The organism is Arthrobacter sp. GW460-12-1-14-TSB2, assembly GCF_059423525.1.
Genome location: NZ_JBWKYC010000007.1, coordinates 78,248 through 134,150, shown reverse-complemented (window position 1 = coordinate 134,150; position 55,903 = coordinate 78,248). Strand labels below are relative to the sequence as shown.

Sequence of the window (55,903 nt, the reverse complement as noted above, 5' to 3'; positions counted from 1 at the left end):
CCAGCCGGCCCACCACTTCGCGGAGCAGTTCGGCGTTGGAGCCGCGGCCAAAGGCTGCATCCAGGTCCACCAGGTGTACCCACTCGGCCCCCTGCTGCTGCCAGTTGAGTGCAGCTTCCAGCGGCGTGCCGTAACTCGTCTCGCTGCCGGCCTCGCCCTGGACCAGGCGGACCGCCTGGCCGTTGACGACGTCGACGGCGGGGAGCAGTTCCAGGACGGGCAGCGGCGTTTCGGTGGTCATCTTCAGGTCCTCAGGTTGTAGTGAAGCTGTGGTGGGCAGGCAGGGTGCGGGCGCGGCTAGTTGGCCGGCAGGGTAAGAAGGTACGCGGCCAGCAGCGACATTCCGGCCAGAACGTAGAAAACGACCTGGGTCCAGAGCGGCTTGTGCTGCTGCCTGAAGGACAGCGCCCCGCCAACCAGCAGGCCGGCGACGCCTGTCAGGACTATCGACCACATCTAGGCTGCCGGTCCGGTACTGGCGGCAGTGGCTGCTGTGGCGGCCGCTTTGCCGGGGCGCAGGCTGTTGACCCAGTTGCGGAGGAGCCGGGCTCCGGCGTCGCCGGACTTTTCCGGGTGGAACTGGGTGGCGCACAGCGGCCCGTTCTCCACGGCGGCGATGAACGGTGCGCCGTGCTCGGACCAGGTGACCAGCGGGGCAGCCATGCGGGGCTGGATGACGTCGAAGTCCCAGTGCTGCACACCGTAGGAGTGGACGAAGTAGAAGCGCTCGTCCTCAACGCCCTCGAAGAGCCGGGATCCTTCCGGAACCTTAACCGTGTTCCAGCCCATGTGGGGTACAACCTCGGCAGGAAGCAGTTCCACCTTGCCGGGCCACTCCCCCATGCCTTCGGCTTCGGTGCCGTGCTCGACGCCGGCCTCGAAAAGCACCTGGAGTCCCACGCAGATGCCGAGGACGGGACGGCCGCCGGCAACACGCCGGCCGATCATCCGGATGGCGTCCACTGCCTTGAGCTCGCGCATGACCGTTTCGAAGGCTCCGACGCCGGGAACCAGCAGTCCGTCGGCATTCAGGACGTCCTCGGGCTTGGCGCTGAGGATGACTTCGGCGCCCGCACGCTCAAGCGCACGGACCGCTGAGCGGACATTGCCGGAGCCGTAGTCCAGGACTGTAACGGTGGGTTTGCCCTCGGGTGAGGCCGGCTTCGCGCTTCCGGCAGGATCCAGGATTGCCCCGTCCCGGAGGACCGGGCCGGTCACAGCGCACCCTTGGTGGAGGGGATGCCCTCCACGCGGGGGTCCGGCTCCACGGCGGCGCGCAGAGCACGCGCGAAGGCTTTGAACTGGGCTTCCACAATGTGGTGGGGGTCCCGGCCGGCGATGACGTTCATGTGCAGGCAGATGCCGGCGTGCAGGGTGATCGCCTCGAACACGTGGCGGGTCAGCGAACCGGTGAAGTGGCCGCCGATCAGGTGGTATTCCTGCCCGGCGGGCTCTCCGCCGTGCACCAGGTAGGGACGTCCGGAGACGTCAACCACGGCGTGGGCAAGGGCCTCGTCCAGGGGAACCGTGGCTTCGCCGAAACGGCGGATCCCGGCCTTGTTGCCCAGGGCGGTACGAAGCACCTCGCCAAAGGTGATGGCGACGTCCTCCACCGTGTGGTGGACGTCGATGTGGATGTCACCGGTCGCCTTGACGGTCATGTCGATGAGCGAGTGCTTGCACAATGCGGTCAGCATGTGGTCGTAGAACGGAACCGAGGTGCTGATGTCCGAGATGCCCGTGCCATCAAGGTTGATCTCGACGAGCACGGACGATTCGCTCGTGGAACGCTCCATGCGTGCGGTCCGGGCCTCGGCAGCAATGGATCCGGTGGTGCTCATGTGTTTGTGTCCTTTGGATGTAAGGAGAAATACCGTCGGGGTGGAAGTCTGGGAACTGGTTCCCTGGGGAACCGGGGTCTGACTCCAGTTTAGGCCGGGACGCTGGGCTGCCCGGTCAGGATCAGCTCCAGGGCTTCCAGGAAGGCTGTGGTTTCCGTCTCAGTGCCTGCCGTGACGCGCAGGTGGCCGGGGATTCCGACATCGCGGATCAGGACGCCGGCGTCGAGCAATCCCTGCCATACTCCGCGGGGGTCCTCGAGGCCGCCAAAGAAGACGTAGTTCGAGTCGGATGCGGCGGGCTTGAGTCCCATCCGGGTTAGCTCCGTGACGATCCGGTCGCGCTGACGCTTGATGTCTTCGACGTCGGCCATGAGGGCTTCGCGGTGTGTCAGGGCGGCCAGGCCGGTCGCCTGAGTGATGGCGGACAGGTGGTACGGCAGCCGAACGAGCCGCAGTGCGTCCGTCACCTCGGGTGCGGCCGCCATGTAGCCAAGCCTTGCACCGGCCAAGGCAAAGGCCTTGCTCATGGTCCGGGACACGATCAGGCGCTCACGGCCCGGCAGGAGGGTGAGCGCGCTGGGCGTGCCGTCGTGCGCAAACTCGTGGTACGCCTCGTCGACGATTACGACGGTCTGGCTGGCCTCGCCCGCGGCATAGACGGCTTCGACCACATCCAGTCCCAGGCCCGTGCCGGTGGGGTTGTTCGGTGAACACAGGAAAACGATGTTGGGCTGGAGTTCCCGGACCTGACGGGCCGCCGACTCCGCACTGAGGCCATAGTCGTCCGCACGCTGGCCAACGATGTAACCCGTATCGGTGCCGCTGGCCAGCAGGGGGTACATGGAATACGTGGGCGGGAACCCGAGGGCGGTGCGCCCCGGCCCGCCAAACGCCTGCAGGATCTGCTGCAGCACTTCATTGGACCCGTTGGCGGCCCAGATGTTCTCAGCGGCCAGGCCGTGGCCAAGGTACTCCGCCAGGCGCTCACGCAGTTCGGTGAATTCCCGGTCCGGGTAGCGGTTCAGTCCCGCTGCGGCAGCGGTGACAGCCTCGGAGATGGCGGCGAGGACGTCGGCCGGAACGCCATGGGTGTTTTCGTTGACGTTGAGCAGGATGGGAACATCCAGCTGCGGCGCACCGTACGGGCTCAGGCCCCGAAGGTTGGTCCGGAGGGGAAGTCGGTTCAGTCGCTCTAGCTGGTCAGTCACTTCAACAGTTTAAGTGAGGGTGGCCGGGCCGCCGAAACTGTGACGCCGCCGCCCGGCCGGGAGCAGGTTTTGGCGCCCTAGTTTGAGGGGACAAAGATCTGCTGGCCCGGCATGACCCTGCCGCCGTCGAGGTTGTTGAGCTGGACGATGTCGGCCACGACATCGCGGGGGTCGCGTTCGGGGGCCACGGATCCGGCAATCTCCCAGAGGGACTGCCCCGGCTGGACCGTCACCGATACGGTGGGGGTCAAGGACAGCTCGGACGCGGAATCCGCCGCCTTCGCCGGCGAGTTCAGGAAGCCGGAGAGCGAGATCAGCAGCACGGACAGCAGGATCAGCGGAATCCCGACGAGGACGATGCGCCCGCGGCGGGTCAGTCGGAGGGGCGACTGCGAGGACCTGGCCTTCGCCGTCCTAACGGCCGGACGTTCCTCCCAGTTGAAGCCCTGCATGGGAGATTCCGCGCTGTGGTGCCCCAAACCCTGCTTGGCCGAACCATCATGACGCGAACCGTGAAAAGCGCTTGTAACTGACATGAACTGAGCCCTCCTGGACCTGACTGTGCTGCCCGCTGTGTTCCTGAAACTGACGTCCGCCCGTTCCGGTTTTCGAACATAGAACCGAAAGAACTTCGCTACTAGAACACATATTCGAACTTTACTGGTTCTGTTCTAGCACTTATTAACGAACATTGTCGAGACTCACTAGAACAAATGTTTGAAAAACCTGTGGGGCTGGCCTACGTTTGAGCTACAGAACAACCACTTCTGCAGTTGATCAGCAGGGTCTGACATTTTCAGGCCGGAAGTTCCCGGCACCTGCAGCGACGGAGGCCGGGGAGAACGGAAAGGCGTTGGCGAACATGGCAGCACAAGCCACCGGCGGCAGGGCTACGCAGCGGAGCCAGCAGTCATCACCGAAGCCGAAGGGCCTCACAGTACGTCAGAAGAAAATTCTGGAAACGATCCAGCGCTCCGTCAACGACAACGGCTACCCGCCGTCCATGCGTGAAATCGGCGACACCGTGGGACTGGCCAGCCTGTCCAGCGTCACCCACCAGCTCTCGCAGCTTGAGAAACTGGGCTACCTCCGCCGCGATCCCAAGCGGCCGCGTGCCATGGAAGTCCTGATGCCGCTGACCCTGGACGAGGGGACAGCCAAAATCACCGGAGTGGAAAAGCCTGCCAAGCTGCGCACAGTAGGCGGATTGGCTGTTTCCGAACTTGCCACGGCAACGGATACGGCCATGGTCCCCCTTGTCGGGCGGATCGCTGCCGGCGGGCCGATCCTGGCTGACCAGGTCGTCGAGGACCTCATGCCGCTGCCACGGCAGCTGGTGGGCCACGGTGAGCTTTTTATGCTGAAGGTGTCCGGCGATTCCATGATCGACGCAGCGATCTGCGACGGTGACTGGGTTGTGGTGCGCCAGCAGAGCGACGCCGCCAACGGCGACATCGTTGCCGCCCTCCTCGATGATGAAGCCACGGTCAAAACGTTCCGTCAGCGGGACGGCCACACCTGGTTGCTGCCGCAGAACACGCAGTACGAGCCCATCCTGGGCGACCACGCAACCATCATGGGCAAGGTCGTCTCAGTCCTTCGCTCGCTCTAGCAGCCCGCCGTAGCCGCCGCCGGTCACCCGGCGCCGGCTCGAGCCCCGTCAGGCGCCCCCGCCCCGTCAGGCAGAAGCGGCCTCCGCCGGAGCCTTGGCCAGCCGGCTCAGCGCAGCCACAGCGATCGCAGGATCTGTAGTGGGCCAGAACGGTGGCAGGGCAGCACGGAGGAAGCCTCCGTAGCGTTCCGTGGACAGCCGGGAGTCGAGGACGGCCACAACACCCTTGTCGCCCGTGGAGCGGATCAGACGGCCGGCACCCTGGGCAAGCCGGATCGCGGCGTGCGTGGCCGAAACCGACATAAAGCCGTTGCCGCCTGCCTGGGCCACGGCCCGGGACCGTGCCGTCATCAGCGGATCATCCGGCCGCGGGAACGGAATCCGGTCGATGACCACCAGCCGGCATGACCCGCCGGGAACGTCAACGCCCTGCCAGAGGGACATGGTGCCGAAAAGGCAGGTATCCGGTTCGTCTGCAAACTGCCGCACCAACGCGGTCATGGTCGATTCGCCCTGGCACAGGATGCTGACATCCAGGCGCGGGCGCATGGCTTCTGCCGCTTCCTCGGCGGCCCGCCGCGACGAAAAGAGGCACAGTGCCCCGCCGCCCGAGGCCCGGATCAGCTTCTCGAGCTCGTCGAGTGCTTCAGGCGACGTCCCGCGGCCGGGCTTCGGCAGATGGCTGGCGACGTAGAGGATTCCCTGCTTGGGATAGTCAAACGGGGATCCGACGTCCACTCCGGTCCAGCTGGGTGCGCCTTGTCCCACGAGCCCGAGCCCGCCGGCGGCCGGTTCGAAGGCCGATCCTATGGCGAGGGTGGCAGAGGTCAGGATCACCGTATGGCCGGCAAAGAGACCGTCTCGGAGCTTTCCAGCCACACTCAGCGGTGCAATGTTGATCAGGGCAGGCGCGGCATCGTCCGGCTGCGAGTAGCCCTGCTGCGGGTCGAAGGTGCTGTTCCGCGAAAACCAGACCACTTCGCGGTTTTCCCGTGCGGCAATCAGCCGTTCGCAAAGCTCGAGGATGACCATCAGGCGTGAGCGCGCCAGCTGGCGACCGCCGTCGGCCGTGTTGGCGCTGTCCCCCTTTGAGTCGGAAAGGGCCGCGCGGCAGGCTTCCCGCAACTGGTCCACACAGTCGAGTTGTTCATCATTGAGGCCGTTGGGCAGCAGGCCGCTGGGGACTCCGGCGATGGCCAGCTCAAGGTTGGCGGCCGCGTTGTTGAGCGCGTCAACAGTGATCCCGGTGTTTTTGCGGGCGCCCGAGGCGGCGGCATGGACCATGGCCACGGATAACTGGCCGGAGACTGCTCCCGTCACGCGGTCCTGGAGCTCGTGCGCCTCGTCAACCACCACGACGTCGTACTCCGGCAGCACCGCCAGGCCCTCGAAGGCGCTGACAGCCAGCATTGCGTGGTTGGTGACCACAACGTCGGCCTCGGCTGCGTCATGCCGGGCAAGTTCACTGAAGCACTCGGCAGCCATGGGACATTTCTGCGCTCCCAGGCATTCCATCGACGTGACGGACACCTGCCGCCAGGCGCGGTCCGTCACACCGGGCATGAGTTCGTCCCGGTCCCCCGTGGCGGTCTTCTCCGCCCATTCGCGGAGCCTGACCACTTCCTTGCCCAGCTGCGACGCCGGACCGCCCAGGGAGGCGGCGAAGTGCGGGACGCTGGTGTCCTCCCCCAGTGAGAAGAGCTGGCCCTCTGACGGCTCCTCGGAGGGGAACCCGCCGTCGAGCTTGTGCCGGCAGACGTAGTTGGCCCGGCCCTTGACGAGGGCCACCTTGACGGGACGCTCCAAGGCGGGAGTGATGGTTTCCAGCAGCCGCGGAAGATCCCTGCCCACGATCTGGGTCTGCAGGGCCAAGGTAGCTGTGGACACCAGGGTGGGTTTGTCGCTGACCTGTGAATGGGCGATCAGCGGAATCAGGTACGCGAGGGACTTTCCGGTGCCGGTTCCGGCCTGGACCAGCAGGTGGTCGCCGCTGTCTATAGCGCGTGCCACCTGCCGGGCCATCTCGTGCTGGCCGTCGCGGCTCTGTCCGCCCATGCCGGACACCGCCCGGTCGAGCAGTTCAATGACGAACTGCTCGCCGGCGGAGCCGCTGGTTTCTCCGGCCCCGGGATCAGACATTGCTGATGAAGGATTCCAGTTCAGCGGCGAGCCCTTCGCGCACCATGACCAGGGCGCGTGTGCCCTGCTCTTCATGGTCCAGGCGAAGGATTTCGGCGTCCGTTTCGTGGAGCTTGCTGATCAAGTCACCTCGGTTGTACGGGATCAGCAGTTCCATCTTGACGCTGGGCCGCGGAATGGATTCGCTGATCGCCTTCAGGAGTTCGGCGATGCCCTGCCCGGTGCGCGCGGACACCACCACGTGGCGGGGTTCACGCTGCTTCAGGCGTTCCACCACGAACGGATCCGCGGCGTCGGCCTTGTTCAGCACGATGATCTCGGGCACCTTGCGGGCGTCCACTTCGCTGAACACTGCCCGGACCGCGGCGATCTGGCCTTCCGGATCGGGATGCGAGACGTCCACCACGTGCAGGATGAGGTCCGAATCGGCCACTTCCTCCAGGGTGGAACGGAAGGCTTCCACCAGTTGGGTCGGCAGGGACCGGACGAAGCCCACGGTATCGGCCAGGGTGTAGCCCAGGCCGTCTGCCGTTTCCGCCTTGCGGACGGTGGGATCCAGCGTGGCGAACAGGGCGTTCTCCACCAGGACGCCGGCGTCGGTCAGCCGGTTCAGGAGCGAGGACTTTCCGGCGTTTGTGTATCCTGCGATGGCTACGGACGGCACGGAATTACGACGGCGGTTGGCCCGCTTGGTCTCCCGTGCCGGCTTCATCGCTGCGATTTCACGCCGCAGCTTCGCCATCCTGGTGCGGATCCGGCGCCGGTCCAGTTCGATCTTGGTTTCGCCGGGACCACGGGAACCCATGCCGGCACCTGCGCCGCCCACCTGGCCGCCGGCCTGGCGGGACATGGATTCGCCCCAGCCGCGCAGGCGCGGGAGCAGGTATTCAAGCTGCGCCAGCTCCACCTGGGCCTTGCCTTCACGGCTCTTGGCGTGCTGGGCGAAGATGTCCAGGATCAGGGCCGTGCGGTCGATGACCTTGACCTTCACGATGTCCTCGAGTCCGCGCCGCTGTGAAGGTGCCAGCTCGGCATCCACCACCACGGTGTCCGCACCGGTGGACATCACGATGTCCTTGAGCTCCTGGGCCTTGCCGGAGCCGAGGAACGTGCCGGGGTCGGGCTTGGCACGGCGCTGGACAATGCCGTCCAGAACCTCCGAGCCCGCAGTTTCCGCCAGGGCGGCAAGTTCGCGGAGGGAATTCTCGGCGTCCGCAAGCGTGCCTTCTGTCCACAGGCCGGCGAGGACAACACGTTCGAGGCGCAACTGCCGGTATTCAACTTCGGTGACGTCTTCGAGTTCGGTGGAAAGGCCGGCCGTACGGCGCAGGGCCCGGCGTTCCTCAAGGTCCTGCTGGTCACCGTCGAAGATGCTGTGTTCGCTGTCCTGGCGGGATATCGCCTGCGCCGATCCCAAAACTCCGCGCGAATTTTCCGATGCAGGGTGGGCGGCACGTGCCGGGACATCCTTGGACAGAATCCGGTCGATGACGGCCTGGATTTCCTCAGGACTCATGTCCTGGGAGGCTGCATCTGATCCGGTGTTGGGCTGGTTGGTCATGTTCTCCTTTGAAGATTCGACACCTTCAGAATAATGCTGATTGTTTGTCTGCGGGGCGGTATTCGCGCTGGGCTGACGACTATTGGTCATTCGGGCTCCTGGAGTGCCGGCGGCTGCGGCGCAGCGGGCGGCGGTACGGACGGTATGTGGGGCGACGATGTGCGAGGCTGGCGACGTTGCGGAGGGTGCGCTTGTTCAGAAGAGCGCATGGTCAGACGATCAGCATTGCTGGACTCCAAGTAGTACGGGCGGGACGTTCTGCCGGGCAATCACGGCTTGACGGCGCACTGAGCGGAAGGTGAATACCTGCGTCGCTGCGGGACGGGCTGTGCCCGTGCCGGCTACTCAAAGATCAAGAACATGGATTAAACATTAGCAGACGGGTTTCCGTGCCCCGTTCCCCTCCTCGTTTCCCATCGGCGCGCCGGGCAACTAATCTGGCGAGTTATGGAGTCTGCACACTATTTCAGCGCCCAGCCTGCCGGGCCCTTCACCCGCAAACCGCTAACCGTGGAACTTGCCGGTGAAACGCGCAGGCTGCAGACGTCCAGCGGCATCTTCAGCCCCGACGGCATTGACAAGGGAACTGCCGTCCTACTCGCCGATGTGCCGGCCCCGTCACCCCAGGGCAACCTGCTGGACATCGGCTGCGGCTGGGGTCCGATCGCACTGACCATGGCCCTGCGGGCACCCCACGCGCAGGTCTTCGCCGTGGACGTGAACGAGCGCTGCGTCGCCCTGACCAACGAGAACGCCGGCCTGCTGGGACTGAACAACGTGACCGCCAGCCTGCCCGACGCCGTCGATCCCGGCCTCCGGTTCGACACGATCTGGTCCAATCCCCCGATCCGGATCGGCAAGGACGAGCTTCACTCCCTGCTGCTGCTGTGGCTGCCGCGGCTGGCCGCAGGCGGATCCGCCTGGCTGGTGGTCCAGAAGAACCTTGGTTCCGACTCGCTTCAGCGCTGGCTGGCCGCTGAACTGGACAGCAGCTTCACCGTCACCCGGGAAAGCACCTCGAAGTCCTTCAGGATCCTTCGGGTCAGGAAAGCGTCCCGCTAGCCACGATCACGGCGGGACCGCTAAGTTCCACATGTTCGTGGCCTTCCGGCCCCGCAAAGAATTTAACGCCGACGACGCCGCCGGGCACGTTCACATTCCAGGCGTCCGGAGCGCCCTGCCCGGCCCAGTGACGGATGGCGACAGCTGCTGCGCAGGCGCCGGTACCGCAGGACTGGGTCTCCCCCACGCCGCGCTCGTGGACGCGCATGGTGACTGTGCCGACGCCGTCGTGGACCAGCGGCTCGGAAGGGACGACAAACTCGACGTTGGTGCCGTTCGCCGGCTTCGGATCAACGTGCGGTGCCTTGAAGAGCTGTGTTGCCTCAAGTTCGCTGAGTTCGGCCAGGGCCACCACAGTATGCGGGTTCCCCATGCTGACGGACAGCGCCGGGCGCGGTACTTCCAGGCCGTCCGCGGTCACCAGCGAGTCCATGGCACGTGCCGTGGCCTCGCCCGGGAAGATGAATTCCCACGGCCCCATGTCCACGGCGTAGCCGTTATCGGTCCGCACCACTGTCTTGACGCCTCCGCGCGTGCCGATGGTCAGGGCATCGCCGGTGCCGAGCCGGACAAGGCCTTCGGCGATGAGGAAGTGGACAAACACGCGGACGCCGTTGCCGCACATTTCCGACAGGGATCCGTCACCATTGCGGTAGTCCATGAACCATTCGGCATCCGGGTGGACTGCCTGCAGCTCGCGCCCCTCCGGGAGGAATCGCGAAGGCACGGCCCGGATCAGGCCGTCACCGCCGATGCCGCGGTGGCGGTCGCAGAGTTCCGCGACCTGTTCGGGCGCAATCGGCCAGGTACCCTCGGGGTCGGCAACGAGCACGAAATCGTTGCCGGTGCCATGGCCCTTGGAGAAGGCCAGGCCGCTCAGCCCCTGGAGAGTGCGGTCAGGGGCGGGTGCAAGGGTTTCGTCCATGGATCAAGGTTACCGGTTCAGGGTGGGCGTCTTGAGCGACATGGCCACGGCCTTGGCCACCAGGTCCGGGTCTTGCCAGTCAAGCCAGTTGATGCGCGGATCCGCCCTGAACCACGTGAGTTGCCGCCGGGCGAATTTCCGCGTGGCCGTGATGGTGTCGTCCGTGGCCTGGCCGGCATCCCATTCGCCGTCGAGGACTTTCAGGAACTGGGCATAGCCCAGGGCACGGGACGCCGTCTTGCCGTTTCGGAGCCCTGCAGCGTCCAGCCGCTGCACCTCGGCCTGGAGTCCGCCTGCAACCATGACGTGGACGCGCTGGGCCAGCCTGTCCTTCAGGAGCTCACGGTCCACTTCGAGTCCGATCTGTACCGCCGGCTGGAAGTACTCCCGAACGGGCATAAAGGAGCTGAAAGGGCGCCCTGTCAGTTCGAAGACCTCCAAGGCCCGGACCACCCTGCGGGCGTCGCCCAGACGGCCGGCTGAAACCGGGTCGACCGCTTCCAGTCGGGTGCGCAGCGGGGCCAGACCGGTGTCCGCCAGCTCTGCTTCCAGGCGGCCGCGGATAGCCGGATCCGTACCGGGAAATTCGAGCACGTCGAGTGCGGCCCGGACGTAGAGGCCCGAACCGCCCACCAGGATGGCCCGCTTGCCGCGGCCGTGGATCTCTGCGATGGCGGCCCGCGCCTCGCGCTGGAAGTCCGAAACGCTGGCTTCTTCGGTGACGTCGAGGGTGTCCAGGAGATGGTGCGGAACTCCCTTGCGCTCCACGGCCGTGATCTTGGCAGTGCCGATGTCCATGCCGCGGTAGAACTGCATGGCGTCCGCGTTGATGACTTCGCCGTCGAGGGCCAGTGCCAGCGCAACGGCGAGGTCAGATTTGCCGGACCCGGTGGGGCCAACCACAGCGATTACGGGAGGACGGGGGTTACCGGTATTGCGGTCCGCCGCCGAGGGTAGGTCAGCATCGGCGATCGCTGCTGGGCGGGCGTCCACTTCGTGGTGCTCGTCGGCTGGAGGATTGGCCATTGCCTAGCCGCGGCGGACGGGGACCGCCGGCATGCCGAGGGACACGCCGCTCTTGGCGCCGTTCGCACCGGAACCGCTGCCGGGAACCGGCACGCCGCAGGAGTCGGCCTGGGACCTGTCCCAGGCGTCGCCCGCGCGCGAACGGCGCAGGGTGTAGTCCGCCGCCGACGCCGGATCCGCGACCAGGTGGAAGGCCGCGGCTTCGGTTATGGTGACCGTCACGAGGTCGCCGGGGCGCGGTTTCTCAGCACCTTCCGGGACCGAGAAGTGCACGAGGCGCTGGTCCTGCGACCGGCCCGACAAGCGATGGGTTTCCTCCGCCTTGCGGCCGGACTGCGCCGTGACCATGACCTCGACCCGGCGGCCCAGCTGGCGGGCGTTCTCCTCGGCCGCTATCCGGTCCTGCAACGCTGTCAGGCGCTCAAAGCGCTCCTGCACCACTGCCTTCGGGGGCTGGTCCGGCAAGTCCGCCGCGGGAGTGCCGGGGCGTTTGGAGTACTGGAAGGTGAACGCCGTGGCGAACCGTGATTTCTCGACGACGTCAAGCGTGGCTTGGAAGTCTTCTTCGGTTTCGCCGGGGAAGCCCACGATGATGTCGGTGGAAATGGCCGCGTGCGGAATCCGCTCCCGCACCTTTTCCAGGATGCCGAGGAACTTAGTGGAGCGGTACGAGCGCTTCATGTCCTTGAGGACTTTGTCGGAGCCGGACTGCAGCGGCATGTGCAGCTGCGGCATCACGTTGGCCGTTTCAGCCATGGCGTCAATGACGTCGTCCGTGAAGGCTGCCGGGTGCGGGCTGGTGAACCGGACCCGTTCGAGGCCTTCGATTTCACCGCAGGCACGGAGCAGTTTGGAGAATGCCTGACGGTCACCGAATTCCACCCCGTAGGAGTTGACGTTCTGGCCCAGGAGCGTCACTTCGATGGCACCGTCATCCACCAGCGCCTGAATCTCGGCGAGGATGTCGCCCGGGCGGCGGTCCTTCTCCTTGCCGCGCAGGGCAGGAACGATGCAGAAGGTGCACGTGTTGTTGCAGCCCACCGAAATCGACACCCAGCCCGAGTACACGGAGTCCCGCTTGGTGGGGAGGGTGGAGGGGAAAACGTCGAGTGATTCCAGGATCTCGAGCTGCGCTTCATTGTTGTGCCGGGCGCGGTCCAACAGCGCGGGCAGTGCGCCAACGTTGTGGGTACCGAAGACCGCGTCTACCCAGGGGGCCTTCTTCAGGATAGTTTCGCGGTCCTTCTGGGCCAGGCAGCCGCCCACCGCGATCTGCATGCCGGGGTTGGCCGCCTTGACCGGCGCGAGCATCCCCAGGTTGCCATAAAGCTTGTTGTCGGCGTTTTCACGGACGGCGCAGGTGTTGAACACCACCACATCCGCATGCTCACCCGACGCGGGCACGTAGCCGGCGCCTTCGAGCATTCCGGCCATGCGCTCGGAGTCGTGCACGTTCATTTGGCAGCCGAAAGTGCGCACTTGATAGGTGCGCGGCTGGGCAGCCGCGGGTGCTGCCTCGCTGCTGGCGGAAGTGCTGGTGCCGGACGCTGGGGAGGGAATGGTCAAACTCACCTGTTAAGGGTACCGGTTCATAGGAATTCCGTTTCCGCACGCTCACCGGCTGCGGCGTCGAGGACCTCCCCCACGATCCGGAAGGCCTGCGACGGCTGGTATCCCTTCCGGGCCAGCATCGACGCGAGCCGGCGCGTGACTTTGTCCCGCTCGGCGCGGTCCGTGAGGTCTGCAGCGCCTTTGAGCTTGCGTTGGACGAGCTCACGGGCGGCAGATTCCTCCGCTTCGTCGCTGAGCTGCTCCAGGGCCCGGGCCGCAATGTCGGCCTCAATACCCTTGTCCGCAAGCTCGCGTCGCAACGCGCCCTTGGCGAGCTTCCGGGTCTGGGACCTGCTCCGGACCCACATGTCCGCAAACTCGGCGTCATCCACGAGCCGGACTTCCTCGAACCTGTCCAGTACGGCCTCGGCCACGTCCTCCGGAACATTGCGCTCGGCCAGCTTGCGGGCCAGCTGCAACCTGCTTTTCGGCGAGGTGGTCAGCTGCCGCAGCACGATGGCCCGCGCCACGGAGGCCGGATCAGGCTCAGCATCGTGGTCCGCTTCCAGCTCCGGCGCGAACCCGTGCTCCGCGGCCAAAGCCCCGTCCGGTCCCGCGTCGCCGAAGCCGGCCGGGCCAGGTTTCCGGGATCGGAATCCTGGCCCGCTCCGCCGGGTTCCCCTAGAAACCGTCAACGGCCTTGAGCTTCGGAGACGCTTCCTTTTCAGCCTCGGCGGGTTTGACGCCGACGCCCAGCTTCTCCTTGATGAGGCGCTCCAGCTCCGCCGCAAGCTCCGGGTTGTCGCGTAGGAAGCGTCGCGAGTTCTCCATGCCCTGGCCCAGCTGGTCACCGTCGTAGGTGAACCAGGAACCGGACTTCTTGATCAGGCCGTGTTCCACGCCCATGTCGATGATGCCGCCCTCGCGGGAGATCCCCTGGCCGTAGATGATGTCGAATTCGGCGATTTTGAAGGGCGGGGCCATCTTGTTCTTGACGATTTTCGCCTTGGTGCGGTTGCCCACCGAATCAGCGCCTTCCTTCAGCGTCTGGATGCGGCGGACGTCGATGCGGATTGAAGCGTAGAACTTCAGTGCCTTACCACCGGTGGTGGTTTCCGGCGAGCCGAAGAAGACGCCGATCTTCTCACGCAGCTGGTTAATGAAGATGGCGGTGGTCTTGGTCTGGCTCAAACGTCCGGTGATCTTACGCAGCGCCTGGCTCATCAGGCGGGCCTGCAGGCCGACGTGGCTGTCGCCCATGTCGCCTTCAATTTCCGCGCGGGGCACAAGGGCGGCCACGGAGTCAATGACGATCACGTCGAGGGACCCTGAGCCAATCAGCATGTCCATGATTTCCAGGGCCTGCTCGCCGGTGTCCGGTTGGGATACCAGCAGCGCGTCGGTATCGACACCCAGCTTGGCGGCGTATTCCGGGTCCAGGGCGTGCTCGGCGTCGATGAACGCAGCGATACCGCCCAGGCGCTGGGCATTCGCCACGGCATGCAGGGCCACGGTGGTCTTACCCGACGATTCCGGGCCGTAGATTTCCACAACGCGGCCGCGCGGCAGGCCGCCAATTCCCAGGGCAACGTCCAAGGCAATGGAGCCGGTGGGGATTACTTCAATGGGCGCACGCACTTCGTCGCCCAGCCGCATGACGGAGCCTTTACCGAACTGCTTGTCGATCTGGGCAAGCGCTGCATCGAGCGCCTTCTGACGATCCGGGGCTGCCGCCATGGTTCACACCTCTAGTTTTCTCGCTGTGGAGTGGCCTGAGCGGCCCTTTATCTGTCATCACCGACGCTAACGGCACCCACCGACATTCCTGCCGGATGACATTGCGTATGTGGAAAACGCTCTGCAAAAAGCATAGCCCGACCCGAACAGATATTCGAACAATTGCGCGGCGTGTCAGGGCGGAGCCATCCAGCCTCAGGCAGCGCCGCGGATCAGTTCCGGGACGGCTTGATGTCCCGGCCGAGCCGCCGATCAGCAGGGACGTCCTGCACGTCGCAGATCGCGAGCCAGACCTGCCGAGGCGGGACTCCCGCCGCCAACGCCTGGTCCGCCGTCCGGCTGCCGACACCTGCCAGCACCAGCGAGCTGCTGAGGACCCGGGAGTACCCCGCGCCGAACTCATCGTCCATTAGCCGCCAAAAGTCGCTGATTCGCACCGATAAAGTCTCTCACGCCTGCGGCCAATAGAATGGTTGCCATGAGCAACCCAGCTGTGGAACCCGATGCTTCCGGGGCCACCGAAGACAGCGTCGACGCGGCCCTGCGGACCGTGGAGCACCAGATCAGCCTGTTCTGGCGCCGCGGACGCTCCATCTCCCAGCAACTTTCCCGGCAGGTCCACCCGGACATGGAGCCGGCAGCCTATGGCCTCCTCACCGTCATCCGCAGGGAAGGCCCCATTAGGCTCACGGAACTCGCTTCATGCATCGGAGTGGGCAAGCCCTCCGTCAGCCGGCAGATCGCATTCCTCGAGAGCATCGGCCTCGTGTCCAAGGAAGCGGACCCGCTCGACGGCCGTGCCCAGACCATCCGGCTGACGCCCAAGGGCGAGGAGAAGATGCACCAGGTCCAGGATGCCCGGCGCGAAGTTTTCCGTGAGCGGCTGGGGGAATGGCCCGTGGAGGACCTGCAGACCCTCGCCGCCTACATGGCAAAGCTCAACGCGACGTATGAGCGGGACGGCTTCCCGAAGGACGAGGCGAAGTAGACAACGAAGGGCCCCCGGCTTAGCCGGAGGCCCTTCGTGTCAAGCGCAGAGACTAGGTTCTGACGTGTGCCGGTCAGCGGGCGCCCGAGAGCAGTCCCTTGGCCAGTTCGTCAGAGAGGTCGGTATTGAGTTCGCGGTCAAGATCGCGGCCGTAGCGCTGCGAGAATTCCTGCGGGACGGTGTCCGGAACAGCAACGCCTTCAGCAACGGCAACGCGGTCGCTGACTTCGCGGAGCATGCTGGACAACGGGACGTCCAGGGCCGAGCAGATCGAAGACAGCAACTCCGAAGAGGCTTCCTTCTGGCCGCGCTCCACTTCACTGAGGTAACCCAGGGATACCCGGGCACTGTGTGACACTTCGCGGAGGGTTCGGCCCTGACGCTGGCGAACGTCGCGCAGAACATCACCGATTTCGTGACGAAGTACTACCATCTTGCGCTCCTTCTGTTCGCTCTTTGCCTGATCGGCGAGGCCCACATCCTTCCAGCGGACAACGCCGTTTACGGATACGGGCTGCTTTACCATCTGTATCGCCTTGCTCCCTCGTACGTCAGGTCCGCCCTCATCAGGCGAACCATAATTATTTACTCATCCTAGGCGCCTCCCATATTCGGAAGCGACACAATGTAACAACTATTAGGAATCAAATTTTGTTCCCGGCAACTTTACGCCGGGTAAGCCTCGGAAGATAGGGCTTCAAGCAGCCGCTCCAAAGCGGCCGCGCACGCCTGGCCGCGGATATCCGCGCGGTTGCCTTCAAACACGTAGCCGAACGACGTTGCGCCGTCCGCCGTGGCGACGCCGACGAACACTGTCCCCACGTCCTTGCCGCCATGCGGTTCCGGTCCGGCGACACCCGTGGTGGACACTCCGATGTCCGCTCCGCAGACCCGTCGGGCCCCTGCCGCCATCGCCTTCGCGACGTCACCGTCGACTGATCCGACGGCGTCGAGCAGTTCGGCGGGTACGCCAAGGACGTCCGACTTGACTGAGTTCTGATAGGAAACCACGCCGCCCTGGAGCATGCCCGAGGCACCGGGGCTATCGGCGAGGACCGCCGCCACCATGCCCGCAGTCAGGGATTCGGCGGTAGCCACGGTCAGTCCGCGGCCAATGGCACCGTTGACTGCTTGTTCGGCGATGCGGTGCAGGTTACTCATGGCAGCTCCCCTTTTAGGCGCTGGCTGGCTGCGCGCCGGCCGTTCGCGCGCAGCTTGAGCGCTTCGACAACATACTGGCCACCTGTCCAGACGGTGATGGCCACGGCCGCCAGCATCACCAGGAAAGCCACCACTCCCAGCCACGGGGCCAGTGAGGCGAGCGGGACCACGTACAGCAGGATCGCGACGGTCTGCACCACAGTCTTCAGCTTGCCTCCCCGCGACGCCGGGATGACGCCGTACCGGATGACGAAGAACCGCAGTGCCGTGATCCCCCATTCGCGGGCGAGGATCAGGATGGTGATCCACCACGGCAGCTCGTTCAGCAGCGAGAGCATCACCAGGGCGGAGCCGGTGAGCAGTTTGTCCGCGATCGGATCGGCGATCTTGCCGAAATCGGTGATCAGGCCCCTGCTGCGGGCGATGTCGCCGTCGAGCTTGTCCGTGTAAATGGCAACCGCGAACGTCAGGGCCGCGGCCCAGCGCCAGAGGCCGTCCTGGCTGTCGAGCCCGGGCGCGTCCGCGATGAGGAACCACACGAAGAACGGCACCAGGACAATCCGAAGCATCGTCAGGATGTTCGGAAGGTTCCAGATCCCGGAGGCGGAGCCTGAGCTGTTGGCTTCAGTGCTAGTCACCCTCCTAGGCTACCGTCCGGTGAGCGACCAGGCGTCCTCGGAGCCGTCTTCGTCGTCACCGGAGTTGCTGTCGGCGCCGTCGTAGTACTCAACTTTCTGGGTGCGGTTGTCCAGGTCAGCCGCCACGAGGTCCTCGGCGTAGCCTCCCTGGGCGATGTTGGCGTTGGCGTTGTCGCTCAGCGCGGCCGTCTGCGAATCGGCGGCGACCGGCCCGTCCTGGCCCTTCATGGCGGCGAGAACGGCGGCGAGGTCGTCCGGTTTAACCAGGACGTCGCGGGCCTTGGAGCCTTCCGAGGGGCCAACCACTCCCCTGGATTCGAGCAGGTCCATCAGGCGGCCGGCCTTGGCGAACCCGACGCGCAGCTTGCGCTGCAGCATGGAAGTGGAGCCGAACTGGGTGGTGACAACAAGTTCGGTGGCCTGCAGCAGCACCTCGAGGTCGTCTCCGATGTCGTCGTCGATCTGCTTTTTCTGCGCCTCGGGAGCGACGTCGTCGCGGTAGACAGCCTTGAGCTGGCCCTTGACGTGCTCCACGACCTTGTGGATTTCCGATTCCGTGACCCAGGCACCCTGCACACGCATGGCCTTGGAGGCGCCCATCGGCAGGAAGAGCGCGTCACCCTGGCCGATGAGTTTTTCCGCGCCGGGCTGGTCCAGCACCACGCGGGAGTCGGTGACGGAGGAGGTGGCGAACGCCATCCGGGACGGCACGTTGGCCTTAATCAGGCCGGTGACGACGTCCACGGAGGGCCGCTGGGTGGCCAGGACCAGGTGGATGCCTGCCGCACGGGCCAGCTGGGTGATGCGGACGATGGAATCTTCGACGTCGCGCGGGGCCACCATCATGAGGTCGGCAAGCTCGTCCACGATCACCAGCAGGTACGGGTAGGGACGGATGACGCGCTTGGAGTCGACCGGCGGGTGCACCTTCCCGGCACGGACGGCCTTGTTGAAGTCGTCGATGTGCTTGAAGCCGTAATTGGCGAGGTCGTCGTAGCGGGCATCCATCTCGCGGACAACCCACTGCAGCGCCTCCGCTGCCTTCTTCGGGTTGGTGATGATTGGCGTGATCAGGTGCGGCACGCCTTCGTACGCCGTGAGTTCCACGCGCTTGGGGTCCACCATGACCATTCGGACCTCGTCCGGGGTGGCACGCATCAGGATGGACGTGATCATGGAGTTCACGAACGACGACTTACCGGCACCGGTGGCACCGGCAACGAGCAGGTGGGGCATCTTGGCGAGGTTCGCCACGACGTAGCCGCCCTCGACGTCCTTGCCCACGCCCATCACCATGGGGTGGTCGGTCCGGCGGGCATTCTGGCTGCGCAGTACATCGCCAAGGGAGACCGTCTCGCGGTCCGTGTTGGGAATTTCGATGCCGATGGCGGACTTGCCTGGGATGGGGCTAAGGATGCGGACGTCGCTGGAGGCGACGGCGTAGGAGATGTTCTTGGACAGCGCGGTGACGCGCTCCACCTTGGTGCCCGGGGAAAGCTCAATTTCGTAACGCGTGACGGTTGGGCCTCGGCTGAAGCCCGTGACCTGTGCGTCCACATTGAACTGGTTGAGCGTTTCGGTCAGCGACGCCACGATGGCATCGTTGGCCTCGGTGCGCTCCTTGGGGATGGAGCCCGGAGTCAGCACGTCCGACGACGGCAGGGTGTAGGTGACGTCGCCGGCCAGCGAGAGCTGCTCCGTACGCTGCGGGATCGGCGTTGGCAGGGGCGCGGGGGCGACAGGGCGCGAGGGGACCTGCGCGGCGGCGGCAACGGCCGCGGCGCCGGCCGGTGCGGCGGGATTGAGGGACCCGGCGGCGACCATGCCCGGGGTGACGAGCGGGATGGCTTCGGTGGCATGCTCGCCGTATGCATCCTTGGTGCCCAGCCCCTGGGCAGCCTTGATCTTTTCGACGGCGATTTCAGCCTGCGTGGGCCGGCGCACGCCGGGTGCCGGGCGGGGACCCTTGCCGCCTGACTTGGCGCCGCTGGCGCTGTCGGCCGCTTCGTCGTCGTCAATGACGGCATGTTCGAAGGCCTCGTCGCCCACATACCCTTCGAGGCGCGGGTCAGTCTCGGGGTCCTTGCCGAACAGCCGGCTGCGCCGCTTCTTCTTCGGCGCTGCCTGGCCCGCGTTTTCGTAGAGGTAGCTGCGGTCGTGGTCCTCGCCGGGTTCCTGCAGGTCGATGCCCATCAAATGCTCATAGGCCCCCTTGATCCGGCGGGGAATCGCGCCGAACGGGGTGGCGGTCACAATCAGGAGGGACGTGAAGGCGAGCAGGCTGTAGACGGCCACCGGCACGGCCGTGTGCAAGGCTGCCAGCGGCGAGGCGGCCAGGAAACCGAGCATGCCGCCGGCCCGGCGCAGGCCGTCGAAGCCGTCCGTGACGGTGGGCTGGCCGCCAATGACGTGGGCCAGGCCGCAGCCGGCGAAGGTCATGATGAGGAAGCCGATGCCGATCCTGTTGTTGCCGCGCCCGTCCGAAGGCTGGCGGAACAACCGGAAGGCGCAGACGAAAAGCATGAGCGGCAGCAGCAGGGACATCCAGCCGAACGTGCCGTTGACGATCGCAAACACGGCGTCCGGAAACCATCCCTTGAAGCCCCACCAGGCGAAGGTCGCAACGAACACGCCCAGGGCAAGGTTAAAGAGGGCCGCTCCGTCCCGGCGGTCCTCGGGGGCGAGGTCGCTGACGTCGTGGCCGATCCTCCGGACGCCGCCGCCGACGACGTGCCCGATGCCGAGCCAGGCACCTGCGGCAACGCGCACGAGCCACGGCTGACGGGGTTCGACGGCTGCCATCTGGCGGGTGCGTGCCGTGCCCGACGATCCTCCGGTCCGGCTGGTTTTGGACGCAGCGGAGCCGGAGCCCCTGCCCGCTGAGCTGCCTGATTTGCCGCTTGAGTTGCCTCTAGGCGCGGAAGAGGTACGTGTCGCCATACTCGCCACGGTACCCGAAGCCGGGCCAAAAACCGCGGATTTCCGGGGCGTTCCGGGATGCATGTTGCGGAGCGGAGGGCGGCAGCAAGGCGTCTCCGGGCTGGACCGAACCGGCTTAAGCGACGAGGCCCTCCCCTGCAGGCGGCGGCCCGAAGGCTCACTTTCCTGCGGGGAGGGCCCCGTCGAACAGTCCCGGGCCCTTACGCCTCAAGCACCACCGGAATGATCATGGGCTTGCGGCGAAGCTTGCGGTTGACCCAGGTGCCGACAACGCGGCGGACAACCTGCTGGAGCTGGTGCGTGGTGTGGTCCGTGTGGTTGAGCACGGCCTCTTCCAGCGCAGCATTGATCTTGGGAATGATTTCGTCAAAGACGGAATCATCCTCAGCAACGCCGCGGGCGTGGATTTCCGGTCCCGAGACCACCTTGCCGGTGGCGCGGTGGATCACGGTAATGATGGAGATGAAGCCTTCATCGCCGAGGGTCTGACGGTCCTTCAGGTCAGCTTCGGTGACTTCGCCGACGCTGGAGCCGTCAACGTAGACGAAGCCCACTTCGACCTGGCCTACGACGTCGGCCTGGTGGTCCCGGAGGTCGATGACGGTGCCGTTGTCCGCCAGCAGGATGCTTTCGTCCGGCACGCCGGACTCGAGGGCGATCTTGCCGTTGGCAATCAGGTGCCGCGTCTCGCCGTGCACCGGCATGGCGTTCAGCGGTTCGAGGATGTTGTAGCAGTACAGCAGTTCCCCGGCAGCGGCGTGGCCGGAGACGTGGACCTTGGCGTTGCCCTTGTGGATGACATCGGCGCCCAGCTTGAGCAGGCCGTTGATGATCCGGAAGACGGCGTTCTCGTTGCCCGGGATCAGGCTTGAGGCGAGGATCACGGTGTCGCCTTGGCCGACGACGACGCGGTGGTCACCGTTGGCCATGCGGGACAGGGCCGCCATCGGCTCGCCCTGGGACCCGGTGGACATCAGCACCACGCGGTTGTCCGGCAGGTTGTCGATGTTCTTGATGTCGACCAGAATGCCCGGCGGCACGTCGAGGTAGCCAAGCTTCTCGGCGATGGCCATGTTGCGGACCATCGAGCGGCCGACGAAGGCAACCTTGCGGTTGTGGTTGGCTGCGGCGTCGAGGACCTGCTGGACCCGGTGCACGTGCGAGGAGAAGGAGGCGACGATCAGGCGCTTGGAAGCCTGGCCGAACAGGCGGTCCAGGGTGGGGCCGATTTCCTTCTCGGCGGTGGTGAAGCCCGGCACGTCGGCATTTGTGGAGTCCGACATGAAGAGGTCCACGCCTTCTTCGCCCAGCTTGGCGAAGTGGCGGAGGTCGGTGATGCGGCCATCCAGCGGCAGCTGGTCCATCTTGAAGTCGCCGGTGTGCAGCACGGTGCCGCCGGAGGTTCGGAGGAACACGGCAAGGGCGTCAGGGATCGAGTGGTTGACGGCCACGAATTCACATTCGAAGGGGCCGAACTTCTGCACCTGTCCCTCGGTGACGATCTGGGTGACCGGCTTGATCCGGTGTTCCTGCAGCTTCGCTTCGATGAGAGCCAGCGTCAGCTGGGAGCCAATCAGCGGAATGTCGGCGCGCAGGCGCAGCAGGTAGGGAACGGCGCCAATGTGGTCCTCGTGGCCGTGGGTCAGGACGACGGCCACGATGTCATTGAGGCGGTTCTCTATGTAGGAGAAATCGGGCAGGATCAGGTCGACGCCGGGCTGGGTTTCCTCCGGGAAGAGGACGCCGCAGTCGACGATCAGCAGCTTGCCGTCGATTTCGAAGACGGTCATGTTGCGGCCGATCTCCCCCAGGCCGCCGAGCGGAACGATCCGCAGGGTGTCCTTGGGCAGTTTCGGCGGCGTAACAAGGCCGGGAAGGGCGGTTTGGGTCATAGTGCTCTACTTTCCGGGCGAAAGCAGGAATCGTCTTTGCCGATCAGGAAAAGACCATTCCTGCTTCCGCCAAATCCTCGCGGATGATTGCGATCTCGGCTTCGTCCGGCTCCACGAGGGGCAAACGGACAACCGAGTTGGGCAGGACTCCCTGCCATTTAAGAATCTGTTTGGCCGCTACGGCCCCCTGCACGCGGGTCATCGTGGCCCGGATAACAGGTTCAAGTTCAAAGTTGATCTTGCGGGCGGTGCCGAGGTCGTTCGCGTTAACGGCGTCGATCAGCTCGCGGAACCGGCGGGTGGCAACGTGGGTGGTGACTCCCACGAGCCCGACGGCGCCCAGCGCCATCCACTGCAGGGTCAGTCCGTCGTCCCCGGAGTAGAAGAGGAGGTCAGTGTTCGCCATGACGCGGGTGGCTGCGGCGAAATCGGCCTTGGCATCTTTGACCGCAACAATGTTCGGGTGCTCGGCGAGGCGGATCATCGTCTCCGGAGCAATCTGGATTGAGGAACGGCCGGGGATGTCGTAGAGCATCACGGGAACGTCGGTGGCGGAGGCGATCGTCTCAAAGTGGGCGCGCACACCGGCCTGGCTGGGCTTGTTGTAATACGGGGTGACGATCAACAGACCGTCGACGCCGACCTCGGCCGCCTGCTTGGAAAGGTGAACGGAGTGTGCGGTGTCGTTGGTTCCGGTGCCGGCGATGATCGCGGCGCGGCCGCCGACAGCATCCTTGACCGCACGGAACATGCCCACGTTCTCCTCGTCGGTGAGGGTGGAAGTTTCGCCCGTGGTTCCCGTGACGACCAGTCCGTCGCAGCCGTCGTCGACAAGCTTCACAGCCAGTTCCGCCGCCTGCTGGTAGTCCACTTTGCCGTCCTCGGTGAACGGCGTGACCATAGCGGTCAGGAGGGTGCCAAATGCAGGGTTATTCGCGGAAGTCTCAGCCATAGGAAAAACGTTACCCTGTCCCCGCCTTGTTAGGACAATGGGGGCGGCGTGACGAGCGTCAAATTCGGCCCTCGGGGCATCACTCTTGAGGGCTGCGGGCGGGTCCCTGCCGGGGAGCGCCGCAGTAGCGGCCCACGGCGTCTTCCCGGAGCGACTCTGCCCATGCAGCCAGCCGCTGGGCGGCCCGGACGTAGTGGAAGAGCTCCGTAGGCGTGAGGGCATCAACGTCGCACTCGGAGAGCCTGCGGGCCAATTCGGCGCCGGGCGGCTGGGCCGACAGGGCGACACCCTCACTGCCCCACTGAACATCCTCGGCGGGTTCTCCGGCCACAAGCTGGCGAAACATATAATCCACCACACCCGGGCTCATCGCCTTGAGTGGGCCCGCAGCAGATTCGTGATGTGTCCGGCGTTGCGGTGCCTTCGGTTCTGGTGCCCGGTGTTCCGGCGCACTGCCTTCCGGTGCCCGATAGTCCGGCAACCGGCGTTCTGGTGCATTGTTCATGGAACGATGCTATTCGAACATATATTCGAATACAAGGGGGCTGCCAGCCGGATATGAGACGATCGGCTCATGACCTCCCGTGGCACTGCTTCACCCTCGCGGACCGCCAAAGGCACCACCCAGACAACGAGACTCACCGGAATCGACGCGGCCCGGGGGCTGGCTTTGCTCGGCATGATGGCCACGCACCTGCTTCCCACGTTCGAAGCCGATGCGCAGCTGACACCCACGTGGATCGGCCTGACTTTCTCGGGGCGGGCCGCTGCCTTGTTTGCCGTCCTGGCCGGGATTGGCCTCGCCCTGTCCACCGGAAAACAGCGTCCGCCGCAGGGCCAGGAGCTGAGCGGCGCACGCCGCGGCATAGCGTTGCGCGCCCTGGTGATCGCCGTCGTCGGACTCTTCCTGGGCGGGCTGGACGTGAACGTCGCCGTGATCCTGGTCCACTACGCCGTACTGTTCCTGTGCGTCCTCCCCTTCATCGGCCTCACCATCAAGCCGCTCTGCGCATTCGCTGCCGGCTGGGTGCTGGGTTCGCCCGTGCTGGCCTACCTGCTGCGGCCGTGGCTGCTGGCCCCTTCCCCGCCGCTCCAGCTGGGCCACAATCCCAACTGGGACGATCTCACCACTCCCGGTCGCCTGCTGGGGGACATCTTCCTGACCGGCTACTACCCCGTCCTGCAATGGCTGAGCTACCTGCTGATCGGGCTGGTGATCGGCCGGCTGGCACTGACCAGGATGGCCGTCCAGGTGATGCTGCTGGCCGGCGGCACCGTGGTGGCTGTACTGGCCAAATGGCTGGGCGTGCTGACGATGGATGCGTGGGGCGGCAAGGAGGCATTGCAGGCCCGGCTAGCGGATCCCCGCTACCCGCTGGACAGCCTCCTGCAGGTGAACCTTGCCGGGGTGGAGCAATCGGGCTCCTGGTGGTGGCTGGCAAGCAGCGCACCGCACTCGGGCACAACGCTGGACCTGCTCCACACGTCAGCCGTAGCCGCCGCCGTGGTGGGCGCCTGCCTGCTGCTGGGCAGGCTGGGCGAATGGCTCGCGCTGGACCTGCTGCTCCCCCTGCGCGGTGCAGGGGCCATGACCCTCAGCCTGTACACGGCGCATGTGTGCCTGGTGGCTGCCATGTACCTGCAGCCACTGCCGGCGGGATGGACCGCAGAAGGTGTATATGCCGCGCAGGCGCTGACCGCCGTCCTCATCGGAGGGTCGCTGGCGGCACTGAACTGGAGGGGCCCGCTGGAGTGGGTAGCCCACGCCGCCAGCGAGGTGGGCCGGTACCAGCGGGCGGGAATCCGCTAGGCGGGCTTGTTGCCCCCGCGGAACAGCTTCAGTGCATCACGCATGGACGCCCGGGCGCGTTTGCGGTCTCCGGCGGCGTCATACGCACAGCTCAGCCGGAACCAGGAGCGCCAGTCGTCCGGCGCTTCCTCGGCTTCGGTGCGGTACTTCTCAAACTCCGCGTCTGCCGATTCCCGCACGATCCTTCCGGCGGGCGTGCGCTGCAGGTTGTCGACCGGCAGCCCCCCTTCGGCCTCGAGGACCTTGGCCATCTGTTCTGTCCGGGCGCCGAACAGGAGCTCACGGACCAGCGCCCAGGCTCCGATGACCGGCAGGACCAAGTAGGCGGCGCCAATGGCTTTGGCCACGGGGTTGGGGTCGGTGAGGAGCAGCACGGACCGCTGGAAGGACACCACCAAATAGAAGACCAGCAGGAGCGTCACCGCGCCGACCCAGATCTTGGTGCGGTTCTTCTTCAGTCCGGTGAGGACGTTGCCCATTGCCGTCAGACCCCGAGGTCCAGGTAGCCGTCCAGGCCCACGGTCAGTCCGGGGTGGCCAGCGATGTTCCGCACGCCCAGCAGCACGCCAGGCATGAACGAAGCCCGGTCGAAGGAGTCATGGCGCAGGGTCAGCTGCTCCCCCGGTCCGCCGAGGAGGACTTCCTGGTGGGCCACCAGGCCGCGGAGGCGCACGCTGTGGACGCGGATGCCGTCCACCTCGCAGCCGCGGGCACCGGCCAGTTCGGTGGTGGTGGCGTCCGGGCTGGCGCCGATGCCGGCGGCAGCGCGTTCGGCTGCGATCAGCTGTGCTGTGCGGACCGCAGTGCCGGAAGGTGCATCGACCTTGTCCGGGTGGTGCAGCTCAATGACTTCCACCGATTCGAAGTATTTGGCAGCCTTGGCGGCAAAGGCCGACGCCAGCACGGAACCGAGCGCGAAGTTCGGGGCAATGAGGACGCCCACCCCGGCGTTCCGGCCCAGCAGTTCCTCAAGTTCGCCGAGCCTGCCGGCGTCCCAGCCGGTGGTGCCGACGACGGCGTGCATGCCGTGTTCGACGGCGAAGCGGACGTTCGCTTCGGTGCTTTCCGGAACCGTCAGGTCCACCACAACACGGGCGCCGGCGTCGACCAGCTGCTCCAGGGAATCACCGCGTCCGAGGGCCGCTACGAGCTTCATGTCGGGGGCCGCTTCCACGGCTTTCACGGCCTCGGCGCCCATGCGCCCGTTCGCGCCCAGGACGGCGACGGCAAGTTGTTCGGTCATGGACTTAACCCTACCGTCGGGCCCGCCGCCCGGATGAACCGGGACGGGAGGTTACTAGGCCCCGGCCCCGACCCATTCGACGGTCCCGTCGCTGAAGAACTGTTCCTTCCAGATGGGCACCTCCGCCTTGATCCGGTCAACGAGTTCCGAGCACACGTCGAACGCCTGGCCGCGGTGCGAGGCGGACACGGCGCACACCAGTGCGGGGTCGCCGATTTCCAGCGTGCCCACCCGGTGTGCGGCCCAGATCCGCACAGTTTCACCGCCGTCGCCCGCATGTTCGGCCACGAGCCGGGCGACGACGTCGGCCATCAATTGGTGGGCCGTGGGATGCGCACTGTAGCTGAGCCGCTCAACGGGCTTGCCGCCGTCGTGGTTCCTGACTACGCCGCTGAAGCTGACCACGGCGCCCGCCGTGTCCGATTCCACGGCGGCGATAGCCTGCGCCACGGAGATGGGCTCCGCGCTCAGCACGGCATTCACGATTTCGAATCCGGTTTCAGTGCTCATGGCTGCCTTCCAGTTGGTCGCAAAGGTGGGTGATGACCGGATCAAGCACGCCCAGGCCGTCCATGACGCCCTTGGGTGATCCGGGGAGATTGACAATGAACGTCCGACCGGCCGCGCCCGCGTGTCCGCGGCTCAGCATCGCCATGGGCGTCTTGGCCAGGCCGGCCTGCCGGATACCCTCCATGATCCCCGGAATCTCGCGGTCCAGCAGGGGGACAGTCATCTCCGGGGTGAGGTCATCGGGACTGAGTCCGGTTCCGCCGCTGGTGATGATCACGGCAGGATGCTGCGTCAGGAGGGCCCGGAGCGCGGCGCCCACGGGCTCGCCGTCGGGCACCACCATGGCCGGGAACGTTTCGAAGCCGTGCTCCGTCAGCCAATCGGTGATCACCGGACCGGTTTCGTCCCGGTAGATGCCCGCAGCGGCCCGGTTGGAGGCAATCACGACGCCGGCCTTCCGGCCGGTAGCCTCTCCGTGGCGGTGCGGTTCGGGCTGCTGTCCAAAGCTGCTCATGCTGTCCAGTCCCCGCTCTTGCCGCCACTTTTGGCGAGCACCCTGATATCGGTCAAGACGGCGTGCTTGTCCACTGCCTTGATCATGTCGTACACGCTCAGTGCCGCCACCGATGCTGCGGTGAGGGCTTCCATTTCGACACCGGTGACGCCACGGGTCTTGACGGTGGCCAGCACCAGAACGGCATCGCGGCCCAGTTCGAAGTCAATGGTGACCTTGGAGATGGGCAGCGGGTGGCACAGCGGGATGAGCTCGGGGGTCTTCTTCGCGGCCATGATTCCGGCCACGCGGGCCACCGCCAAAGCGTCGCCCTTCGGCAGGTCGCCCGCACCCAGGAGGGCGAGCACCTCCGCGGTGGTGCGGACCGTGGCGGTGGCTGTGGCCTCCCGCGTGGTCTCGGCTTTGCCGGAAACATCAACCATCTGCGCTGTTCCGTCCCGGCGCAGATGCGTCAGCCCGGCAGCATTGTCTTCAGTATTCACAGCGTCCATACTTCCACTTCTGCGCCCTCGGCGAGCGCAGAAGTCCCCACCGGGACATGGATCAGGGCGTTGGAGCTGGCGAGGGCATGGACCAGGTGCGAGCCTGCGCCGCCTTCCAGCCGGACCGTGCCGTCCGGAAGGAGGGTCCCGCGCCGGACCTGGTGCTTGCCCGCGGGTGATTCCACCGGCTCCGCCAGACGGGCCCGAATGGCAGGCCGCGGTGCCGGTGCCCCGAACAATGAGCTGAGGACCGGGCGGAGGAACATCTCGAAGGAGACCAGGCAGCTGACCGGGTTACCCGGGAAACCGATGAACGGAACGCCGTCGAACCGGCCGATTCCCTGCGGGCCGCCGGGCTGCATCGCCACATGCAGGAATTGCACGTCCTGTTCCGCGGTGGCCTGCCGGACCACTTCGTAGGCGCCCTTGCTGACGCCGCCCGTGGTGACGATCAGGTCCACCTGCGGGGCTTGCTCCCGCAGCATGGCGGTGAGTTCCTCCGGACTGTCCGTTGAGATCGCCGCCCGCAGGACATCCAGCCCGGCCTGGCCCATGGCCGCTTCCAGGAGCGTGCCGTTGGCGTCGTAGATCTTGCCGGGTGCCAGGGGGCTGCCGGGTTCCACCACTTCGTCGCCCGTGGTGGCGAGGAGCACTTTCAGCTTCCGGTGCACGCTTACCCGGGTGATGCCCAGTGCGGCCAGAAGCCCCAGCTGGCCCGGGCCGAGGAAGGTTCCGCCGGCGAGCGCCAGCTCCCCTGAGCGGATGTCGCTGCCTGCGTTCCGGACGTAGGTGCCAGGCTCTGTTGCCGGCAGCCGGACTGCGGCTGCCGTTCCGGGGTCCGGGAAGGAATCGGGAACAGCCATTTCAATGGGCACGACGGCGTCGGCCCCGAGGGGAATCATGGCGCCGGTCATGATGGGGGCGGCCGTGCCCGGCTCAAGCGCGGCCGCGGTGGCACCGGCCGGGATGGGCGCCACAACCGTAAGGGTCACCCCGCCGTCGGCAACGTCCCTGCTGCGGACGGCAAAGCCGTCCATCTGGGAGTTGGCGAACGGCGGCAGGTCCACTGGAGCGGGGATATCCGCAGCCAGCCCGCGCCCCAGCGCCGCCAGGAGCGGCAGCTCTTCGGTTCGGCCGGGTCCGGGGAGGTCGGCCAGCAAATCCCGCACGGCGTCGCGGTGGGCCTCCACAGTGCGGGCCTGATGCCTGTCGTCGGTGCTGTGCATGCGTTCCTTACCTTGGTGCGGGCATCCTGGGCGCCCGCTACGGCGTCACGTCAACTCTAATGGTGTGGAATCCGGTAGCGCCGTCGGGAGCCACCCGGGCACGGTTTTCGATCTGCGGAGCACCCTTCAGGTCCGTGGCCCGGACCTGGACCTCGTACTGCCCGGGCGTCAGGGGCACCGACAACTGCCACTGGTACCACGTGTCCCGGGATATGCCCGGCGCAAGCTCCGCCGTCTGCCAGGGGCCGCGGTTGACGCGAAGTTCCACCTTGCCGATCCCGGTGTGCTGGGCCCATGCAACGCCGCCGAAGGCCACCGTTCCGGCACGAACCGGGCGGCCGGAGCGCGGAACGTCGATGCGCGAGGACGTCTTGATGGGACCGCGTTCGCTCCAGCCGCGGGGCGTCCAATAGCCGATGTCGTCGGCGAACCGGGTCACCTTGAGTTCAGTGAGCCACTTGGTGGCGGAAACATAGCCGTACAGGCCCGGCACGACAAGCCGCACCGGGAAGCCGTGCTCGAGCGGCAGCGGCTCACCGTTCATTCCGACGGCGATCAGGGCATCGCGGCCATCGGTGAGGACCTCCAGCGGTGTGCCGGCCGTCCACCCGTCCTTACTGCGGGACAGCACCATGTCCGCCCCGGTCTGCGGCCCTGCCATGGCCAGCAGTTCGCGGACCGGCCAGCCCAGCCACAGCGCATTGCCGATCAGGTCCCCGCCCACTTCGTTGGACACGCAGGCGATGGTCACATGGCGTTCGGTCATGGGCTTGGACAGCAACGCGGCGAAGTCCAGCTCAACCTCCCGCTCCACCATGCCCGTGACCTTGAGGACCCAGGAGTCCGGATCCACCGCCGGAACCGTGAGGGCGGTGTCGATCCGGTAGAAGTCCCGGTTGGGAGTCACGAGCGGACTGATGCCGTCAAGGTTCAGCGCGGCGCCCGCCGGAACCGGCGGAGCGGGAGACGCGGCTGCCGGCAGGGCAAGCTTGCTGCGGACTTCGCTGACTCCGGCAGCGGCACCGCGGAGTGCTGCGGCAAGCCCTCCGCCCACCGTCGCTACGACGGCCCCTCCGCCAAGTGCTTGCATAAACCGGCGCCGGCCAGCTTCCGAGGGTGGAGCCGCGCCGGCGGCGGCCGCTGGCACGGCGGCTGGAGCCTCTTTCCATTCGCGCAGGCGCGACATCAGCCAGCGCAACACCACGGTTGCGGCTCCGGCGGCAAGCAGGGGCAGCGCGATGGCGTTGCCGGTTGCCTGGGCCCGGCCCAGTACAGCCACGAGGCCCACCACTCCAAAGGTGGCGATGACCGCAAACCCGGCGAAGCGGCGGCGCCATTCCAGGAGTCCAGCCAGTGCGGCCAGCGCGCCGATGGCAAGCCCCATGCCGACGAGCAGCGCCAACTTGTCCGCGGTGCCGAACGCTGAGACGGCCCAGTCTTTGACGGCTGGCGGAACGGCGTCGATCACGGCGCCGCCAACGGCCGTCATGGGCGACAGCGCCGGGCTGACGAGGGCCGCGACGAGTTCGCCGACGACCACTCCCGCGGCCACTGCCACTACACCCGCGGCAGCCGCCCACCTGGCCGCGACTGTTGCCGGCAAGCCCGCCGGGACCTGGCCCGTGGCCGACTGGGACTTGTTCACTACTCCAGCATAGGTTCGGGGCCCGGATGCGGGGCGCCTTTGCCGGCTTCTGTGGCGATCCGATGGAACTCCGTGGGATCCACGGGTGTCACAGGCGTGATGGTTGGCCCCAAGGTGGCGTAGCCTGAATTTATGAGTGTTCAGCTTGGTATGCCGCAACCCCGGGAGGGGGCAGGTTCCGATCCGGTAGTGCCGTCGCGGCCGGCGGGCACGCCTGCGGGCCTAATGGACCGCTACGGACGCCGCGCCACGGACATGAGGCTGTCCCTGACGGACAAATGCAACCTGCGCTGCACCTACTGCATGCCGGCCGAAGGCCTGGAATGGCTGGCCAAGCAGGCTGTGATGTCCGCCGAGGAAATCGTGCGGATCGTGCGGATCGGCGTCGACCTGCTGGGCGTGCGCGAACTGCGCCTCACCGGCGGCGAACCCCTGGTCCGGGCGGACCTGCTCGACATCATTTCCGCCCTGCGCCAGGCCCACCCGCAGCTCCCGATCTCGATGACCACGAACGCCGTCGGCCTCGACAAGAAGGCAGCAGGGCTGAAGGCCGCCGGGCTTTCCCGGATCAACGTCTCCTTGGACTCCCTGCACGAGGAAACGTTCACCAAACTGACCCGCAGGCCTTTCCTGGATAAGGTCCTCGCCGGCGTGGATGCCGCGTGGGCGGCCGGACTCGGTCCCGTGAAACTCAACGCCGTCCTGATGCGGGGAATCAACGACGCCGAATCCCCGTCCCTGCTGGCCTGGGCCCTGGACCGCGGGTACGAACTCCGCTTCATTGAACAAATGCCGCTCGACGCCGACCACGGGTGGACCCGCCGGGACATGGTCACCGCGGCCGAAATCCGCGAACTCCTGTCCGTCGACTACGTGCTCAGCGCCGATCCGCGCGACCGCGACGGCGCCCCCGCCGAACGCTTCGAGGTACGACGCCGGACGCCGGGATCCGCCGACGCCACCGGCCCCGTACTGGGCACGGTCGGAATCATCGCCTCCGTGACCGAGCCGTTCTGCTCGGACTGCAAGCGCACCCGGATCACGGCCGAGGGCAAGATCATGAGCTGCCTGTTCTCACGCGAAGAATTCGATCTGCTGGGACTGCTGCGCGAAGGCGCCACTGACCAGCAGCTCGCCGAACGCTGGCAGGACGCCATGTGGATCAAGCCAAAGGCGCACGGCATGGACCACGTCGGACTGGATGCCCCGGACTTTGTCCAGCCGGACCGCAGCATGAGCGCCATCGGAGGCTGAAGCATTGAACGTACGTTACTTCGCTGCCGCGCGCGCCGCGGCAGGGGTGGAAGAGGAACGCTTTGAGCTTCCGGCAGGCTCCACCATGGAATCGCTGTTAAGCGCCGTGCTCGACGTCGACCGGCCGGCTCCGCCCGCCGGCACGCCTCCCCTCGGCAGGCTTCTCTCGCGAAGCAGTTTCCTGCTCAACGAAGTGGCTGTCCGCGACAGGTCCGTGGTCCTGGGACCGGACGACGTGGTGGACGTGCTGCCGCCGTTTGCCGGCGGCTAGGGTTTCAGCGGGTCATCACGACGGCCGCGTTCGGTGCCGAGGGCCAAGGCCAGCAAGGAGTTCCTGCTCTTTACCCCGCATGCCGCAAAAATCAGTTTGAACTGGTCCTGCACCGTGTACGGGCTGATGCCCAGGGCTGCCGCCAACGCCGCGGTGTCCAGTCCGCCCGCGGCGAGCTCAAGCACGCTGTGCTGCCGCGGCGTCAGGCCGAAGCACCGGGCGAATACGTCGAGCCTTTCCCCTGCCGGGCACTCCTGGATGGTCACCGCCAGCCTCACCGCCGGGTCCTCCCCGGCGTCCATGCGGAATGACCTGAGGACGGCCCATCGGCCCAGGCCGATCGGGACCCTGGCGGATGCCGGGTGGGAATCCACTCCGGCCTCGATGGCCAGGAGTTGTGCGGCCACGTTGTAGACCTCGGCCGGTATGGCCTCATAAGGGCTGGGCCCAGGCTGCAGCAGGCCAAGCCAGTCGCCGGCCGAGGGACTACGGCTTGTTATGTTCAGCTCGGTGTCCAGCGTCAGCACCGCTTGTTGGGGCAGCCCGGACGTCGGCAGCAGGTCACGGCGTGGCTGCGCATCCCGCCTCATCTGCGCCGCCCTGCTTCGCCGCAGGCCCGCCGCAATGACAGGCGCGGCTGCTGCCAGGTGCGTCCTATCGCGTTCGGTGAATGGTCCGTCGTCCGTCGTCCGCCACAGATCGAGCCAGCCCCAGCAGCCGTGGCCGTCGGCGAACACTGCGGACAGGACGTCCGCTACGCCATACCGACGGAGGACACCGTTCCACAGCGGACTTCGGGCCGGGTCTCCCCCGGTGGCCGTTCGCAGGGTCACCGCAATCCGGCCGCTGGCAAGCATCGACGTCCAGCGGCCTGGCGCCGTCACGTACTTCAGCCTGATCAGTGCGGGCAGTTCCTGCGGGCAGGGAATGCGGGCCATCGGTGAAATGCCAGTGCAGGATGCGGGGTCGGTCAGGGGCCACGCAAACCACCTGAACGGAACGACGCGGCCCAGCTCGACCAAAAGCGCTGCCCGCAATTCGTGGTCCTCCAAGGACTCACGGCAGATTTCTCCGATCCTGTCCAGGCTTCGGCTCACCGCCCAATTCGTGGTCATGGAAACAGTATGGCCCGGGGACCCGCCCAGATTTCTGGGATACCGCGCTCCGACCGGCCGGGCATAGCGTGAAGTATACGCAACAACGGAACAGCCAGCCGGAAGGAGAGTCTGTGATGTTCACCCTGCAGATAGAGCACGGGATCAAGGATTTTGACCTGTGGAAGACGGCCTTCGACCGGGATCCGGTGAACCGCGCGGCTTCGGGCGTAACCGCGCATCGGATCAGCCGGCCGGTGGACGATCCGCACTACGTGGTGGTTGAGCTTGATCTGGGGAGCCGGGAGCAGGCCGAGGCCTTGCTGGCCAGCCTTCAGCAAAAGGTGTGGAACTCCCCCGTGGCGGCCCCTGCCCTCCAGGGCGCTCCGAAGGCCCGGATCCTGGAGTCCGCCCCCTGACGCGCCGCGACGGGCCGGTTGCTGACGGCTGCGTCGCGGAGGTGCCCTGGGGGCAGCACGTGACAGCCGAATCTCAGGGACGGGCGGCGGAGTCCTCGGCCACGCGGCGGCAGACGGAGGTCATGAAGGGCGTGAAGGCCGCGGAGTCCGCAAGACGGACTTCGGAAGTGTGCGTCAGCACGCCGTCGTCCACCCGGAAGGTGTGCCGGGACGTGTCCCGGCCGTTGCGGCGCTCCACGGTGAGTACTCCGTTGTGCAGGGTGCACCGCGTCGGGGCTTCCCGCGGCAGTCCCACACTGTCCACGTGATACCAGACCGTGTCCGGGTGGTCAGCGTCCATGGTGAACATGCCATGCCGCTCGAAACGGATCCCGTCATTTTCCGAATGGCGGTAGCTTTGCAGCACCGCGTACCCGCCGGCAGCCGTGGCGAAGGTCAGTTCAGCAGCTGCTGTCCTCGCAGGCCGGCGCGGCGTCGCCTCGATGCGTGTGGTCCCTGTCCAATGCCCGAGGAAAGCGTGCAGCTCTTGCCGCGCAGTCCCCGGGTGTAGACGGTCCATAGCTCCTCCAGTGTGCCCCGGCTTCATCATCACGCCCCGGGGTGGAGTTGTCCAGCTTCAGGGGTACGACCTAGAGGCCGAAGGTTTCGCCTTCCTCGAACGGACCCACTACCGTTACTGTCCGAGGCGCTGCAGCCAGTTCCCGCGCCAGCTCGCGCACCTGTTCCAAGGTGACGCCCTTGATCTGCCGGAGCGTTTCCTCGATGTCCTGGTATTCACCGGACACCAGCTCGGCCCGGCCCAGCCTGGACATCCGTGATCCGGTGTCCTCGAGCGCCAGGACGATCCCGCCGCAGAGCTGGCCCACAGCCTTCTTGAGTTCGTCGTCAGAAATGCCGTGCTCTGCCAGCTTGTCCAGCTCGGCACCCAGCAGCTCAATGACCTGGCGGACCTTCGACGGGGTGCATCCCGCATACATGCCGAAGTAACCGGCGTCGGCGTATGACGATGCAAAGGAGTAGGTGGAATACACCAGGCCGCGCTTTTCGCGAACCTCCTGGAAGAGCCGGGAGGACATGCCGCCGCCCAGCACGGCATTAAGCACGCTCATGACATAGCGGCGGCCGTCCGTGGCAACGATCGTGGGGCAACCCATAATGATGTTCGCTTGTTCAACGGGCCGCTTCACCACATGGAGTCCGGCAGTGCCGGTAATTTCGGCCCGCTCTGTGGAGCGCCTTTCCACGGGAGCGGCACCGGGCTCCAGCGCCCAGCCCGCCTGCTGGAGCGCGTCCACCACAAGTCCGCAGACGACGTCGTGGTCCAGTCCGCCGGCGGCGGTGATGACCAGCTCGTCCGGACGGTAGTAGCGGCGGTAGTGGTCCCAGACGGAATCGCGGGCAACGGCCCGAATGGCCTCGGGGGTCCCGCCAATCGGGCGGCCGAGCGGGTGGGTTCCCAACACCGCTGCGACGAAATGTTCGTGGGCAACGTCTGTGGGGTCGTCGCTGTCCATTGCGATTTCCTCCAGGATGACGTCCCGCTCCTGCTCCATCTCCTGCGGATCCAGGACAGCGCCGGTGATCATGTCCGCGATGACGTCGATGGCCATCGGGAGGTCGGTGTCCAGGACCCGGGCGAAGTAGCACGTGCTTTCCTTCGCTGTGGCGGCATTGGACTCCCCGCCGACCTCGTCGAAGGCTGAAGCGATTTCCAGGGCGGTGCGCCGCCGGGTGCCCTTGAACAGCAAGTGCTCCAGGAAATGCGTGGATCCGTGCTGGCCGTGTGCTTCGTCCCGCGAACCCACGCCCACCCAGAAACCGATGGTCGCAGAACGCTGGCCAGGCATTGCCTCCGTCAGTACACGCACACCGCCGGGGAGCACGGACCGCCGGACAACGGACCCGCCGTCGGCTCCGTGGATCAAGGTGTCTCCGGGATGGTTCTGCACTAGCGGCAGGGGTACGACAGTCATCAAGGCCTTTCAGGAAAACGGTGCCAAATCTGCCTGCCATCGTACCAGCGGAGCACTCCCCCGGAACCTCTGGGAGGGGCGCTGTGCGGACGGCCACGGTTTAGCGACGGCGGGGCGGCTTAGCGACGGCGGGGCCGGTGGATGATCCACCGGCCCCGCCGTCGTGCTTGGACTACGAAGTGCGCTGCAGACTACTCTGCGGCCGCCTCGACGGTCTCAGCGCTTTCAGCGCCTTCTTCCTCGGCGATAACCGGGGACAGGGACAGCTTTCCGCGGTCGTCGATCTTGGTGATTTCAACCTGGATCTTCTGGCCCACGGAGACGACGTCCTCGACGTTGTCCACGCGCTTGCCGCCGGCGATCTTGCGCAGCTCGGAGATGTGCAGCAGGCCGTCCTTGCCCGGGGTGAGGGAAATGAAGGCACCGAAGGTGGTGGTCTTGACGACCGTACCCAGGTAGCGCTCTCCGATTTCCGGAACCTGCGGGTTGGCGATGGCGTTGATCGCGGAGCGTGCGGCGTCGGCGGACGGGCCGTTGGTGGCGCCGATGTAAACGGTGCCGTCGTCCTCGATGGAGATGTCCGCGCCGGTGTCTTCCTGGATCTGGTTGATCATCTTGCCCTTGGGCCCAATGACCTCGCCGATCTTGTCCACGGGGATCTTGACCGCGATGACGCGCGGAGCGAACTCGGAGAGCTCGTCCGGGGTGTCGATCGCGGAGTTGATGACCTCGAGGATGTGCAGGCGGGCTTCGCGTGCCTGCTTCAGGGCGGCAGCGAGGACGGAGGCCGGGATGCCGTCGAGCTTCGTGTCCAGCTGGATGGCCGTGACGAATTCGGACGTACCGGCAACCTTGAAGTCCATGTCGCCGAAAGCATCTTCGGCGCCGAGGATGTCCGTGAGGGCCGCGTAGCGGGTCTGGCCGTCAACCTGGTCGGAAACCAGGCCCATGGCGATGCCGGCAACGGCAGCCTTCAGCGGCACACCGGCGTTGAGCATCGACAGCGTGGATGCGCAGACGGAACCCATCGACGTCGAACCGTTGGAGCTGAGGGCCTCAGAAACCTGGCGGATGGCGTAGGGGAATTCCTCGCGGGACGGCAGCACGGGCACGAGCGCGCGCTCGGCCAGGGCGCCGTGACCGATTTCGCGGCGCTTGGGCGAGCCCACGCGGCCGGTCTCACCGGTGGAGTACGGCGGGAAGTTGTAGTTGTGCATGTAGCGCTTGCGCGTTACCGGCGACAGCGAGTCGATCTGCTGTTCCATCTTCAGCATGTTCAGCGTGGTGACACCCATGATCTGGGTCTCGCCGCGCTCGAAGATAGCCGAACCGTGGACGCGGGGCAGAACCTCGACCTCTGCGGTGAGCTGGCGGATGTCCGTCAGGCCGCGGCCGTCGATGCGGATCTGGTCCTTCAGGATGCGCTGGCGCACAACGTGCTTGGTCACCGAGCGGAACGCTGCGGACAGCTCCTTCTCGCGTCCCTCGAACTGGCCGGCGAGCGAAGAAGTGACTTCGTCCTTGAGCTCGTCCGAAGCGGTGTCGCGCTCCTGCTTGTCAGCGATCTGGAAGACAGCAGCAAGCTTCTCGGCAGCGGCAGCCTCAACAGCGGCGTAGACGTCGTCCTCGTAGTCGAGGAAGACCGGGAATTCGACGGTCGGCTTGGCAGCGCGGGCAGCCAGGTCGGCCTGGGCGTCGCAAAGTGCCTTGATGAACGGCTTGGCAGCCTCGAGGCCCTCGGAAACAACCTCTTCGGTGGGAGCGGTGGCGCCCTGTTCCTTGATGAGGTTCCAGGAGTTGTCCGTGGCTTCGGCTTCGACCATCATGATGGCGACGTCGTCACCTGCAACGCGGCCGGCAACGACCATGTTGAACACGGAGTTCTCGAGCTGCGAGTGCTTCGGGAATGCAACCCACTGCGAACCCTGCTCGTCAGCCACGAGGGCAACGCGCACGCCGCCGATGGGGCCGGAGAACGGCAGGCCGGAGAGCTGGGTGGACATGGACGAGGCGTTGATGGCCACGACGTCGTAGAGCTCGTCCGGGTTGATCGCCAGGACGGTGACGACGATCTGGACCTCGTTGCGCAAGCCCTTGATGAAGGCAGGACGCAGCGGACGGTCCATGAGGCGGCAAGCCAGGATGGCTTCGGTGGACGGGCGGCCTTCGCGGCGGAAGAACGAACCCGGGATGCGGCCGGCGGCGTACATACGCTCTTCGACGTCAACGGTCAGCGGGAAGAAGTCGAAGCCTTCACGCGGGTGCTTGCCGGCGGTGGTTGCGGACAGCAGAGCGGTGTCCTCGTCGATGTACACCATGGCTGCGCCGGCTGCCTGCTTGGCAAGACGGCCGGTTTCGAAGCGGATTACACGCTTGCCAAAGCGGCCATTGTCAATGACGGCTTCTGAGAACTGGATTTCGGGACCCTCCAAGAGAGTCACCTCCGTTTCTTGGTTAACGGAAGTCCAGCCGCATCAACCCAGCCCAGCATCTGTCTACTGGCCTGCACTGCACCCGGTCATCGATCGAGACCCACGGGCCGGGCTTCACTCGTCGAAGCCGTTCCCGGGAATCACTACCGAGGACCGCGAATGCGTGATGCGGTTGATCCTCCTGTTTAGTTTTGGTACTGCAGGAGGCGGCCCTTCCGGGTGGGATGGGCCGCCCCTTAGAGCTGACTAGCGGCGCAGGCCGAGGCGCTCGATGAGCGCACGGTAGCGTGCAATGTCAGTGTTCTTGAGGTAGGTGAGCATACGCTTGCGACGACCAACCATGGCCAGCAGACCGCGCTGGGTGTGGAAGTCGTGCTTGTGCTCCTTCATGTGCTCAGTGAGATCCTTGATCCGCTGAGTCAGGACTGCAACCTGGACCTCCGGTGAACCGGTGTCGCCTTCGGACGTTGCGAAATCCTTGATGATGGACTGCTTTACAGCGGCGTCAAGTGCCACAATAACTCCTAGAGATGTGCCGTGAGGCCCGAATCAGTAACTCACTGCCGGGTGTGCCTGTGCCGGAGATCCCCGCAAATTCGGGGATTCCTTCACATAACAAGAACCAGCCACCACGGACTGCAGCCGGATCCAACGTTTAGTTTACCGGCCCGGCCGCAATCTTGTCGAAACCTGCCCCGCAACCACCTACGGGCGCGCAAGCAGATCACGGATCGCGGCGACGCCGCGGTAGACCTCCGTGAATGACGTACTGAGCGGCGACAGCCCGATGCGGATGCCTTGCGGTGCCCGGAAGTCCGGGATGACGTCCTGGTCCCAGAGCTCTGCGGTCATTTCACGGAAATCCGGGTGGTCCACAGTGATGTGGCTCCCCCGCCGCTCTGCGTCCCGCGGTGTTGCCAGCTGCACACCGGCAGGCGCCAGCCACGCATCATGGAGTTCGAGGGCATACGCCGTCAGTTTCAGGGATTTTTCCCGCAAAGCGGACATGCCGGCTTCTTCGATCAGGTCCAGCGTGCCGCGCATCGCGATCATGCCGAAAATTGCCGGCGTTCCGCTGAGGAAGCCGCGGACCCCCGGGGCCGGTTCGTAGCCGGCGGCCATTTCGAAGGCGTCCTTGCGGCCCATCCATCCCCAGATTGGCTGGCTCAACGCTGGGAGGTGGCGGGAGTTGATGTACGCGAAGGCCGGGGAGCCCGGCCCGCCGTTGAGGTACTTGTAGGTGCAGCCGGCGGCGAAGTCGACGTCAGCGGCGTCGAGGTCGATCTCCACTGACCCGGCGGAATGGCACAGGTCCCACACCACCAGCGCACCGGCGTCGTGCACTGCAGCGGTGATTGCCGGCAGGTCGGCGAGGTAGCCCGAGCGGTAGGCGATTTGGCTCAGGACAACGACGGCGGTGGACGGCCCCGCGGCCTCCCGCACCTGTTCAACGCTCACGCCGGCGGCCGGATCGGCTTCGATCCACCGCAGCGTCAGTCCTTCTTCGCGGGCGATGCCTTCCAGGAGGTAGCGGTCCGTGGGGAAGTTGTCCGTGTCCAGCACGATTTCGGTCCTGGCGGGGTCCTTGACGGCGGCGAGAGCTGCGCGGACCAGCTTGTAGAGGACAACGGTGGTGGAGTCGGCGATGATGGTCTGCCCGGGAGCCGCTCCGAGCACTGCCCGGCCCAGCTGGTCTCCGATGGCTTCCGGCAGGGCGAGCCATTCCTCGTCCCAGCCGCGGATCAGCCGGCCGCCCCAGTTCTCCTGGATGAAGGCGCTGATGTCGGTGACGGTCCGCTTGAGCGGGCGGCCCAGTGAGTTTCCGTCCAGGTAGGACAGGTCAGTGTCGGTTCCGACGAAGTGGTCGCGGTAGCCGGCCAGCGGGTCGGCGGCGTCAAGTTCGACGGCGTGCTGCAGCAGGGCGTCTTGAGTCCCGTGAACCGTGCTCATTGGCCGATCTCCGTCCGGACGGCGAAAAGTTCGGGGAAGAAGGTCAGTTCCAGGGCCTTCTGCAGGAATGCGGCGCCACTGGATCCGCCGGTGCCCGCCTTCATGCCGATGGTCCGTTGCACCGTCCGCAGATGCCGGAACCGCCACAGCTGGAAGTTGTCTTCCAGGTCCACGAGTTCCTCGCAGGCCTCGTAGGCGCCCCAGTTGTCCGCCGCGTTTTCGTAGATGTGCTTGAACACGGGAACGAGTTCGGGGCAGAACTCGTGGGCTTTGGTGACGTCGCGTTCCAGCAGGGACGCGGGAATAGCGAAGCCCTGCCGGTTGAGGTACGCCAGGAATTCGTCATAGATACTGGGCGCTTCAAGGACGCGGCGCAGCTGCTCGTGGGCCTCGGGATCGGATTCGAACACGGGAAGCATCTTGCGGTTCTTGTTGCCCAGCACGAACTCCACCGCACGGTACTGACTGGACTGGAACCCGGAGGAGTTGCCCAGGAAACCCCGGAACTGCGAATACTCGGTGGGTGTCAGCGTGGCCAGCACGGACCATTGCTCAGTCAGGGTCTTCTGGATGTGCTTGACGCGAGCAATCGCCTTCAAGGCGGAGCCGAAGTCGTCGCTGCGGAGCCAGGCCGCGGCGCTGCGCAGCTCGTGAAGGACCAGCTTCAGCCACAGTTCGGTGGTCTGGTGCTGGATGATGAAGAGCAGTTCGTCGTGGTGTTCCGGATCGCTCACCGGTTGCTGCGCACTCAGCAGCGTGGGGAGCTGCAGGTACGACGCGTAGCTCATCCGCGAACTGAAGTCCCGGACGATGTCCTTTTCCAGTTTCCTCGTGTTCTTCTCAACGGACACAGCGGTGCCTTCCTTGCCAGTGACTGGGAGTCAGCGCCGGAACAGGATGTCGTGGGCCTGGACGACGTCCAGGCGCATCTGTTCGACGAGCGCCTCCGGCCCACGGTACGCCACCATGCCCCGCAGCCGCGCCGCGAACTCCACCACTACTGTCTGGCCGTACAGATCGAAGTTCTCAACGGGCTCTTCCGGGCGGTCGATGACGTGTGCCTCAACCTGCCGGCTGACGCCGTCAAACGTGGGGTTGGAACCCACCGAGATGGCCGCCGGCCACCTCGTGCCGGCCTGGTCCACGAGCCAGCCGGCGTAAATGCCGTCGGCCGGGATATAGCCGCTGGCTTCGGAGGCCAGATTGGCAGTGGGGAAACCCAGTGCACGGCCGCGGGCAGCACCGTGGACCACCTCGCCGCGCATCCGGTGCGGGCGGCCCAGCACGGCAGCCGCCGTGGCGACGTCGCCGTCCCGCAAGGCCTCACGCACCCAGGTGGACGAGCAACGGCGGTCCTGGCCGCCGTCGTCGTGGATGGGAAATCCTTCGGAGCCGAACTCACTGATGACCTGCACGGTAAAGCCGAACTTCTCCCCCAGCTCCTGCATGGTGGACAGGTCACCGGAGTTGCCGCGGCCAAAGCGGGCGTCATGGCCGATCACCACGTGGCTGGCCTTGAGGCTGTCGACAAGGACCCCGGCGACGAATTCTTCGGGCGTCAGGCTGGCGAGCTCCAGCGAGTACTTCATCACCAGGACGGCATCCAGACCCAGCTCGCCGAGGGCAACGAGCTTGTCCTCGAGGCCCATGATGAGCTCCGGGGCGGACTCGGGCCGGTGCACCTGTGCCGGGTGCGGGTCAAATGTCACCGCCACAGCGCGCGCGCCGTTGAGGCGGGCCGTGCGGATCAGCTGGGAAAGTACCTGCTGGTGCCCGCGGTGTACGCCGTCGAAATTGCCGAACGTGACAACGGTAGGGCCGAAGTCCGCGGGGACCTCGGACGGATCGTTCCAGATGTGGACCATCAACCTCGCCTTTTACTGCCTGCCATTGACTCGTCCGAAAACCGCGCCGGGCCCGGAACTCTCCTAGATTACCCGCAATTGCCTGTGCTAACCGACGCCGTGGCCGGCCCCGTCTCCCGCTGCCCCGTCCTTTCCTTCCCCGGCCTCCCGCCCCGGACTAGGATGCAAGGGCAGCATCCGGCGACGCAGCTGCGCGCCGCAGCCAACGATGCCCGCGCTGCCCGCCGGGCCGAAGGAGAGTCCTATGACTGACATCCGCGAGATTTTGGAACAGATTCCTGTTGACCAGATTGCCGGCTTGCTTGGCACGGACAGGGCGTCCGCCCAGGCCGCTGTCGAGGCCGCGGTGCCCACCCTCCTTGCAGGCATGCAGAGCAACGCACAGGCGCCGGATGGTGCAGCCTCCCTGGAGTCGGCACTCGCCCAGCACCAGGACGGGCTCATTGACGGCGGTGTGGACGTCTCGCAGGTGGACACGTCCGACGGCGAGAAGATTGTCAGCCATGTTTTCGGCGGCCAGCAGGACCAAGTGGCCAGCCAGCTCGCAGGGACGGCCAACCTGGGCGGCGTTGGCGGAGACCTCGTACGGAAGCTCCTGCCCATTCTGGCGCCGATCGTGATGTCCTACCTCGCCAACAAGATCCTCGGCAGCCGGAACGCGCCAGCAGGCGGCGGGGTGGCCGGCGGCGACTCTTCGAGCAGCGCCGGCGGGCCCGGGGGCATCGATCTCGGCGGCATCCTGGGCGGCATTCTTGGCGGCGGTTCGCAGGGCGGCGCCGGGGGTCAGGGCGGCCTCGGCGACATCCTTGGCGGCATTTTCGGTGGGGGCACGCAAGGCGGGCAGCAGTCCCGTACTGATGTGGTACCGGAGACCGTCAAGGATTCGGCGCCGCAGCGCCCCACCGGTCCGCTGGGTCAGCCGATGCCGCAGGGCGGCGCTCCCGTTCCGGGCGAGTTGATCGACGTCGACCTCCCCGGTGAGCGCACCGAAGACCGGGCCGAGGACCGCGTCGAGGAGCGCGTCGAGGAGCGAAAGAACGACGACGGCGGCCTCGGCGGGCTGTTGGGCGGCCTCTTCGGGAAGAAATAGCGTGGCTGTCTGATGTTCCCGCACCTTACTGGTGCAGGAGCATCAACGCGTCTGGTTCACATTTTGGGCCGGCCGGATTCTCCGGTGGCATCCACCGGGCCTGTGGCGGTTGCGATGTGCGTCAGCCAGTGGTCCAGTTCCTTGGGCTTGCGAAACACCAGCACCGGTGGCATGTCCGGATCGGCCTGCCATTCCCTGAAGACCCGCTTTTTCCTGGCAAACGAGTTGAAGTGCCAGTAGAAGATCGAGTCCCTGGCAAAAAGCCTCGCCAGCGTTTCCACGTTTCCGTTACAAACGGGCTGTCTGGTGATGACTCGGCGGGCCGAGCGGCGGGTCAGCCTGCCAAGCGACAGCCACCGGGGGTAATCCAGCGCTACAACTAGTTCCGCCCGGGGTACAACAATGTCGCGCCAGACGCCGTAGGCGCTGTCCAGGACCCAGAAATCGCGGGCCGCCACGTCCGCCGCGATCTCGCGTTGTTGTTCGACGCTGCGCTGCTGCCAGCCGGGAAGCCAGCCGATGTCGTCGTCGGCGGAAAACTCCGGAAGCCCGGAAGCAGCAGCATACGCGTGGGCGGCCGAAGACTTGCCGCTGCCCGTGACGCCGTAGAACAGGACCCGGGCTGGATTTGGCGGAATGGATTTCACGGGTTGCTCCCCCTGTTTTGCTCGGCACGCTGGCGTCCCTTGTAGCCCGGCGCACCGCGATTTGCCACGATAGCACCCTGCGTTCAGGGCCGGCGCTCGCCGAACGGCACGGATTCAGCTCGGTGCCGCCGAGGACGCTGCCCGTTTCGCGGTTCCCGGGATGTCTCGGTTCAGCTGCTGCCGTCTCACTCGAGTCGGAAGTAGTTGTTTCGTCGCGGGACCTGGCGTGGGTCGATGTGGGGTGGCGGGATGAACCAGGGCACCCCGGTTTTGACGTGGATCTGCCACTGTTCCTTGTGGATCAGGTGGTGGTGATGGCTGCAGAGCAGGGCGCCGTTGTCGGTGCTGGTGGTTCCGCCGTGTGACCAGTAGGTGATGTGGTGGGCTTCGCACCACGGTGCGGGGATGCTGCAGCCCGGGAACGCGCAGCCCTGGTCACGGGCAGTGAGGGCTTTGCGGATGTGGGGCGGGAAGACCCGGGTGGTGCGGCCGATGTCCAGGATCCGTCCCTGGCTGCCGAGCAGGACGGGGATGATGTCCGCGTCGCAGGCGATCTTCCGGACGGTGGCGGCGGTGACGGGGCCGGTGAACGTGAACGAGCCCGTGCCCGGGATGCCGGTGGTGCCGGTCCTCTCGATGGTGCCTGAGGTCGCGGTGGTGTGCTCGAGGTTCTCCAGCTGGTCGAGGAGGTCGCGGTAGTCGATGGTGACCATGACCTGGGGCCGGAGTCCGCCCGCGGCGGGGAGCGTGCCGGTGGTCAGGGCTGTTTTGCAGGCGCCGACGAGGCCGTCGAGGAGCTGCTGCGGACGGGTGCGCTGGTCCAGGTCCAGGCCCAGGTCCTGCTCTGCGCCGCTGTCGGCGCCGGCGCTTGGTTGGGTGCGGGGGTTGGTGGCCGTGTTCATGGCGGTGAGCAGGTGTTCGGTTTGCTCCGTGGTGGCGAGGGTTTCCATCCGCTGGAGTCCGTGGCGGGGCTGGCGGAGGAACACGCCCTGGCGGTGCCGGAGTTCGGTTTCGGTGGGTTCGGTGCCGTCCTGGTCGATCGCGTCCGTCCACTGCCGGGCGATCCGGGCGACGAAGTCGGTGTCCTGCTCTGCCGCGGCGCGGGTCAGGGCGTGTTCCATCCGGGCGGTGGTGTCTTCGGTGGCGTGGTGGCGGACCCGGTCCAGGGCGAGGGTGATGATGGTCGCGGACCGGGAGCCTACGGTCCCGGACGCCACGGCCACGGCGAGCTCGGGCTGGTCCGGGGGTTGGGGGTGGCCGGTGATCCCGGTCCTCGGCAGGACCGCCTCCGCCAGTGCCAGCCGGCGGCGGGCTTCGCCGGCACCGATCCGCAACCTCGCGCGAAGGAACTCGGCAGTGTTCCGGCAGCCGTCATCGGCCGGATCCGGTTCCCGGGTCGCAGGAGCTGCAGTTCCCGCGGGCGCCTCGGCAGCCGGACCGCTTGCAGCCGGGTCACTCCCTGCATCCGCCGGGCTGGTGGCCCAGCCGATGGGCCCGTGCACGGCTGTCGCTTCGCCCCACCCGGTGGTCCAGCCAACCGCGGCACCCGAGCCGGCCCTCGCAGAACCCGCAGCAGCCGAGGCCTGGCAGCGGGTCCGGTCCACGGCCCCGGCGGCGACCACCTGCAGGTATTCCATGGTCCGGGCGATTTCCTCAACGTTCGCCGCGAAGTCGGCAGCCTCCCGGAAGCCCATCACCCCGGCGTCCTCGACCGCCGTCGAACTGGCACGTTTGAGCAGCTCAAGGCTCCGGGGAAGATCACCGGCCCCGCCGCCGTCGGACGCCAACGCCTGAGAAGGCTGCAGACCGGCGGGGACACTGCGCAGGCCCGGACCGGAAGAGAGCCGAACAGCAGAACCGGCGGCGGGCAATGCCGCCCACCGCAACGCCCCTCCTGCAGCGAGTTCCCCCAAGACCTCCATGGGACAACTCTGCCAGCGACCTACGACAATTTAGCCCCGCCGCTTGGCCCGGCCCCGTCACCACCCCGACGAACAGTCCCGCCAGTCCAGCCAGTCCTGCCAGCCGCGCTGCAAACCAGTCCAGCTACTTAGCGCTGTATTCCTCGTCAGTCACGTGCTCGCCCCACGCTGTTTCCGGGCCCTCCTGGCCGTCGCCCAGGGCTTCCCACATGGCCAGGTGGCACATGAAGTGGTCCGCGGCGGCACCGTGCCAGTGCTCTTCACCAGGCGGCGTGTAGATGGTGTCGCCCGGGCGGATCTCAATCACTTCGCCGCCGCGGGCCTGGACCAGGCCGCGGCCTTCGGTGACATGCAGGGTCTGGCCGTTCGCGTGCGAGTGCCACGCAGTGTGCGCGCCCGGGGCGAAGCGGACCATGTTCACGCGCAGCTGCGAGGGTGCCTCGCCCTTCGCGATGACGTCGAACCAGACGTCGCCGGTGAACATTTCCGCCGGTCCTTTGTTGCTTGGCGTTTTGGGCTGGATTTCCAACAGTTCTCCTCAATCGCTGGTTGCCCGCCCCTGTGGGGGCGGCATTCCACCGGTTCAACACTAGGAGCCTTCGCGGGCGGCAGGGAGGCCCTGCCAGTACCTGTATCAACAGAACCTTCCCCGCGCGGTTGCTAAGGGGTTTGCTGGATAGGCAGCGAAAACTTCCTAAGGAGCAGCACCATGGCAACAGAAACCCCGTCGCGGGCCCAGCAGTTGATGGGCGACATCGCGCCCAAGCTAGCCCAGCTCACCGATGATGTCCTGTTCGGCGATGTCTGGGAACGGCCCGGCCTCTCGCCCCGCGACCGCAGCCTGATCACCGTTGCTACGCTGACGGCGCTCTACCGCACCGGCCAGCTGCCCTCCCACCTGCGGCTCGCCCTCGCGAACGGCGTCACCCCCGATGAACTGGTCGAAATGTTCACCCACCTTGCGTTCTACGCCGGCTGGCCGAACGCCATCACCGCCGTTACGGCGCTCAAGGAAGTTCTTGCAGAACAACAGCCGGCTGAACAGCCGGCGAATGAGCAGCCGACGACGGCGCACGCCGGCTAAGCAGCCGGGTCCAGCTATCCATCAACACCTTAAAAGGATTCCCATGCGCGACGGCGGTGCCGTTGGTAGGGTGGGAGCTGCCCAGTACACCGATGTGCCGATGAATTTTGGCACCGTGATGCGCAATATCACCTTGACCGGCGGCGTGGCCCCGGCCGGGGCCCACATCGAAGAACTCATGCCGGACATCCTCTCGGGAACAATCCAGCCCGGCATGGTGTTTGACCACACTGTGGCCCTCGACGACGTCGCTGTCGGCTACCGGGCGATGGCCGACCGCACAGCGCTCAGAGTGCTGATCCGTCCCTGACACTGATGTTCAGCCACCCGAACCGAACTTCATACCCAACGAATCCAACGAACACCCAACATTGGAGAACATATTGCTTGCCGCTAACGCTTACGCCGCCCCGTCCGCTGACGGAGACCTGATCCCCATCACTATCGAACGCCGCGACGTCGGCCCACACGATGTGTTGATCGAGATCAAGTACGCCGGTATTTGCCACTCGGACATCCACACCGTCCGCGGTGACTGGGGACCCCAGCAGTACCCGCTGGCACCGGGCCACGAAATCGCCGGAATCGTCACCGAGGTTGGCGCCGAAGTCACCAAGCACGCCGTGGGCGACCGCGTCGGCGTCGGCTGCATGGTGAATTCCTGCCGCGAATGCGTCAACTGCCAGAAGGGCGAGGAGCAGTACTGCCTCAAGGGCAACACCGGCACCTACGGTGCGGTGGACCGCGACGGCACCATCACCCAGGGCGGCTACTCCACCCACGTCGTGGTGACCGAAGACTTCGTGGTCCGGATCCCGGAAGGCATCGAGCTCGACGTCGCCGCACCGCTTCTCTGCGCCGGCATCACCACCTACTCGCCGCTGCGCCACTGGGGTGCAGGCCCGGGCAAGAAGGTGGCCGTCGTCGGACTCGGCGGACTCGGCCACATGGCCGTCAAGATCGCGCACGCCATGGGCGCCGAGGTCACCGTGCTGTCCCAGTCACTTAAGAAGCAGGAAGACGGCCTGAAACTGGGCGCCGACCACTACTACGCCACCAGCGACGAAAACACCTTCGCCGACCTGGCCGGCAGCTTCGACCTGATCATCAACACGGTCAGCGCTTCGATCGACATCAGTTCCTACCTGCAACTGCTGACACTTGACGGCACGCTGGTGAACGTCGGTGCGCCGGCGGAACCGCTCCCGGTGAACGCGTTCGCGCTCATCGGCGGCCGCCGCTCCTTCGCCGGTTCCATGATCGGCGGCATCCGCCAGACCCAGGAAATGCTCGACTTCTGCGCCGAGCACAACCTCGGTGCCGAGATCGAAGTCATCCCGGCCGAGAAGATCAATGAGGCCTACGAACGCGTCCTGGCCTCCGACGTCCGGTACCGCTTTGTGATCGACACCGCGACCCTGAGCTAACCCAGGCCGCGTCGAGCTAGCCCGGCCGCGTCAGCGACCGAAAGCAGTAACAACCGAAAGCAGCGCCGCCCTCAGGAGAGGTCGGCGCTGCTTTTGCGTTTGGACGCCAACCAGATGGACCGCCAGGCCCGCCGCATGATCTAGGCAGATGGCCGGGCGACGGAAACACGAGCCCTTTGCATTCCCTCCCGTTGGGTAGCATGAGACCCACCGACCCGCAGCTGAGGGAGCCTGCTCTTGCCGCCAGAACGCTCATTTCGGCCCGGTCGGGCCGGGTCGCCCGGCCATCCGGAGGACGCCGTCCGCCGCCTCAGGGCCGCAGGCTGCGTGTTTGCCGAGGAGGAAGCCGGCCTGCTGACGGACGCTGCCGCCTCGGCCGCGGAGCTGGAAACAATGATCGAACGGCGCGCCGCCGGGCTGCCCCTGGAGCACATCCTCGGCTGGGCGGAATTCTGCGGACTCCGCATCGGTGTCGCCACCGGAGTGTTCGTCCCCCGCCGCCGCACCGAGTTCCTGGTCCGGCAGGCTGAGCAGCTGCTCCGCATGCACGACGGCGGGACTTCCGACGGCGGGCGGCGCGCCGCCGGGCGGGCCGTCGTCGGGCGGGCCGTCGTCGTGGACCTGTGCTGCGGCTCCGGGGCCGTAGGGGTGGCACTGGCAGCCCGGGCTGACGGAATCGAACTGTACGCCTCGGATCTGGATCCGGCCGCAGTACTGTGCGCCACGAGCAACATCGAGCCCTTTGGCGGACACGTCCATGAGGGCGATCTCTTCGAACCGCTGCCGTCCCGGCTGAGGGGCCGAATCGCCGTCGTGGTGGCCAACGCCCCCTACGTGCCCACTGCGGCGATCGGAACCATGCCTCCGGAAGCCCGCACGCACGAACCGCGGATGTCGCTGGACGGCGGTCCGGACGGGCTGGACATCCAGCGGAGGGTCATCGCGGAGGCGCCGGCCTGGCTTGCCCCGGGCGGGCACGTGCTGATCGAAACGAGCCGGGGGCAGGCGAGGCAGACTATCGGACTGATGCGACGGGCAGGGCTTACGGCCCGGCTGGCCAGCGACCCGGACGTGGACGCCACAGTAGCGATCGGCACAGCCGCCGTTGGCAGCGCCGCTCAGACCGGCAGTGGCTCAGAACCGGCAGTGGCTCAGAATCCGGCGGCGGCCGTTTCCTCGGCAGCCCGCTGTGATCCCGTGAGCAGCTCCGAGTAGAACCGGAGGTACTCGCGGACCATCCGCTGGGAACTGAAGCGTTGCTCGGCCGCACGCCGGCAGTCGCTGCGGCGCAGCCGGGCGGCGCCCTGAAGTGCCTTCGCGAGGGCCTCGACGCTGTCCGCCAGGAACCCTGTTTCGCCGTCGTTGATGATTTCCGGAGCGGACCCCCGGCGGGTGGCCACCACCGGGGTGCCGGTGGCCAGGGCCTCGATCATCACCATCCCGAAAGGTTCCGGCCACTGGATCGGGTTCAGGAGGGCCACGGACTCGCCAAGCAGCCGGTATTTGTCCGCCGTCCCCAGCTCGCCGAGGTATTCAACGTCCGCGCCCAGGAGGGGTTCGATCACGTCGTGGAAGTAGTCCAGCTCAAACGGCTCACGCATCTTGGCGCCGATCCGCAACGGGATGCCCGCTCGGCGCGCCACCATGATGGCCTGCAGGAGGCCTTTGTTCGGATGCATCCGTCCCAGGAAGCATGCTCCGTCGTTGTGCGACGGGCTGTACCGGATGCCCCGGACGTCAATCCCGTGGTGGATCACGGCGTCCACCTTTACCCCGCAGGCCGTGGAGGCCTGATGATGCGAGATGGCCACGAGTGCTGTCTCCCGTTGCATGGCACGGTAGATCAGCGTCAGTTCGTCGTCGAAAGGCCCGTGCAACGTGGTGACGCGGGGAACGTCGGGCCTGTCCCGCTGGCACAGCGGACCGAGCAGCGTGTGGTCGTGGATGATGTCCACGTCCGCCATGGATTCGTAGGCACGCAGGACGTGCAGGATCTCCTGCCGTCCCGAGTCCATGCTGAGTTCGGACGAATCGGAGAGGCCCGGAACCCTCGGAACGGGACACGTGCTGTCGCTCGAGGCGGCAAGCACAACATCGTGCCCTGCCTCCGCGAGCCCCGCGGCAAGGGTGTGGACCACGGATTCCGTCCCGCCGTAGCTCGGCGGGGGAACGGGAATCCATGGTGGTGCCAGGATGCCAATATGCATAGTGCCTCCTACATCAGCCGGCCCTCCGGCCGGGGTCATGGCGGACCCGGATGAGGTCCGCCAGGGGTTCCTGCGTCCCCAGGTGCAGTTCAATTGAGGCCGGCAGCCCCGTCACGTGGGCGGCGTTACGCGAAACCTCGATGGTCAGGCGGGAACCTGCCAGCGGCACTTGTTCCTTCTTCAGGTAGCCGAATCCTTCCGGGAAGGCAGGGCTCAACCAGAGCCGGCCGGTAGGTGCAGAAGGATCAAGGCGCAGCAGGACGCGGATGAGGTGGATGGGACTGGCCGACGCCCAGGCCTGCGGAGAGCACGACGACGGATAGGACACCGGGGGCCTGCCTGATTCGCGCGGGAAACCGCAGAAAAGCTCGGGCAGCCTGCCGCCGAATGCCTCCGCGGCGTCGAAGAGGGCCATGGCCACCCGCTGCGATTCTTCGATGAAGCCGTACCTCATCAGCCCGGCAGCAATCAGGGCGTTGTCATGCGGCCACACGGAGCCGTTGTGGTAACTCACGGGATTGAACGCGCCCATGGTCGAAGCCAGTGTGCGGACACCCCAGCCGGAAAACATGTCCGGTTCCATCAGGCGCTGGGCCACGAGGGGTGCCTTCTCGTCATCGACGATTCCCGACCACAGGCAATGCCCCATGTTGGAGGCGCAAGCATCCACGGGCCGTTTGTCCTTATCCAGGGCCACCGCGAAGTACCCGCGCTTCGGCAGCCAGAATCTGCGGTTGAACTCCTCCTTCAGTGCTGCGGCACGGTCACCCCAGCTGCGGGCAAGCGCGCCGTCACCGGCGTCGAGGGCAAGCAGGGCACGGGCCACGTACGCGCTATAGGTATAGCCCTGGACCTCGCACAAAGCGATGGGCGGTTCGGCGAGGGTCCCGTCCGCAAAGTTGATTCCGTCGTAGGAGTCCTTCCAACCCTGGTTGAGGAGGCCGTGCCGTGTGGCGCGCTCATATTCCACAAAACCGTCCCCGTCACGGTCCCCGTAGTTTGTGATCCAGTCCAGCGCACGGTCCGCGTTGGGGAGGAGTTCCTGCACGGCCCGCGGCTCCAGTCCCCAGCGGCTGATTTCACCCAGCAGGGTGACGAACAGCGGGGTGGCGTCCACCGTCCCGTAGTACGTCTTGGCGCCGCCCAACGACAGGGCGGCGCCTGAACCGAGGCGCACCTCGTGGAGGATCCGTCCGGGTTCCTCCTCAGTGAGCTTGTTGATCTTTTGGCCCTGGTATTCGGCAAGCGTCTGCAGCGTACCCAGGGCAATGGCGGGATCAACCGGAAGCGCCATCAGCGAGGTAAGCAGGGAGTCGCGGCCGAAGAGCGCCATGAACCACGGTGCGCCCGCCGCGACCACGGTGCGGTCCGGATGGGCGGGGTCTGCAATCCGCAGGGAGCCCAGATCCCGCTGGCTCTGGCGCAGGATCCTTTCGAGCGAGGGGTTGTCCATGCTGATCACCGGCGCAGCGGCGCCCCAGGTCCGGTGGCGGAGGGCGGGAGCCGATTCGTGTTGCGGTGTGCTGGCGGAGAACCTGCCCGCCGGTTCGCTGCCGTCGGAGCTGGGTGTCACCACTATGGTCGCGGTCCATGAACCCTTCGCGGGAACAGTCACCTTGTACATCACGCCGTGGCGGTTCACGTCTGCCCCGGGCGCGCGTACTGTCACGCCCAGCAACCTGTTGTTGTGGCGGCCGCTGATAACCAGCCGGTCGCCTTCCGGCCGGTGGGAGGGGCGCAGTTGGCGGGTTTTCCTGCCGGCCTTGACCTCGAACAGGTCCGCGAAGTCCGCCTCCACCGCCAATTTGACGCTGCAGGGCGCCGGGGAGTTGGAATAGTTGCGCACGGTCAGGGTCTCGCGGATGCCGTCGCCCACCTGCCGGTCCCGCTCAATAACCATGGGCCGGTCGGCGGCCCCGTCAGGCTGCGGCGCTCGGCCGGTGAAGACGGCCCGGTACGGTTCCGGGGTCACCGCCATGAGCCCTTCCACCACGTGGTTGTTCACCAGCAGGTTCCAGCGGGACAGGATCCTTGTGTCCTGGTAGAAAACACCATGGGCCATGCCGGGATCCAGGTCGCCGTTGCCGGCAGAAATGAAGAAAGATGATCCTTCAACGATGGTCACGGCGTTGTGGCCGATTGAACCGGACGTGTCCAGGTTCCAGCCGTTCATGGCCGCCGCCGGGCGACAGCCCGCACCGCAGAAGCCGGGAGGGCGGGGGCCAGGCGTCGAAAGCTCATGAATTCACTCCGGACCGAGGATTCAATGGCTGACTGCTTAGCCATCCACATTCTAGAATTCCGCGCCGTCCCCCGGCAAGGTTCTTTGGACCCTTGCGGCGGACCGCTGCGGCGGACCGCTGCGGCGGACGCTTGGCTACCCGAGGACGGGCCGTTGTGAGCCCGGCTGACGGAGCGCGAGTCCAGGGTGGCAAGGCCGGTCAAAACTGGCAGGAACGGGCCGACCCGCCCGGAACCAAGGGTCCGGACGGGTCGGTGTGACTGCTGTCGGGTTTGTTAGGTCCGCTCGGGGTTCGTGTTGATGGCGGCGCCGGCGGGCGTGGCGCCGCCTTCGTCGGACCAGTCCTGGCCGGTTGAGTCATTGCGGGCCGGATCGCTGGTGACGTCGGGGACGTTGCCATCCGCAGTGCCCAGATTGACGGTCTCCGGATGCGTGCTGTGGGACGGCACGTAGTCGCCGGCGGGCAAGTCGCTTTCTGCCGCGGGAACTGCGGTTTTAGCCGTGTGGTCCGAGGCGCCTGCCTTGTCGCGGTGGACAGCGGAACTGATGACCGTGCCTGCACGGCGGGCTGCCTCGGTCAGCTGGTCTGACACTTCGGGGGCCTTTTCCTTTACCGCTTCGGTTGCTGCCGCGACTTTGTCCTGGACCGGTTTGCTGTCCCAGAGCGCCGCAGCCCTCGCCTTGATTTTCTCGTAGGCGGCGCGGCCGGACCTGGAGCCCAGGACGAAGCCCGCTGCTACTCCGGTACCGAAAAGAAGTTTTGCTTTCATGATGTACTCCTGCTCCGTGAGAATCCGTACTCGGGCGAATCCGTGCGCGGGTGAACCCCGTAGGGGAACGCCCGTAGATACAAGGCCATAGATGCAAGGCCGTAGATGAGGGGGCCATAAATGGAAAAACGGCCCCAGGAAAAATCCCGGGGCCGTTTCTCAGGCCGGACTCCGCTTTAGCGGGCCGTGCGCTTGGTGATCATGCCGTAAACAAGCAGGACGATGATCGCGCCGCCAATGGCCAGCAGCCAAGTGGACAGCGAGAAGAACTCGTTGATGCCAACACCGAAGAGCAGGCTGCCAATCCAGCCGCCGAGGAATGCACCTACGACGCCCAGGAGCAGGGTGATGAAAATGCCACCGCCCTGACGGCCGGGGAGGATTGCCTTAGCGATTGCTCCGGCGATAAGGCCCAGAATCAGAAATGCGAAAAAACCCATTTTATCGTTCCTTCTTCTTTCATTGAGGAGGTGCCCGGATCCCGGGCACGCTACATCCTTCTACCTAATACTAATCATGCTTAGTATTAATCTGCCAGTCGGCGGACCTGTGAATTTCTGGGAGCGCCGATTTTCAGTGGCCTTGAACGTCGGAATTAACCCCGGACTCGTCACCTCCGTCCAGCGTTGCAATGGCGGATGTGTCGTCCGCGTCCAACGCAAAACCGAAGATGTCCAGGTTCTCTTTCATGCGCTGTGGATTGGCCGATTTGGGGATGGCGACGAGGCCCTGGTCGATATGCCAGCGGAGTACTATCTGGCCGGGGGTTTTGCCATGCTTTTCGGCGATCTTCCCCAGTACTGGGGCGTTCAGGAGGTCGCTGCCCGCACCCAGCGGGCTGTATGACTCGGTGACGATCCCATGCCGTCTGTTGTAGGCGATGTCCACTATCCGGGTGACAGCCGGGCTGACCTGGATCTGGTTGACGGCCGGCACAACATCGCACTCGGCCATGAGCCGTTCTAGGTGCGCCGGCTTGAAGTTGGAGACGCCGATTGACCGTGCTTTTCCGGCGGCCTGCAACCGTTCAAAAGTTTTCCACGTTGAGATGAATTCATCCCGCCGGGGGAGCGGCCAGTGGATCAAAAGCAGGTCCACGTAGTCCAGCCCGAGGCGCTTGAGTGACCCGTCCAGTCCTGCCAGGGCCCTCTCCTGGCCTTGGAATTCACCGTCCAGTTTGGTGGTGATGAACACTTCCGACCGGTCCAGGCCGCTGGCTCGGATGCCGTTCCGCACGCCTTTTTCATTGCCGTATTTCACCGCGGTGTCGATATGCCGGTACCCGGCTTCCACGGCGTCCACGACGGCGGCAGCCACCTGCTGGTCGTCCAGCGGCCAGGTCCCCAGCCCGATCTGGGGAATCCTGTGTCCGTCATTGAGCTCAATCACTGGTGAAAGCGCCATCTCAAAAGTCTTTCCTATCGGAGCCGCTTTGGACAGATGTCAAAAGGCACGGTCTGCCAACGATTTACCAGGCGTAGTCTTCCGGGGCGGTGCGGTGGCCGGGGAAGATGTCATCGAGGCGCTTGAGCGCATCAGCGTCAAGCTTCACGTCGAGGGCCCGGATGGCGGCGTCAAGCTGTTCCTGTGTACGGGGACCGACGATCGGTGCGGTGACCGCGGGCTGGTGCAACAGCCACGCGAGTGCGACGTCGCCCGGCTCATGGCCGAGGTCGTCGGCCAGGTCCTCGTACTGGCGGATCTGGTCCTGGTGCTTCTTCAGCGTCTCGGCCGCCCGCCCTTCGGTGCGGCGGACGCCGTCGCGCTCTTTCTTCAGCACGCCGCCCAGCAAACCGCCGTGCAGCGGCGACCAGGGGATCAGCCCCAGCCCGTACTGCTGCGCGGCAGGGATGACTTCCAGCTCCAGGTTGCGGGTCAGGAGGTTGTAGATGGACTGCTCGCTGACCAGGCCGGTGAAGTTGCGGCGGGCAGCGGACTCCTGTGCCTGGGCGATGTGCCAGCCGGCGAAGTTGCTGCTGCCCGCGTAGAGGATCTTCCCCTGCTGGACGGCCACGTCCATGGCCTGCCAGATTTCGTCCCAGGGCGTGTTCCGGTCGACGTGGTGGAACTGGTAGATGTCGATGTAATCCGTCTGGAGCCGCTTGAGGCTGGCGTCCAGCGCCCGCCTGATGTTCAGGGCGGACAGCTTAGACTCGTTGGGCCGGTCCGTCATGGTGCCGTAGAGCTTGGTGGCCAGCACGGTGCGTTCGCGGCGCTCGCCGCCCTGGGCAAACCAGCGGCCAATGATTTCCTCTGTCCAGCCGCGGCGGCCGGTGCCGCCATAGACGTTGGCGGTGTCAAAGAAGTTGATGCCGGACTCCAACGCGGAGTCCATGATGGAGTGCGCGGCCGCTTCTTCGGTCTGCGGGCCGAAGTTCATCGTGCCGAGGCACAGGCGGGAAACCTGCAGGCCGGAGCGGCCAAGGTGGGTGTACTGCATGGTGACGTCCTGTCTGGTTGTGGTTTCGGTGATCGAGCCTGTCGAGATCGGTTTCGACAGGCTCAACCACCGACGGCCGGTTACATCTGGCTGAAGGCGGCGACGGCGGGATCGGCGCCCCCCCCTTCAAAGGCATGGCCGAGTACGCTGCAG

General features: G+C 66.1%; 57 protein-coding genes (1 of these 57 only partly in view). 12 read left to right on the top strand and 45 right to left on the bottom strand.

What is annotated here, in order from left to right:
* From priA to AC07YR_RS11200, 6 genes are all read right to left on the bottom strand, one after another.
* Positions 1–241 carry the start of a bifunctional 1-(5-phosphoribosyl)-5-((5-phosphoribosylamino)methylideneamino)imidazole-4-carboxamide isomerase/phosphoribosylanthranilate isomerase PriA gene (gene priA / locus AC07YR_RS11225; protein ID WP_055798320.1) on the bottom strand. Its footprint begins 506 nt before the window's first position, so the window shows 241 of its 747 coding nt (coding positions 1–241); its start codon is at positions 239–241; the stop codon falls past the left edge of the window.
* Between the two features lie 56 nt (positions 242–297).
* A complete protein-coding gene (locus AC07YR_RS11220; RefSeq protein WP_200939306.1) occupies positions 298–456 on the bottom strand; it encodes a CG2302 family histidine operon protein in 159 nt (52 codons plus the stop codon).
* Positions 457–1,218 carry an imidazole glycerol phosphate synthase subunit HisH gene (gene hisH, locus AC07YR_RS11215; protein WP_494733974.1) on the bottom strand — a complete coding sequence of 254 codons (762 nt, stop codon included), beginning with the start codon at positions 1,216–1,218 and terminating at the stop codon, positions 457–459.
* Positions 1,215–1,841, bottom strand: a complete 627-nt coding sequence (gene hisB / locus AC07YR_RS11210; protein ID WP_028271935.1) for an imidazoleglycerol-phosphate dehydratase HisB — start codon at positions 1,839–1,841, stop codon at positions 1,215–1,217. Before hisB ends, hisH begins: the two co-directional genes overlap by 4 nt.
* A gap of 89 nt (positions 1,842–1,930) precedes the next feature.
* Positions 1,931–3,049 carry a histidinol-phosphate transaminase gene (locus tag AC07YR_RS11205; protein WP_055798325.1) on the bottom strand — a complete coding sequence of 373 codons (1,119 nt, stop codon included), beginning with the start codon at positions 3,047–3,049 and terminating at the stop codon, positions 1,931–1,933.
* A gap of 77 nt (positions 3,050–3,126) precedes the next feature.
* Positions 3,127–3,501: a LysM peptidoglycan-binding domain-containing protein gene (locus AC07YR_RS11200; protein WP_494733992.1), complete on the bottom strand. Its 375-nt coding sequence runs from the start codon at positions 3,499–3,501 to the stop codon at positions 3,127–3,129.
* A 410-nt stretch (positions 3,502–3,911) separates the two neighbouring features.
* On the opposite strand from AC07YR_RS11200, the gene lexA reads away from it, so the two are divergent.
* Positions 3,912–4,661, top strand: a complete 750-nt coding sequence (lexA, locus tag AC07YR_RS11195) for a transcriptional repressor LexA (RefSeq protein WP_055798725.1) — start codon at positions 3,912–3,914, stop codon at positions 4,659–4,661.
* 66 nt (positions 4,662–4,727) lie between these two features.
* Here the strand turns inward: lexA and AC07YR_RS11190 are convergent, their stop codons facing one another.
* Both AC07YR_RS11190 and hflX read right to left on the bottom strand, forming a co-directional pair.
* The gene (locus tag AC07YR_RS11190; RefSeq protein ID WP_494733973.1) at positions 4,728–6,800 is read right to left on the bottom strand and encodes an ATP-dependent DNA helicase; all 2,073 of its coding nucleotides are present in this window, start codon (positions 6,798–6,800) and stop codon (positions 4,728–4,730) included.
* On the bottom strand, positions 6,793–8,361 hold the full coding sequence (gene hflX, locus AC07YR_RS11185) for a GTPase HflX (RefSeq protein ID WP_055798333.1): 1,569 nt from the start codon (positions 8,359–8,361) through the stop codon (positions 6,793–6,795). Before hflX ends, AC07YR_RS11190 begins: the two co-directional genes overlap by 8 nt.
* Positions 8,362–8,808: 447 nt before the next feature.
* Here hflX and AC07YR_RS11180 point away from each other — a divergent pair, with 447 nt between their 5' ends.
* On the top strand, positions 8,809–9,423 hold the full coding sequence (locus AC07YR_RS11180) for a class I SAM-dependent methyltransferase (RefSeq protein WP_436057211.1): 615 nt from the start codon (positions 8,809–8,811) through the stop codon (positions 9,421–9,423).
* Here AC07YR_RS11180 and dapF read toward each other — a convergent pair.
* The 6 genes from dapF to AC07YR_RS11150 form a co-directional block, all read right to left on the bottom strand.
* Positions 9,404–10,348, bottom strand: coding sequence for a diaminopimelate epimerase (gene dapF, locus AC07YR_RS11175; protein ID WP_055798337.1), 945 nt, complete (start codon positions 10,346–10,348; stop codon positions 9,404–9,406). The genes AC07YR_RS11180 and dapF overlap by 20 nt on opposite strands.
* 9 nt (positions 10,349–10,357) lie before the next feature.
* On the bottom strand, positions 10,358–11,374 hold the full coding sequence (gene miaA, locus AC07YR_RS11170) for a tRNA (adenosine(37)-N6)-dimethylallyltransferase MiaA (protein WP_436057210.1): 1,017 nt from the start codon (positions 11,372–11,374) through the stop codon (positions 10,358–10,360).
* Between the two features lie 3 nt (positions 11,375–11,377).
* Positions 11,378–12,946, bottom strand: coding sequence for a tRNA (N6-isopentenyl adenosine(37)-C2)-methylthiotransferase MiaB (gene miaB, locus AC07YR_RS11165; protein WP_494733972.1), 1,569 nt, complete (start codon positions 12,944–12,946; stop codon positions 11,378–11,380).
* Positions 12,947–12,963: 17 nt separating this feature from the next.
* Positions 12,964–13,455, bottom strand: a complete 492-nt coding sequence (locus AC07YR_RS11160) for a regulatory protein RecX (protein ID WP_494733991.1) — start codon at positions 13,453–13,455, stop codon at positions 12,964–12,966.
* Positions 13,456–13,606: 151 nt separating this feature from the next.
* Positions 13,607–14,662, bottom strand: coding sequence for a recombinase RecA (recA, locus tag AC07YR_RS11155; RefSeq protein WP_055798340.1), 1,056 nt, complete (start codon positions 14,660–14,662; stop codon positions 13,607–13,609).
* A gap of 212 nt (positions 14,663–14,874) precedes the next feature.
* Positions 14,875–15,099 carry a DUF3046 domain-containing protein gene (locus tag AC07YR_RS11150; RefSeq protein WP_055798343.1) on the bottom strand — a complete coding sequence of 75 codons (225 nt, stop codon included), beginning with the start codon at positions 15,097–15,099 and terminating at the stop codon, positions 14,875–14,877.
* A gap of 41 nt (positions 15,100–15,140) precedes the next feature.
* Here AC07YR_RS11150 and AC07YR_RS11145 point away from each other — a divergent pair, with 41 nt between their 5' ends.
* Positions 15,141–15,650, top strand: a complete 510-nt coding sequence (locus AC07YR_RS11145) for a MarR family winged helix-turn-helix transcriptional regulator (protein WP_494733971.1) — start codon at positions 15,141–15,143, stop codon at positions 15,648–15,650.
* Between the two features lie 73 nt (positions 15,651–15,723).
* Here AC07YR_RS11145 and AC07YR_RS11140 read toward each other — a convergent pair whose 3' ends face one another.
* From AC07YR_RS11140 to AC07YR_RS11110, 7 genes are all read right to left on the bottom strand, one after another.
* On the bottom strand, positions 15,724–16,176 hold the full coding sequence (locus AC07YR_RS11140; RefSeq protein ID WP_055798349.1) for a helix-turn-helix domain-containing protein: 453 nt from the start codon (positions 16,174–16,176) through the stop codon (positions 15,724–15,726).
* Between the two features lie 140 nt (positions 16,177–16,316).
* A complete protein-coding gene (locus AC07YR_RS11135; RefSeq protein WP_494733970.1) occupies positions 16,317–16,811 on the bottom strand; it encodes a CinA family protein in 495 nt (164 codons plus the stop codon).
* Entirely contained in the window at positions 16,808–17,449 is a 642-nt protein-coding gene (gene pgsA / locus AC07YR_RS11130) for a CDP-diacylglycerol--glycerol-3-phosphate 3-phosphatidyltransferase (RefSeq protein WP_494733969.1), read from the bottom strand. Before pgsA ends, AC07YR_RS11135 begins: the two co-directional genes overlap by 4 nt.
* 9 nt (positions 17,450–17,458) lie before the next feature.
* Positions 17,459–20,389: an FtsK/SpoIIIE family DNA translocase gene (locus AC07YR_RS11125; protein ID WP_494733968.1), complete on the bottom strand. Its 2,931-nt coding sequence runs from the start codon at positions 20,387–20,389 to the stop codon at positions 17,459–17,461.
* A 200-nt stretch (positions 20,390–20,589) separates the two neighbouring features.
* Positions 20,590–22,281: a ribonuclease J gene (locus tag AC07YR_RS11120; protein WP_055798363.1), complete on the bottom strand. Its 1,692-nt coding sequence runs from the start codon at positions 22,279–22,281 to the stop codon at positions 20,590–20,592.
* Between the two features lie 43 nt (positions 22,282–22,324).
* Positions 22,325–23,233, bottom strand: a complete 909-nt coding sequence (gene dapA, locus AC07YR_RS11115; RefSeq protein ID WP_055798365.1) for a 4-hydroxy-tetrahydrodipicolinate synthase — start codon at positions 23,231–23,233, stop codon at positions 22,325–22,327.
* A 79-nt stretch (positions 23,234–23,312) separates the two neighbouring features.
* Positions 23,313–23,579, bottom strand: a complete 267-nt coding sequence (locus AC07YR_RS11110) for a hypothetical protein (protein ID WP_494733967.1) — start codon at positions 23,577–23,579, stop codon at positions 23,313–23,315.
* 228 nt (positions 23,580–23,807) lie between these two features.
* Here AC07YR_RS11110 and AC07YR_RS11105 point away from each other — a divergent pair, with 228 nt between their 5' ends.
* Positions 23,808–25,043 carry a heparan-alpha-glucosaminide N-acetyltransferase domain-containing protein gene (locus tag AC07YR_RS11105; protein WP_494733966.1) on the top strand — a complete coding sequence of 412 codons (1,236 nt, stop codon included), beginning with the start codon at positions 23,808–23,810 and terminating at the stop codon, positions 25,041–25,043.
* On the opposite strand, the gene AC07YR_RS11100 is transcribed toward AC07YR_RS11105, so the two are convergent.
* From AC07YR_RS11100 to AC07YR_RS11070, 7 genes are read right to left on the bottom strand one after another with little or no spacing between them, the layout of a single operon-like run.
* Complete coding sequence (locus AC07YR_RS11100) at positions 25,040–25,522, bottom strand: hypothetical protein (RefSeq protein ID WP_055798375.1); 483 nt, start codon at positions 25,520–25,522, stop codon at positions 25,040–25,042. The two genes, AC07YR_RS11105 and AC07YR_RS11100, sit on opposite strands and share 4 nt — an antisense overlap.
* Positions 25,523–25,527: 5 nt before the next feature.
* Positions 25,528–26,286 (bottom strand): 4-hydroxy-tetrahydrodipicolinate reductase, encoded by a 759-nt coding sequence (gene dapB, locus AC07YR_RS11095; RefSeq protein WP_436057205.1) that lies wholly within the window; start codon positions 26,284–26,286, stop codon positions 25,528–25,530.
* Between the two features lie 54 nt (positions 26,287–26,340).
* The gene (locus tag AC07YR_RS11090) at positions 26,341–26,796 is read right to left on the bottom strand and encodes a molybdenum cofactor biosynthesis protein MoaE (RefSeq protein WP_436057204.1); all 456 of its coding nucleotides are present in this window, start codon (positions 26,794–26,796) and stop codon (positions 26,341–26,343) included.
* Positions 26,786–27,310 (bottom strand): MogA/MoaB family molybdenum cofactor biosynthesis protein, encoded by a 525-nt coding sequence (locus AC07YR_RS11085; protein ID WP_055798383.1) that lies wholly within the window; start codon positions 27,308–27,310, stop codon positions 26,786–26,788. The genes AC07YR_RS11090 and AC07YR_RS11085 overlap by 11 nt, the downstream gene beginning before the upstream one ends.
* On the bottom strand, positions 27,307–27,801 hold the full coding sequence (moaC, locus tag AC07YR_RS11080) for a cyclic pyranopterin monophosphate synthase MoaC (RefSeq protein WP_055798386.1): 495 nt from the start codon (positions 27,799–27,801) through the stop codon (positions 27,307–27,309). The genes AC07YR_RS11085 and moaC overlap by 4 nt, the downstream gene beginning before the upstream one ends.
* A complete protein-coding gene (locus AC07YR_RS11075) occupies positions 27,789–29,018 on the bottom strand; it encodes a molybdopterin molybdotransferase MoeA (RefSeq protein WP_494733965.1) in 1,230 nt (409 codons plus the stop codon). Before AC07YR_RS11075 ends, moaC begins: the two co-directional genes overlap by 13 nt.
* Positions 29,019–29,055: 37 nt before the next feature.
* A complete protein-coding gene (locus AC07YR_RS11070; RefSeq protein WP_494733990.1) occupies positions 29,056–30,507 on the bottom strand; it encodes a molybdopterin-dependent oxidoreductase in 1,452 nt (483 codons plus the stop codon).
* A gap of 288 nt (positions 30,508–30,795) precedes the next feature.
* Between AC07YR_RS11070 and moaA the strand changes: the two genes are divergently transcribed.
* Together moaA and AC07YR_RS11060 are read left to right on the top strand one after the other, a co-directional pair.
* Positions 30,796–31,917: a GTP 3',8-cyclase MoaA gene (moaA, locus tag AC07YR_RS11065; RefSeq protein WP_436057202.1), complete on the top strand. Its 1,122-nt coding sequence runs from the start codon at positions 30,796–30,798 to the stop codon at positions 31,915–31,917.
* A 4-nt stretch (positions 31,918–31,921) separates the two neighbouring features.
* Complete coding sequence (locus AC07YR_RS11060) at positions 31,922–32,188, top strand: MoaD/ThiS family protein (protein ID WP_055798396.1); 267 nt, start codon at positions 31,922–31,924, stop codon at positions 32,186–32,188.
* Here AC07YR_RS11060 and AC07YR_RS11055 read toward each other — a convergent pair.
* Positions 32,185–33,303, bottom strand: a complete 1,119-nt coding sequence (locus AC07YR_RS11055) for a helix-turn-helix transcriptional regulator (RefSeq protein WP_494733964.1) — start codon at positions 33,301–33,303, stop codon at positions 32,185–32,187. The genes AC07YR_RS11060 and AC07YR_RS11055 overlap by 4 nt on opposite strands.
* Positions 33,304–33,419: 116 nt before the next feature.
* On the opposite strand from AC07YR_RS11055, the gene AC07YR_RS11050 reads away from it, so the two are divergent.
* Positions 33,420–33,701 carry a hypothetical protein gene (locus AC07YR_RS11050; RefSeq protein ID WP_436059288.1) on the top strand — a complete coding sequence of 94 codons (282 nt, stop codon included), beginning with the start codon at positions 33,420–33,422 and terminating at the stop codon, positions 33,699–33,701.
* Positions 33,702–33,774: 73 nt separating this feature from the next.
* Here AC07YR_RS11050 and AC07YR_RS11045 read toward each other — a convergent pair whose 3' ends face one another.
* The 7 genes from AC07YR_RS11045 to AC07YR_RS11015 all read right to left on the bottom strand — a co-directional run bounded on the left by AC07YR_RS11045 (position 33,775) and on the right by AC07YR_RS11015 (position 41,921).
* A complete protein-coding gene (locus tag AC07YR_RS11045; protein WP_055798406.1) occupies positions 33,775–34,260 on the bottom strand; it encodes a DUF1579 family protein in 486 nt (161 codons plus the stop codon).
* A gap of 70 nt (positions 34,261–34,330) precedes the next feature.
* Positions 34,331–35,674, bottom strand: coding sequence for a M16 family metallopeptidase (locus AC07YR_RS11040; RefSeq protein WP_494733963.1), 1,344 nt, complete (start codon positions 35,672–35,674; stop codon positions 34,331–34,333).
* Between the two features lie 191 nt (positions 35,675–35,865).
* Entirely contained in the window at positions 35,866–38,106 is a 2,241-nt protein-coding gene (locus AC07YR_RS11035; RefSeq protein WP_055798739.1) for a polyribonucleotide nucleotidyltransferase, read from the bottom strand.
* Between the two features lie 246 nt (positions 38,107–38,352).
* Complete coding sequence (gene rpsO / locus AC07YR_RS11030) at positions 38,353–38,622, bottom strand: 30S ribosomal protein S15 (RefSeq protein ID WP_028271969.1); 270 nt, start codon at positions 38,620–38,622, stop codon at positions 38,353–38,355.
* 189 nt (positions 38,623–38,811) lie between these two features.
* Positions 38,812–40,056: a kynureninase gene (gene kynU / locus AC07YR_RS11025; protein WP_494733962.1), complete on the bottom strand. Its 1,245-nt coding sequence runs from the start codon at positions 40,054–40,056 to the stop codon at positions 38,812–38,814.
* Positions 40,053–40,907: a tryptophan 2,3-dioxygenase gene (kynA, locus tag AC07YR_RS11020; RefSeq protein ID WP_494733961.1), complete on the bottom strand. Its 855-nt coding sequence runs from the start codon at positions 40,905–40,907 to the stop codon at positions 40,053–40,055. Before kynA ends, kynU begins: the two co-directional genes overlap by 4 nt.
* A gap of 30 nt (positions 40,908–40,937) precedes the next feature.
* Complete coding sequence (locus AC07YR_RS11015; protein WP_494733960.1) at positions 40,938–41,921, bottom strand: bifunctional riboflavin kinase/FAD synthetase; 984 nt, start codon at positions 41,919–41,921, stop codon at positions 40,938–40,940.
* 244 nt (positions 41,922–42,165) lie between these two features.
* Between AC07YR_RS11015 and AC07YR_RS11010 the strand changes: the two genes are divergently transcribed.
* Entirely contained in the window at positions 42,166–43,011 is an 846-nt protein-coding gene (locus tag AC07YR_RS11010; RefSeq protein ID WP_494733959.1) for a DUF937 domain-containing protein, read from the top strand.
* Between the two features lie 56 nt (positions 43,012–43,067).
* Here AC07YR_RS11010 and AC07YR_RS11005 read toward each other — a convergent pair whose 3' ends face one another.
* The 3 genes from AC07YR_RS11005 to AC07YR_RS10995 all read right to left on the bottom strand — a co-directional run bounded on the left by AC07YR_RS11005 (position 43,068) and on the right by AC07YR_RS10995 (position 46,109).
* Positions 43,068–43,658 (bottom strand): P-loop NTPase family protein, encoded by a 591-nt coding sequence (locus AC07YR_RS11005; protein WP_436057196.1) that lies wholly within the window; start codon positions 43,656–43,658, stop codon positions 43,068–43,070.
* Positions 43,659–43,843: 185 nt separating this feature from the next.
* A complete protein-coding gene (locus tag AC07YR_RS11000) occupies positions 43,844–45,580 on the bottom strand; it encodes an HNH endonuclease signature motif containing protein (RefSeq protein ID WP_494733958.1) in 1,737 nt (578 codons plus the stop codon).
* 124 nt (positions 45,581–45,704) lie between these two features.
* Positions 45,705–46,109 carry a (R)-mandelonitrile lyase gene (locus AC07YR_RS10995; RefSeq protein WP_436056401.1) on the bottom strand — a complete coding sequence of 135 codons (405 nt, stop codon included), beginning with the start codon at positions 46,107–46,109 and terminating at the stop codon, positions 45,705–45,707.
* A 180-nt stretch (positions 46,110–46,289) separates the two neighbouring features.
* Between AC07YR_RS10995 and AC07YR_RS10990 the strand changes: the two genes are divergently transcribed.
* From AC07YR_RS10990 to AC07YR_RS10975, 4 genes are all read left to right on the top strand, one after another.
* Complete coding sequence (locus AC07YR_RS10990; RefSeq protein ID WP_436056402.1) at positions 46,290–46,664, top strand: carboxymuconolactone decarboxylase family protein; 375 nt, start codon at positions 46,290–46,292, stop codon at positions 46,662–46,664.
* A gap of 43 nt (positions 46,665–46,707) precedes the next feature.
* The gene (locus AC07YR_RS10985) at positions 46,708–46,974 is read left to right on the top strand and encodes a hypothetical protein (RefSeq protein WP_494733957.1); all 267 of its coding nucleotides are present in this window, start codon (positions 46,708–46,710) and stop codon (positions 46,972–46,974) included.
* A 73-nt stretch (positions 46,975–47,047) separates the two neighbouring features.
* Complete coding sequence (locus tag AC07YR_RS10980; protein ID WP_494733956.1) at positions 47,048–48,091, top strand: NAD(P)-dependent alcohol dehydrogenase; 1,044 nt, start codon at positions 47,048–47,050, stop codon at positions 48,089–48,091.
* A 327-nt stretch (positions 48,092–48,418) separates the two neighbouring features.
* Entirely contained in the window at positions 48,419–49,306 is an 888-nt protein-coding gene (locus AC07YR_RS10975) for a putative protein N(5)-glutamine methyltransferase (protein ID WP_494733955.1), read from the top strand.
* On the opposite strand, the gene AC07YR_RS10970 is transcribed toward AC07YR_RS10975, so the two are convergent.
* From AC07YR_RS10970 to AC07YR_RS10945, 6 genes are all read right to left on the bottom strand, one after another.
* Entirely contained in the window at positions 49,243–50,298 is a 1,056-nt protein-coding gene (locus tag AC07YR_RS10970) for a glycosyltransferase family 4 protein (protein WP_494733954.1), read from the bottom strand. The two genes, AC07YR_RS10975 and AC07YR_RS10970, sit on opposite strands and share 64 nt — an antisense overlap.
* A 13-nt stretch (positions 50,299–50,311) precedes the next feature.
* Positions 50,312–52,471 carry an amylo-alpha-1,6-glucosidase gene (locus tag AC07YR_RS10965; protein ID WP_494733953.1) on the bottom strand — a complete coding sequence of 720 codons (2,160 nt, stop codon included), beginning with the start codon at positions 52,469–52,471 and terminating at the stop codon, positions 50,312–50,314.
* Positions 52,472–52,815: 344 nt separating this feature from the next.
* Positions 52,816–53,310 (bottom strand): hypothetical protein, encoded by a 495-nt coding sequence (locus tag AC07YR_RS10960; RefSeq protein WP_436056408.1) that lies wholly within the window; start codon positions 53,308–53,310, stop codon positions 52,816–52,818.
* Positions 53,311–53,486: 176 nt separating this feature from the next.
* Positions 53,487–53,750: a GlsB/YeaQ/YmgE family stress response membrane protein gene (locus AC07YR_RS10955; RefSeq protein WP_011690132.1), complete on the bottom strand. Its 264-nt coding sequence runs from the start codon at positions 53,748–53,750 to the stop codon at positions 53,487–53,489.
* A 133-nt stretch (positions 53,751–53,883) separates the two neighbouring features.
* Entirely contained in the window at positions 53,884–54,714 is an 831-nt protein-coding gene (locus tag AC07YR_RS10950; RefSeq protein ID WP_494733952.1) for an aldo/keto reductase, read from the bottom strand.
* Between the two features lie 64 nt (positions 54,715–54,778).
* Positions 54,779–55,750 (bottom strand): aldo/keto reductase, encoded by a 972-nt coding sequence (locus AC07YR_RS10945; RefSeq protein WP_436056410.1) that lies wholly within the window; start codon positions 55,748–55,750, stop codon positions 54,779–54,781.
* Positions 55,751–55,903 lie beyond the last annotated feature (153 nt).

Coding starts and splice junctions, on each gene's coding strand:
- AC07YR_RS11220 (WP_200939306.1), bottom strand. CDS start 456: ATGTGGTCGATAGTCCTGACAGGCGTCGCCGGCCTGCTGGTTGGCGGG.
- hisB (WP_028271935.1), bottom strand. CDS start 1,841: ATGAGCACCACCGGATCCATTGCTGCCGAGGCCCGGACCGCACGCATG.
- AC07YR_RS11200 (WP_494733992.1), bottom strand. CDS start 3,501: ATGCAGGGCTTCAACTGGGAGGAACGTCCGGCCGTTAGGACGGCGAAG.
- lexA (WP_055798725.1), top strand. CDS start 3,912: ATGGCAGCACAAGCCACCGGCGGCAGGGCTACGCAGCGGAGCCAGCAG.
- AC07YR_RS11190 (WP_494733973.1), bottom strand. CDS start 6,800: ATGTCTGATCCCGGGGCCGGAGAAACCAGCGGCTCCGCCGGCGAGCAG.
- hflX (WP_055798333.1), bottom strand. CDS start 8,361: ATGACCAACCAGCCCAACACCGGATCAGATGCAGCCTCCCAGGACATG.
- AC07YR_RS11180 (WP_436057211.1), top strand. CDS start 8,809: ATGGAGTCTGCACACTATTTCAGCGCCCAGCCTGCCGGGCCCTTCACC.
- dapF (WP_055798337.1), bottom strand. CDS start 10,348: ATGGACGAAACCCTTGCACCCGCCCCTGACCGCACTCTCCAGGGGCTG.
- miaA (WP_436057210.1), bottom strand. CDS start 11,374: ATGGCCAATCCTCCAGCCGACGAGCACCACGAAGTGGACGCCCGCCCA.
- recA (WP_055798340.1), bottom strand. CDS start 14,662: ATGGCGGCAGCCCCGGATCGTCAGAAGGCGCTCGATGCAGCGCTTGCC.
- AC07YR_RS11145 (WP_494733971.1), top strand. CDS start 15,141: ATGAGCAACCCAGCTGTGGAACCCGATGCTTCCGGGGCCACCGAAGAC.
- AC07YR_RS11140 (WP_055798349.1), bottom strand. CDS start 16,176: ATGGTAAAGCAGCCCGTATCCGTAAACGGCGTTGTCCGCTGGAAGGAT.
- AC07YR_RS11135 (WP_494733970.1), bottom strand. CDS start 16,811: ATGAGTAACCTGCACCGCATCGCCGAACAAGCAGTCAACGGTGCCATT.
- AC07YR_RS11125 (WP_494733968.1), bottom strand. CDS start 20,389: ATGGCGACACGTACCTCTTCCGCGCCTAGAGGCAACTCAAGCGGCAAA.
- AC07YR_RS11120 (WP_055798363.1), bottom strand. CDS start 22,281: ATGACCCAAACCGCCCTTCCCGGCCTTGTTACGCCGCCGAAACTGCCC.
- dapA (WP_055798365.1), bottom strand. CDS start 23,233: ATGGCTGAGACTTCCGCGAATAACCCTGCATTTGGCACCCTCCTGACC.
- AC07YR_RS11110 (WP_494733967.1), bottom strand. CDS start 23,579: ATGTTTCGCCAGCTTGTGGCCGGAGAACCCGCCGAGGATGTTCAGTGG.
- AC07YR_RS11105 (WP_494733966.1), top strand. CDS start 23,808: ATGACCTCCCGTGGCACTGCTTCACCCTCGCGGACCGCCAAAGGCACC.
- AC07YR_RS11100 (WP_055798375.1), bottom strand. CDS start 25,522: ATGGGCAACGTCCTCACCGGACTGAAGAAGAACCGCACCAAGATCTGG.
- dapB (WP_436057205.1), bottom strand. CDS start 26,286: ATGACCGAACAACTTGCCGTCGCCGTCCTGGGCGCGAACGGGCGCATG.
- AC07YR_RS11090 (WP_436057204.1), bottom strand. CDS start 26,796: ATGAGCACTGAAACCGGATTCGAAATCGTGAATGCCGTGCTGAGCGCG.
- AC07YR_RS11085 (WP_055798383.1), bottom strand. CDS start 27,310: ATGAGCAGCTTTGGACAGCAGCCCGAACCGCACCGCCACGGAGAGGCT.
- moaC (WP_055798386.1), bottom strand. CDS start 27,801: ATGGACGCTGTGAATACTGAAGACAATGCTGCCGGGCTGACGCATCTG.
- AC07YR_RS11075 (WP_494733965.1), bottom strand. CDS start 29,018: ATGCACAGCACCGACGACAGGCATCAGGCCCGCACTGTGGAGGCCCAC.
- AC07YR_RS11070 (WP_494733990.1), bottom strand. CDS start 30,507: ATGACGGCCGTTGGCGGCGCCGTGATCGACGCCGTTCCGCCAGCCGTC.
- moaA (WP_436057202.1), top strand. CDS start 30,796: ATGAGTGTTCAGCTTGGTATGCCGCAACCCCGGGAGGGGGCAGGTTCC.
- AC07YR_RS11055 (WP_494733964.1), bottom strand. CDS start 33,303: ATGACCACGAATTGGGCGGTGAGCCGAAGCCTGGACAGGATCGGAGAA.
- AC07YR_RS11050 (WP_436059288.1), top strand. CDS start 33,420: ATGTTCACCCTGCAGATAGAGCACGGGATCAAGGATTTTGACCTGTGG.
- AC07YR_RS11045 (WP_055798406.1), bottom strand. CDS start 34,260: ATGGACCGTCTACACCCGGGGACTGCGCGGCAAGAGCTGCACGCTTTC.
- AC07YR_RS11040 (WP_494733963.1), bottom strand. CDS start 35,674: ATGACTGTCGTACCCCTGCCGCTAGTGCAGAACCATCCCGGAGACACC.
- kynU (WP_494733962.1), bottom strand. CDS start 40,056: ATGAGCACGGTTCACGGGACTCAAGACGCCCTGCTGCAGCACGCCGTC.
- AC07YR_RS11015 (WP_494733960.1), bottom strand. CDS start 41,921: ATGGTCCACATCTGGAACGATCCGTCCGAGGTCCCCGCGGACTTCGGC.
- AC07YR_RS11010 (WP_494733959.1), top strand. CDS start 42,166: ATGACTGACATCCGCGAGATTTTGGAACAGATTCCTGTTGACCAGATT.
- AC07YR_RS11000 (WP_494733958.1), bottom strand. CDS start 45,580: ATGGAGGTCTTGGGGGAACTCGCTGCAGGAGGGGCGTTGCGGTGGGCG.
- AC07YR_RS10990 (WP_436056402.1), top strand. CDS start 46,290: ATGGCAACAGAAACCCCGTCGCGGGCCCAGCAGTTGATGGGCGACATC.
- AC07YR_RS10985 (WP_494733957.1), top strand. CDS start 46,708: ATGCGCGACGGCGGTGCCGTTGGTAGGGTGGGAGCTGCCCAGTACACC.
- AC07YR_RS10970 (WP_494733954.1), bottom strand. CDS start 50,298: ATGCATATTGGCATCCTGGCACCACCATGGATTCCCGTTCCCCCGCCG.
- AC07YR_RS10965 (WP_494733953.1), bottom strand. CDS start 52,471: ATGAACGGCTGGAACCTGGACACGTCCGGTTCAATCGGCCACAACGCC.
- AC07YR_RS10960 (WP_436056408.1), bottom strand. CDS start 53,310: ATGAAAGCAAAACTTCTTTTCGGTACCGGAGTAGCAGCGGGCTTCGTC.
- AC07YR_RS10955 (WP_011690132.1), bottom strand. CDS start 53,750: ATGGGTTTTTTCGCATTTCTGATTCTGGGCCTTATCGCCGGAGCAATC.
- AC07YR_RS10950 (WP_494733952.1), bottom strand. CDS start 54,714: ATGGCGCTTTCACCAGTGATTGAGCTCAATGACGGACACAGGATTCCC.
- AC07YR_RS10945 (WP_436056410.1), bottom strand. CDS start 55,750: ATGCAGTACACCCACCTTGGCCGCTCCGGCCTGCAGGTTTCCCGCCTG.